The sequence below is a fragment of the Thermoanaerobacter thermocopriae JCM 7501 genome, from assembly GCF_001310975.1.
Taxonomy (GTDB): Bacteria; Bacillota; Thermoanaerobacteria; order Thermoanaerobacterales; family Thermoanaerobacteraceae; genus Thermoanaerobacter; species Thermoanaerobacter thermocopriae.
This window is the reverse complement of sequence record NZ_BAZY01000008.1, coordinates 57,672-101,756: the sequence shown is the minus strand read 5'-3', so window position 1 is coordinate 101,756 and position 44,085 is coordinate 57,672. Positions and strand designations below refer to the sequence as shown.

Below are 44,085 nucleotides of genomic sequence, written 5' to 3'. Positions count from 1 at the left end.
CTCAATTCTATCATCACCCTCCATTCAATTTCACTCTTCCAAATATGTCTGGAGTTACAACTATTTCTTCTCTACTAGATTTTTCGGATAATGAAAATTTTGCAAAAAGGATCATAGCCGAAGCTAAAATGGCAACCAAGGCCAATAAAAATATTACTCTTTTTTTCATCTAATTCCCCCTCTGATTAGATCCTTTTAACCTTCAGTTATGTACACATTCCTTTTTAAATATATCTTCTCACCATTTATTTCAATTTGATTATCACCAATCTTATTCATTTCTACATCGTACATAGGGTACTTGCTGTACAGGTTTTTAACTAATAAAATTCCCTTAATAATCTCTTTTTCCTGTCTTACTACAATTCCATAACTCGTTGTGGCACCTCCATTTGTTCTATATGCTACAACAGAATAGGATGTAAATTTGACATCATGGATAGGCTTAAATGCACTCTTCCAGCTTAAAGTAAAAATACCTATTAAAATAACAATTTCAATTGCCATACTCAATAAAGATAGTGCTGCAAAAAAGATGCTGTTCAATATTTTACAAATCTTATGCTTAAACAGAAAGCCATTAATTAGTAGAACTATTGGTATCATTTGCACGCATAATGCAAAAATATAATTCAATAGGGAAAATTTAAAGCGCAATACTGGATAAAAGTAATTTATTACCCATAAAACATAAATAACTATTAAAACTATATGTATAATGTATTTGTTTTTGTAAAACCATTTATTCATTGTCATCACCTAAAATGACTTTTGTCTCAAATATCCATCGTTGCATTGACTTTATCCCCATAAACTTGCTATATATTTCCATAACCCGATGTATTCCAATATTAAAGCTAAGCTATAACACATAATCAGGCTGCCTTGTGCCCTGCCGATCATTTTATAAATAATATCATCATCATACTCCTTCAATTATTAGGATTTTTTACTTTTCCATTTAATCAATAATTCATTAGCAAAATAGATTGCAAAATAAATTATTACTACATCTATAGCAAATATACCCATATTGAAACTTGTTGATGTCAATAATGTAATTTTTGCTTTTAATAAATTATCATTATAAGTAGTCAAAAAGGCAAAAGGATATCCATAATGGATGGCAAACCCATCTGTTGATTGATATGGAAGTACGTAAGCCAACAACAAAGTTAACCACGCTGCCCAGTTGAAAAATCCCTTATTGAATTTCACAAATTTCTCACTCCCCCTATTGTCTCCCATTATATTACTTCTACATATCTTTACAAATTCCTCCTCTGTTTACTAAATTGTAATATTTATGTAACATTGTTGTAATACTTTGATTTTATAATGCAACATTTAAAGAAAAAAATAAAAGAGCAGGAATTTCCTGCCACTGTTTCGAGTTATTCTTACTTGTCCCTTTTATATTTCTTCCAGTGGATGTGGATATTTTTGCTTAAAATCCAGACAAATGAACCTCCCCTTGTCTTTTGTCATACTTTATCCAGCATATATCCTTATGAGTTCTAGTATAATTACAAATATTACAACACAACTTACTATCAGCCCATAATTATCCCTATTATTCGTTTTGATTTACTACTTAATTTATTAAATCTTTTAAACATGGTTTAATATCTCCTCTCTAATAAAAATCTGATTACTTAACGGCAATAAATACAGTTTACAAAATTAATGCTCCTGCATATTACAAAGCGTTAACTTTGTAATATGCAGTAATTTATAAAAACAACATCCAAAAATATTTAAACTGAAACTTTAAATGTCCAGAATCCTTTAATTATTCGTCTTGAAAAGTTAATGTTCTGAAAAATTAATCTTCACCACGCGAATTAATACTTTTAAATATTTTATAATTTATTTACCCATCCTCCAGCATTGTTGTAAATATCACCCCACACTCCAACTTGAACAGTCTGGATTGGAATTCCTAAATCTATCATAGTTAAATCTGCAGTAGAATATGCTTTATCCCCAAAAATCCAAGCAGTTTTTCCACTCCACGAATACGACCAGGCTGGAGCTAATAAATTTCTTGATACAACATGATCATATCCAACTATACTTAATATTGAATAATTATCATGTTCATACTTAACCCATGAGGTTGTTTCAAATACGGTTATTCCAAATACTTCTACCCAGCGTTTATATGTTGCAGTAGTCAGTTCAATTGATGAACTAGAAATTGTATAATCTCTTTTATCTAGTAATTTATCAATACTATTATCAACTACTATATCACCACCTAAAAAGGTTTCTTTTTCGCTATCTCCTAATGCTTTAAACACATCCCTCATTAGTTCTTTATTATTAATTATTTCAATGAATTTTTCTTGCTTATCTTTTGTTAAAGATTTGTATTTATATAGCGCATTTATAATAGCATTTTTTTCTTCACTATTACTATTATTGGCTTTTTGGATTAAATAAGATTCATATTCTTGAGGTGAATTAACCATTAATTTTTTATTGTTTAAATTCGAAATTTTTAAATCGGTAGCAGAGGCTGGACTCAAAGTTGAAATTGAAAGAAACAATGCAATTGCAAACAATAAAATTAACTTTTTAATATTTAAAGACTTTTTTACCATTATTAACACCACCTGTATTATTTTTTAACATGTTATTATCTAAAATATTTTCTTTTTCTAACACTTTCAACTCCTTTCCTAATAATTCTAAGGACTACCGGTAGTTCCTTCTATATCCATGGTATACTATTTCCAACGTCATGTCAATTGACCAAAAGTATAAATTTTTACTAAAATAGCACTTACTTTTGTACTTTAGTATAAAATTTAATTTCTTTTCTTCTAAAATTTGTACTAAAGTACAACTTTTTAATAAATTTACACTTTAGTAAACAGTAAACAGACAACGGACAACAGGGACGGTTCCTCTTGTTCGATTTATTTTTTTGAAATTTTCAATTAACACTATAGCGATATCCCAAATCATCAGTTACATACAATCCCCAACTAAACATGTACACTTTTGTAATAGTTTATTTCGCATTTGGAATTTTACTGACCATCCTACATTTTTTTAGATAAAAATAAAAAAGAAGGCAAATACTCAGTAAATTACAGGTATCTATTAGCTCTTATAATTCCACTGGTAGTTATAATGATTTTGTATCCCACAGCACCATTTTACTTTAATTCTATTATTATGTAAAATCACTTCCTTAATTTACTTTCCATCTCAGTAGGATATTCTCTTGTTTTCACAAATTTACAAAAAAGCCCAGACAATACTTTTCTGTCCAGGCTTTTTAAATTTCAGACAAAGGAAACCGTCCCCTTTGTCTGTCCACAAAATACTATGAATTAACTCATTTTGACATCAGATTAACACCCCAGATGCTTCATGAAATTTCTAAAGAAATTAATTTAGAAGACGGAAAAACTCAATAATGAATATAAAAGAGAGGGCTCTTTTAAAAAAGCCCTCTCTTTTCCCACCTTATTTAACTTTCATCAGACTTTTCCAATCTTACTATTCTTTACTTAATAGATTGCCAAAAAGATTGCAAATAATCCTTTTCAATTGGCTCTCCAACAATATTATACGTATACCCATTTACTATAATTATACTTTTCTTATTTTTTTCATCAAAGGCTATAAATCCACTTTTCCCATGATAATAAAAATTGATTGCATAATAAGAAAAATCTATTCTCCCCTTTACATTGCTATTCATCTTATATTTGTATTCTCTTAACCATCCGGTTAATTCCTTGATTTTTTCTTCATCTTCTGTTATTTTAGATTGTCCATCTTTCAATATCTCTACTTTTAAACACCATCAAGATTAAACCCAATTGCTTCATCAATGGTCTTTATTCTATAATCATACAGATTTTTAATTAAAATAGCAGCAAAGCAAATTATCATCACTAATATAATAACTTTTACTTTCTCATCCATTTTTATTTCCATCACACCTTTAATTTCTTACTTTAAACTCCACAACCTCGATTTATCAATTCACCCTATCTCAATATTTTGTAATTAACTTAATCAAAATTAGAAAATCTCATTTTCTCACTAAACTTAAGCTCTTTTCCCTTTACTAAATTATGCCTTTTTAAAACAACACAACACCTCCCTTCCGCACTTGGGATAAAGAGTTCCCAATAATATTAGCATGAGGAAATCTATTGTTGTAAAAATTTACCATCTAATATTTCTATCTTATATTTTTTTCGTAACTCGTTTTTATACTTTTCAAAAAATTCATTAACCTTATTTATATCGTTTTTATCCTTTTCAGACATTGCTGATATAATTTTATTTTTCAAATTCCCTATTGAAAGTATTTTTTGGTAATAAACTATTATTTCGTTCCAATATTCATCTTCAGACATTCCCAATCCTTTAATATATGCTTTAAAATTATAAATTTCTTCCATTGCCTCTTTTTGATTTTCACATTTTAATTCCCCTTTTGCAATAGCATTCATAATATACCTTGTATTTTCCATAAATTTTTTAGCATCATCATAGGTAACATTTAAACCCTGCCTCTGTGCTTCTTCATATAATATAGCTTCATCGATCAATTTATTTAATATATCTTTTCTACTCACGTCTACACTCAAAAAAGAATTAATATTTAGGTTACTATTTTGTAATTCAGATAATTTCCTATTTAATACTTCTTTTTGGAATTTATTAAATAATATCTGCATTTCAATATCTTCTTTTGTGATTTTTGTGTTTCCAACTTTTGCTATTATAACATCCCTGTCTTTCTCATATTTTAGACTATTTTTCCCGAGCAAAAACCAAGGATTTGAACCAGCTGCTGTAATAATAGATGCAGCCAAAATTGTTATTAATAAAACTATCATCAACAAAATTTTTCTATTTTTACTCATTTTACAAACCTCCCGTATATATTTCATTATCTAAAATTTTACCTATAAACTTTTTATTGCTCTAAGCTACTACTAAATGTCTTCCATATGTTCAGTGTTTCTGGGGCTATCACCTGTATAGTTCCTTCCTCTTTCCACGTATCTGAAAATGTATCAAAAAATAAATTAGTATAGTTAACACCATATTTCACTATATTATCAGGAGAAATAATTATAGGCGGGTATGTGAAACTTTCTAATGTGGTATACAAAGAATTATTTTTATACCATTTAATATGCAATAAATTTATTGTCTCACTGAAAGGCATATTTCTTCCATTTACAGCTGTTCCTGATAAAAAACTTTGTGTCACAGTTATGTCTCTCCCACTAATGTCATAAAAATAACCAACATCTACTATTATTGTTTGAACAAAAGGTACAATTGCTCTGTTTTCTACAGGATAAAACCATATATAAAGGTATTTTGTTTCTTTGTGAGTAAGAGAATCTGCTTTAGCATTAACCGAAAATGATAATACAGAAGTAAAAGTAATTACAAAAATAATTAAATAAACGGTATATTTCCGTAACACTTTTAAATACCTCCTTCTATTATCTTTCATTTTCTCTTAATATCTTAGTTTTTCTTTATAGGAATCAAACAATGGGGACGGTTCCTTTTGTTTGAGCTACTTTATAAATTTTCAATTTTAAACATATACAAAAATATATACAAAATCTCTAAATTTACATAGTAATAGTATAATTACACATTTGAATTCTAACGACATTCCAAATTCTGTTTCTTTGCAACTTCGTCCATTTTTATTTTACAATAAACACACACCTACTTTTGTATTGCTCATACAAAAGCCTAAAGAGCTTAATCACAAAGACTAAAATAACAATATTTACTACTAATACTATAATTGTTACAATTGAAAAAATAAGAATATAGGGGAACAATAAAACACCTCCTTATCAGTAGTTAGCCAGCGAATAATACCCATCATTTCCAACATATAACCTCAACCTAAAGGTAGTTGTAAACAAATTTTCTAATGTCGTTCCTTCCCATTCTAAAGTTGCATAAGCAGGTCCAGAAATGTCTTCGCGCGCTTTATTTATTCCAAATGATGTAAGCGAATAAGTCCCAACCATAGCTATTGCATAATCATAAACTTTACTGATATAATCATCACCACCATTTACTAATACAAAATCTGCATAGAATTCTGCAGCTACAAGTATTCCTAAATGACTCACTCTAACATGTGTTTATTTTAACCCTCTCCTTTTTAATAATTCTAAAGACTACCGGTAGTTCCTTCTATATCCATGGTATATTATTTCCATCGTCATGTTCCAAAAGTATAAATTTTTACTAAAATAGCACTTACTTTTGTACTTTAGTATAAAATTGAGTTTCTTTTCCTCTAAAATTTGTACTAAAGTACAACTTTAACATTCTCTTTTTTACTAAATTGACACTTTAGTATAAACGTCTTTTCAAACGCCTTATATTAAATCTAACTTTGTTGCTTTGTACACACAGTCCTTTACATTCTTTGTTCCCAACAACTTAAAAATTTTCCTTTTGTGATTACTTTATATTACTTAGTGACATGTTGATTGTTTTTGCAATTTCTTTATCTGTTTTCCCTTCTGCCGTAAGCTTGAGTATCTCTATATTTCTATATACTTTGTCAGTAAAAATGCTATTGCTACAAAAATATCATTAAGCTCATTTTCAGAAGACATGTACTATCCCTATCAAATTTCCTTTTTTATCAAAAATAGGTCCAGCAATACAATTTAATCTTTTTAAATCTTCAATGTAATGCTGTTCTTTTCTTACAACCGCTATATTCTTCTCTCTTATCGCTAGTGATACTGCATTTGTCCCTGCAATTTCTTCTTTTAACATCATGCTTTCATTTAAAGAAAAATTGGTATTATCATAAGGTAAAATTAATTCTAATATTACGCCTTCTTCGTCAGTCAACAAAAATAAAAAATTTTTGAAACTATTGACACCTCTTAAATTTTCAACGCTTTTGTGAAAAGCTTTAATTAGTGACTCTCTTTTGTTATCCTTAATAAGTTTTACATTATTCAACATTATTAATTTTTTATCCGGCGTTAATCCTCTTTTTGAACATCTCCCCCAAGATTGTTCAAAGGGTCTTTATGTGTCTCAAATCTTATTACCTCCCCCATATTATCCCTCCTATTATACTACTCCTACATATTATACTATTTCTACATATTAATATAAATTCCTTCTTTGTTTACCAAAATTTTATATTTTGTAACATTGTTGTAACATTTTAATTTTATAATGTGATGTGTTAAAAAGAGCAGGATTTCTCCTGCTTATGTTTTGAAATATTTCTACTTGTCTGTATCCGTTGTCTAAAAAATGTTATAGCACGTTTCCAAATCTTTTTATAAATCTCCCTTTAACATATTGTGCCAAAGTCAAGTATGCAAGAAGCGTAGCTATTAAGAACAAAAAGTATATCCCCGGTAGAGGCATCATTCCAAGCTTCGCTCCAAAAGAAGTAAATGGCACAATCGTTCCTACTGTAACAGCTGCTGAGGTAAAAAGCAATAGCGGCCATGAAGCAATGCTTTGTATAAGGCGTATTTCATCTGTTAAAGGAACTACTTCGCCTTTGTACTCAGCGTATTCGCATATGGAAAGCATCTCTTTAACAGCGCCTTTCGTTACAAGCTGCCTTTTTCCACCTTCGCTCTCTAAAACTACAGACATCCTCCGCCTTACAAAATCAAAGGGTACCTCATCAACTTTTTTATATATTTTCTCCAAACCATTAAAACCCTTTTCAGCTCCATACTCTAAAATGGCTACATCCATCAAGTTCCTTAGACCTGTTTGATAAAAACTGTTTAGGTATGCATGTCTTAAAACTCTGTCATCTTCATTCCCATGTATGTCAAGATGTTTCTCTACAACTATTTTGTTTAATGTCAAAGTACCAGTTTTGTCAGTACAAAGCACATCCATTGCTCCAAAATTTTGGATAGCATCTAAAGTAGTCAATCCCTCTCTATCCGTACCTAATTGTGCCAAAACTTCATCAACATCTTTTCTAACAAAATCAATTAATTCTGTCAATCTTTTTCAAATTTTTTTACAAAAACAGCCTTGTCCCTATAAAATGAGTTAAATAAGAAAAAGTAATGCCTATTGTAGAACCCATTAATACATCTGAAGGATAATGTAGTCCCATATATATTCTTGAAAATCCCACAAGTACTGCAAGTAAAATTAAAAATACTGTAAGGCTTGGAAAAAACATTGAAAAGGTTATAGCGAGTGAAAAGCTGGCAGTAGCATGGCCTGAAGGAAAAGAATAATCCTTTAAAAGATGTTTAAAAGTGTTTGTGTTAGCTAATACCATATAAGGCCTTGGCCTTGTATATTTTCTTTTTAAAAGTTGAACAAACAAATGACTACTTACAAGCGCTGTTAAAGCTTCTAAAGCAGAGGCTTTCACTTCGTTTTTTCCAAAAAAGATTAAAAATAAGCAAGAAAATATTGTAAAAAAAGGCCCACCTATATGAGTTATTTTTGGCATTATTTTGTCTAAAATATTACATTTTATTCTTTCATTTATATAGAAAAAATATTTTTATCCTTGTCAAGAAGTACTTTTTTTATTTGCATCAGTAAAATCCCCCTACAGTTTCATTTTACTATATATATTATCGTATTTTTAAAAGCTTTGCTACTCTTTTATGACCCTTCTAGTTACAATGGATTTTCTCTAAAAACTTTGACTAAATTATCTTATGATAACATTAAAAAAACATTATAGAAATGTTAATTTTATGTTAAATTTCTTCTTACAAAATATTCTACTATTATTTTAGCTATTCACTGTAAAAAATAAAAAGGGGAAATACCCCCTTTAAATAGTTGCTTTCTTTTTAATTTCCTCGATAGCATTGCTAACTTGAGGAATTAACGAAACCACAAAACATATTGCAACTTCCACACCTATTATACTTCCATTGACTAAAAGTGAATAAACTATAGGGCTCATTCCATCTGGCGCATAGCTTGCAAAGAAAAATACACCTGATAAAAAATGAGAGAAAAATCGTCCAAATCCACCGACTAAAATTCCCAAACTTAGGTTTTTTCTAAAAAAGCCAGCAAGTCCTAAAGCACCAAAGGCCAGCGGATAGTCGAGAAGTACTTGCACCCATTGGACTATAAATGGGTCCTGAATAAGTTGTAAAAATCCATATGTCATTCCTACAATCACACCAGGACCTGGTCCATAATAGTAGGCAAAGATAAAAAGGGGCAACATGCTGGCAGGTGTAATAGAACCACCTTGAGGCCAGTGGTAAAATCTTATATAAGACAGCACGAAAGAAATAGCAATTGAAAGTGCACCATATACAAGCATTTTTGTGTCAAATTTGACACTTCTTCGCATAAGATATAAAAGAAAAGCTAGCAATAAAATTGCCAATAAAACCGATAAAGTCACTGGCTTTATTTTGGCAAAATCAGAAAAAATACTTAAAAAATAAGACATAAACAAAAACACCTCCATTTTTTAGGAGGCTATGTTCGCTGAAAAAATACCGCGAAATGCGGTATTTTTGAGCCGCATTCCCTACGGAGGCATTACCCTCATCAGGTTCTAAGGGTTTGGCATCAATGCCATCTCAGCCATTAAGGCTCCCCCAGCGGACATAACCACCTATTTTGTTTTCACCTTTAATTTATCATTTTCTGTAATCTGTGTCAAGAATAATTATCAAGTGCGGATAACCAAACTTTGTAGGTTGCTTATGTTTTGCACACACATCAAATGGTATTAACTTGCCATCTCCTCTTCTTTTTCAAACTGGCTGTTATAAAGGTTCGCATAGAAACCACCTTTTTTAAGAAGCTCTTCGTGTGTACCTTGCTCTACAATATCTCCATGGTCCATGACAAGGATCAAGTCAGCATCTCGTATTGTAGAAAGCCTATGAGCAATTATAAAGCTTGTGCGTCCTTTCATAAGGTAATCCATAGCTTTTTGTATTTGTACTTCTGTAAGTGTATCTATAGAGCTTGTAGCCTCATCGAGTATGAGAATTTTTGGATCTTTCAAAATAGCTCTTGCTATGGTTAGTAACTGCTTTTGCCCTTGAGAAATATTTGTGGTCTCTTCATTTAATACCATGTTATAGCCACCCGGCAAAGTCTTTACAAAATGATCCACATAAGCTGCCTTAGCAGCCTTTATAACTTCCTCATCAGTAGCATCAAGACGACCATATCTTATATTGTCCATAATAGTACCATTGTAAAGCCATGTATCTTGAAGTACCATGCCAAAAAGTGAACGCAAATCTTCCCTCGTAAAATCTCTTATATCATGACCATCAATTAAAATAGCTCCTTCATTCACATCGTAAAAGCGCATTAAAAGTTTCACTATAGTAGTCTTTCCTGCTCCAGTAGGACCAACAATTGCAACTTTTTGTCCTGCTTTAATAGAAGCAGAAAAGTTATTTATTACCATTTTATCAGATCTATATCCAAAACGAACATTTTTAAACTCCACATTCCCTTTTATATCTTCAATTTTTACAGGCTGTGGATTATCTGGAACTTCTTCTACCTCCTCCAAAAATTCAAATACTCTTTCTGCGCAAGCAGCAGTTTGTTGCAGTATATTAGAAATATTTGCAATCTGAGCAATAGGTTGTGTAAAAGAGCGGATATACTGTATAAACGCCTGAATATCCCCTACTTCTATTGCATTTTTTATAACCAACCAACTACCCAAAACTGTAACTGCCACATAGCCCAAGTTTCCTATTACATTCATAAGAGGCATCATAATACCTGTCAAAAACTGTGATTTCCAAGCCGCTCCGTACAAAGTGTTATTTAATACATCAAACTTTTCAATGCTCTTTTTTTCTCCATTAAAAGCCTTTACTATATTATGACCTCCATACATTTCCTCTACATGACCATTTACATGTCCTAAATAATCCTGCTGCTCTCTAAAATACCTTTGTGAATGTTTGACAATAAAGGTAATTACCAAAGAAGACAAAGGAATTATCAAAATCGCTACTAAAGTCATGAGCCAGTTTATGGTAAACATCATAATCAAAACGCCTACTACTGTCGTCACAGAAGTAATTATCTGAGTTAAACTTTGATTAAGAGTCTGAGTAATTGTATCCACGTCATTTGTAATACGAGACAGTATCTCTCCTTGATTTGTGCTCTCAAAATACTTAAGAGGCAACCTATTAATTTTTTCTGAAATTTCTTTTCTAAACCTGTAGGTAACTTTCATTGCAACCCCAGACATTATCCATCCTTGCAAATACCCAAATAAGGCACTTAAACCGTATAAACCTATGAGAATTAAAATTATCTTTCCTACATATTCAAAATCTATTCCAGTGCCTTTCCCCGTTATCTTATCCATTACACCTTCAAAAATTTTGGTTATGGCTTTACTGAGTATTTTAGGACCCGCAATGGAGAAGGAAGCACTAAGCGCTGCTAATATAAATACACTTATTATAGAAAATTTATAAACTGATAAATATTTTATCAACTTTTTCATTGTACCTTTAAAATCTCGCGCTTTTTCTCCACCGCGAACCATGCCATGGGGGCCACCTCCCATTCCTGGCCCGCGAAGTCTGGGCATATGTTTGGGGTCTATTCTTTTATTTTCACTCACGCCAATTCCCCCTCCGACAGCTGTGATAAAGCTATTTGTCTGTAAGTTTGGCAGTTTTTAAGTAGTTCTTTGTGTTTCCCTATGCCCACAATTTTCCCTTCTTCAAGCACTATTATTTGATCTGCATGTAAAAGAGTTGACACCCTTTGTGATACAATTATAACAGTGCTTGATTTTAATCTTTCTCTCAAGGCTTTTCTTAAAGCTGACTCTGTTTTAAAATCAAGAGCCGAAAAACTTTCATCAAAAATATATATTTCAGGCTTTTTAACAAGAGCCCGGGCAATAGAAAGCCTCTGCTTTTGTCCTCCTGATACATTGGTTCCTCCCTGTGCAATTTCTGAATCAAACTTTTTGCTCTTTTCATTTATAAATTCCATTGCTTGTGCAATTTCTGCTGCTTCTTTTATTTCCTCGTCAGTAGCCTGGTCATTTCCGTATTTTAAATTCGATTTAATTGTACCACTGAAAAGCCAACTTTTTTGAGGTACATATCCTATTCTGCTTCGCAAGTCCTCCTGCCTTACTTCTTTCACATCTACCCCATCCACTAAAACTTGTCCTTCCGTGGCATCATAAAATCTCAAAATTAAATTGACTAAAGTGCTCTTCCCTGAACCTGTCCTACCTATTATTCCTACTGTCTGCCCTGGTAAAACCTTGAAGTTTATATCCTTTAAAGCGTACTCTTCTGCGCCAGGATATTTAAAAGATACATTTTTAAATTCTATACTTCCAGCCATATTTTCATTAAATTGTTTTGGATTTTGTGGGTCTTTTATAGAAGGCTCTGTAGCCAAAACCTCAGCGATACGCTCTGCCGACACAGATGCTCTTGGAATCATTATAAAAAGCATTGAAAACATCAAAAATGCAAAGATAATTTGTATAGCATATTGCATAAATGCCATCATGTCTCCCACTTGCATGCCGGAATTTTGTATTTGGTGAGCTCCCACCCACACTATTAAAAGAGTAACTCCATTCATCACAAGCATCATAGATGGAAACATAACAGCCATGGCACGATTTACAAAAAGTCCTACTTTTGTAATATCTTGATTAGCTTTGTCAAAACGTTCTTCTTCAAATTTCTGATTATTAAAAGCCCTTACCACCATTATTCCTGACAAGTTTTCACGAGTAACTAAATTTAATCTATCAATCAATTTTTGCATTAACAAAAACTTGGGCATCGCAATGGAGTATAACACTGATATTATGCCTAAAAGTACTATTACTGCTAAAGCTATAATCCAAGACATCGAAACACTTTTGCTAAGAGCTCTAAATACTCCGCCTATACCCATTATAGCGCATAAAAGACCATTCTTATCATAATTACAAGAAGCATTTGTATTTGTGTAATGTCATTTGTAGTTCTTGTTATCAAAGAAGCCGTAGAAAATTTATCGAATTCTGCATTAGAGAAGCTTTCTACTCTTGCAAATAAATCTCTTCTTAAATCTCTCGCAACTGCCGCTGCCACCTTTGATGCAAAAAATGCTACCATAATAGTGCTTAATGCACTCAGTCCAGTTATCAATAGCATTATAAGGCCAGTATGAAGAATGTAATCAGTTTGAATTTTGTTTGTATCTATGCCAATTGCCTTGTATTCATCTTTTACAGCCATTGTTGCAGCTTGTATAACCATATTGTCTCCCAAAGAAGCAAACTTTTTATTCATTTCATCTCTTACTTTAAGAAGCTGTTCCTCTGGCAGTTGGGACATCATAGAAAAGAGGTCTACATTTGCCGGTATTTTCTTTCCATCGAATTCTATACTTCCGTTTTTTGCATTAGCCTTTGCTTGCTCAATACCCTTAACAGCAAGCCAAGCTTTTCCTAAACTCAAGTTTATTTTGTCAATCTCTGAGCTATCTATATTTTTAAGCACATATACAGGTTCTTTTGAAAGAATGGGATATTTTTTTATATATTTATTATAATCAACACTGGATTTATCTACTAATGTATAGTCGTTTAATATCTCTCCCTTTTCTTCAGGTGTAACAAATAGCAAAAGTTTATCCATTTCGCTTTTTCTTATAGCCTCAGGCACTGCATTTATTATGCCACCTTGCTGTATTCCAACATTGACCATTTTTGACATATAGTCAGGCAATGACAAATCACTCATCGCTTGAACAAATATGAAGAACACTGCTAAAAAAAGTAAAAGAACGTATGGTTTTAAATACTTTGCCAGTTTTACCATATCACCATCTTCTCCTTTTAAAAATTTGCCTCAAGATCTTTCGATATTCCTTAGTGAGAACTAATTCTTTAATTCTCAGTGCAAATCATTTTGTTTTTCCAATATTTTTTTCAGTGATTCCAATCCTTCTATTATTTTGTTAAGGTCTTCTGGACTTGCTTTGCTGATTAATTCCTCAAATTTCCTTTCCGCTTCTTTGAAGTGCTTTTGGAAAGTGTCTTTGAACTTAGAAGTCACACTCACATAAACAACTCTTCTATCTTTAGTACTTCTCGTCCTCTCTACCAAACCTTGCTTTTCTAATCTGTCAATAATTCCAGAAACAGTACTATTAGAAAGCCCTAATTTTTGACTTAAGTCGCTCACCTTCATTGCCCCATAATGAGCCAAAATGCCCATAAGCATTCCTTGAAGACTTGTAATGTCAAAATCTTTGCATTCGTATTTCATAGAATGCTTTATAATATCCATTATTTGTTTTAAAAGCTTAAGTATTTTCAATCCGTTGTTTATCTCTTCCATTTTCACCACCACAGTTTAAATTGTTTCGTATGCGAATATTTTGTATCTGAATATTTCTAATGCAAAATATATTTTATTCCTTTTATAATATCATGTCAACACTTCTTAAAAATTTTTCAAAAATAAAATAAAAGACACCGCTAAAAATTTTATAGCGGTTTTACACCTCTACCCCTTCATGTCTTAATAAAAACTTTTTTATCTCAATCCCCCCTCCAAAGCCTACTAAATCGCCCTTACTTCCAATAACTCTATGACACGGTATAATAATGGGAATAGGATTTTTATTAAGAGCTTGCCCAACTGCTCTTGCTGCTTTTGGTTTTCCAATTAATTTAGCAATTTCTCCATATGTTTTAACTTCCCCATAGGGAATTTTTGAAATTTCACACCACACAGCTTTTTGAAAATCTGTACCTTGTAAATCTATCTGTAAATTGAATTTTTTTAATTCCTTACTAAAATACAAACCAAGTTGATGCATACACTCTTCAATATATAAATCGCTGCCTTCCTTAAAGCCTTCTAATGAAGATTTTTCATTTTCAAAGTCAATGCGGCATACACCTTTACCTGACGAAAAGATTGTAAGTATACCAATAGGTGACACAAATTTTTTATATATCACAGTCTCATCTCCTTAAAACTATAAAAACTGGCAAATTAATTATAACACACCGTGAAAAAATATTGTAAAATTTTTTGAGTAATCGTTTCAGGCTATTTTAACTCTATTGACAAAATTGAATCGTTGTTGTACTATAAAAGTGTTAAGAGATTGTTAAATGAATAACAATTGAAATATTGCACAAAATACCGTTGATAAGCCGAAAGTTTTTATAATATACCCTAAAATTTTTAAGAATCGCCTAACAATCTCTTTATTTTATTAAAATATTTTGTTAAATTATTATCAATATGGAGGTGTGCTTATGCCTACTTTATTACAAGAAAAAAAGGAAGCAAAAGAAAAAACAGAAGTAAAAGAAACAACAGATGTTAAAAAACAAATAGACCTATTAGTAGAAAGGGCGAAAAGAGCCCAAGAAAAATTCATGTCATACACTCAGCAGCAAATTGATGAAATAGTCAAAGCTATGCACTAACGGGCATAGAAAAGCATGTAGAACTGGCAAGATTAGCTCATGAAGAAACAAAAATGGGTGTTTATGAAGACAAAATAACGAAAAATCTCTTTGCAGTAGAATATGTGTACAATTATATAAAAGACAAAAAAAACTGTAGGCATCCTCAAAGAAAACTTAGAAGAAAATTATATGGAAGTGGCAGAGCCTGTAGGAATTATAGCCGGAGTAACACCTGTCACAAACCCTACTTCTACAACAATGTTCAAATGCCTAATTGCTATTAAAACAAGAAATCCAATAATTTTTAGTTTCCATCCCAAAGCATTAAAATGTAGTATAGAAGCAGCAAAGACCATGTACGAGGCAGCATTAAAGGCGGGTGCTCCCGAAGGATGCATAGGTTGGATTGAAACACCTTCAATTGAAGCAACGCAACTTCTCATGACACATCCCGGTGTCTCCCTTATCCTCGCAACAGGCGGTGCAGGAATGGTAAAAGCTGCTTATAGCTCAGGAAAACCCGCCCTTGGCGTAGGTCCTGGCAATGTCCCCTGCTACATTGAAAAAACTGCAAATATTAAAAGAGCGGTCTCAGACCTAATACTTAGCAAAACTTTTGACAATGGCACAGTATGCGCATCAGAACAAGCTGTGATAATAGATGAAGAAATAGCCAATGAAGTAAAAAAATTAATGAGAGAATATGGTTGCTATTTCTTAAATAAAGAAGAAACTAAAAAGTTAGAAGAATTCGCTATAGACAAAAACACCGGTTTAATGAATCCAGCAGTTGTGGGTCAGCCTGCAGTGAAAATTGCTCAAATGGCTGGATTTAAAGTTCCTGAAAATACCAAAATACTTGTAGCTGAATATCCAGCTGTAGGTCCTGAATATCCTCTATCCAGAGAAAAACTAAGCCCAATACTTGCTTTATACACAGTCAAAGATTACAAAGAAGGTATAAAAAGATGCGAAGAAATGATACAATTCGGCGGACTTGGTCACTCTGCGGTAATACATTCTGAAAACCAACAAATTATTAATGAATTTGCAAATAGAGTACAAGCAAGTAGAATCCTTGTAAACGCCCCTGCTTCACAAGGCGCTATTGGAAACATTTATAACACGGCTACTCCATCTTTGACTTTGGGTTGCGGTACAATGGGTGGAAATTCAACAACAGATAATGTAAGTGTTTATAACCTTATAAATATAAAACGAGTTTTTATAAGAAAAGAGAGAATGAAATGGTTCAGAGTTCCACCACAAATCTATTTTGAAAGAGGGTCAATACAGTATCTATCACAAGTAAAAGGCAAAAAAGCCTTTATTGTAACAGACCCTGCGATGGTTAAATTAGGTTTTGTAGATAAAGTGACATATCAATTAGATAAAGCAAATATTAAATATGAAATTTTCTCTGAAGTAGAACCAGACCCATCAGTTGACACTGTAGAAAAAGGGATAAAAATAATGAAGGAGTTCGAGCCTGACTTACTAATAGCTATAGGTGGTGGTTCTGCAATAGACGCAGCAAAGGGAATGTGGCTTTTTTATGAGTACCCTGACACAAAATTTGAAGACTTAAGGTTAAAGTTCATGGACATAAGAAAAAGAACTTATAGATTTCCTGAACTCGGCAAAAACGCTTTATTTATCGCAATACCAACCACCAGCGGTACAGGTTCTGAAGTCACAGCCTTTGCAGTTATAACAGACAAAAAGAAAAATATAAAGTACCCTCTTACAGATTACGAATTGACACCAGATATTGCTATAATAGACCCTGACTTTGTCATGACAATTCCACCCTCTGTAACTGCAGATACAGGTATGGATGCTTTAACTCATGCCATTGAAGCTTATGTATCCGTTATGGCATCAGACTATACAGACGCCCTCGCAGAAAAAGCCATAAAACTGATATTTGAATATCTCCCTAAAGCATATAAAAACGGACAAGACAAAGTCGCCCGCGAAAAGATGCACAATGCTTCTTGCATAGCAGGAATGGCATTCACAAATGCATTTTTAGGAATAAACCACAGTATGGCCCACATACTTGGCGCTAAATTCCACCTTCCCCACGGAAGGGCAAATGCGATACTTCTGCCCTATGTCATAGAATACAATGCTGAGTTACCTAAAAAATTTGCCTCATTCCCACAATATGAATATCCCAAAGCAGCCGAGAAATACGCAGAAATTGCAAAATTCTTAGGACTTCCTGCATCAACCACTGATGAAGGAGTAAAAAGTCTCATTGAAGCAATAAAAAATCTCATGAAAGAGTTAAATCTTCCTCTTACACTTAAAGATGCGGGAATAAACAAAGAAGAATTTGAAAAACAAATAATGGAAATGGCTGATATAGCTTCAACGACCAGTGCACCGGTTCAAATCCAAGAATGCCATTGGTATCAGAAATTGCAGAAATATATAGAAAAGCCTATGGAGAATAAGGGTAAATTTTCAGTTTGCCCTTATTCTATTTCCAAAATAGAAGTAAATTTTTCTATAAAAGGCACTCCTGAAATTGTTGTCAAAAGACTTGAGGTTACCATGACCTCATTTACAGGAACAAATTCATATCTACCTTCTTTTTTCTCTCCATATCCATGAAAGTCATGTATTATATAAGGAATACCTTTTTCTTTTCCAATATAAATCATAGCATGCTCTGGCATATAGACTAATGCCCCCGGTTTTACACTACCAAAAACCTTTATCCTTTCTTCAATTGACATTCCCTCAGTAAATTTATAGGATTTGTCCCCGCTTATTTCCTGATCATTAGCATTCCTAGGAAGCCTTATGCCAAAGGTTTTAAAAACATACATTATATAGCTTGAACAATCTCTTCCCCCAAAACTATCTCCCCACCCATACCTATCACCTAAAAGTTTAAAAGCTTGTTTTAGAATATTTTCTCTTGTATAGGAAGGTACCCGACATTTACATCTTCCTTTTTTGAAATCAAAGCATGTCTAAACTCAAGATTCCCTTCTTTATTCCTAATAGGTAACTTTACAAGATAGTTTCCTTCCACTGATTGATTACCAACTTTTCGTAATTTTTTTTCTTCTTCAAGATATATTTTAGTACCCATAGTAAATTCCAGTTTAGAAATGCTTTTATCAAAAGGGTTGTACTGAGTCTTTATGTAGTTTCCTGTAACAATCAAAAATTTATAGGAATTTACATAATCAAATAGCTCTTTTTTGTTTTTTGCAATTGCAATGTCCTCTGCTTTAACCCATCCTCTGTAATTATACATCTGTATAAAAAACCATTTTTTATCTTTGCTTTTGTGTAAAATAATTACAGGTTCTAAAGCTTGACACCCTGTCTCTTGAAACCTGTCAATTTCTATATCCCCTTGTTTGTCAAAAATAGCTTCTTTCGTAGGAAAACTTCTTAGAGAAGTATTCTTAATTGCTAAACCGTACATAGCAGAATTTACATCCTCAACTTCTTCTAAATTTGTATTTTTTATTATATCTTCATAAAAGTCTTTTTTTATGAGATTACCATACTTATCGTACATAGGCTTTTTAGGTATCTCATAACTTTTAATCAATTTAATAAGTTCATCTTTTTTTAAATTATTTTCGTATGTCTCAAGGTTATATACTGTAGCTACCTTATTTATTATCTTTCCATTAAAGTTTTCAATCTCTCGTTGTGTCATAATAGCCTTATCAGCATTGTCTAATTTTCTAAGCCAATATTCCGGAGTTAACATCTCTTCAGAAAACTCAAACATATAAAACTCCCCCTCATAAACAATGAAACCAGCCAAAAATTTATAGAAAAATTTTAAAAAAATGAAACTAAAAGCAAATTTTTTCGTCTATACTATAGAAATATGTTTTTAAAAGGAGCGGTAGACTAAATGGAGAAAAAATCTTATTTGGCCATCATTTTATTACTAGGTCTTATCTGCTTTCTTCTTGGAATAGCAATATTTTTAACAGCTTTTCGCCACGGTATTACATAAAAAGGAGAAGAAGCAAAATATAAAACTTCTTCTCCTTTTTCGCTATGCTCTTTCAAAATAATCTGCAACCTCTTTAAGATACTCAATTATTGTAAGATGTTGTGGACATACGCTCTCACAGGTACCACACTCAATACAGGAACTCGCTTTTGCATCCTTCAAGTTTTCATAACCCCTGCGGTTATCTTCATAAGTGTTATACATATGAGCCTCATTGTAAAGCTCAAAGTTTTTCGGTATATTTACTCCATTTGGACAAGGCATACAGTAATTGCACCCCGTACAAGCAATTGGAGAAAGCTCTTTGTATTTGTTTCTAACTCTATTTACAATCTCAAGTTCCTCTTTTGTAAGGATATTTACTCCTGACCTTTTTGCACTTTCTATATTTTCTTTTAACTGCTCAAAGGTACTCATACCACTTAAAACAACCGAAACTTCTGGCTGATTCCATAACCATTGAAGTGCCCACTCAGCAGGGGTACGCTTAACCTTTGCAGTATCCCAAATGTCTCGCACTGCTTGTGGAGGGTTGGCAAGCCTTCCTCCTCTTATAGGCTCCATTATTACAACACCTAAACCCTTTGAAGCAGCATATTTTAGCCCTTTTTCTCCTGCTTGTACGTCTATGTCCATATAGTTATATTGTATTTGACAGAAATCCCATTTGTCATAATAATCTACAATTTCTTGGAATACGGGATACTCATCGTGAAAAGAAAACCCTATGTATCTTATCTTCCTTCTTGTTTTTTCTTTTCAGCCCAGCTTAAAGCATCAACTTTTTTCATGTTCTCCCATTTATTTTTATCTAAAGCATGCAAAAGATAAAAATCTATGTGGTCTGTCTGAAGTTTTTTGAGCTGTTCATTTAAATATTTGTCCATGTCTTCTTTTTCATTAATTAACCAGGTGGGAAGTTTCGTAGCAAGAAAAGTTCTTTCTCGGTAACCATTTTTTAAAGCTTTACCTGCAATTATTTCGCTGTTACCTCCATGATACGGCCATGCTGTATCAATATAATTTACGCCATTGTCAATGGCATACTTTATCATCTTTATCGCTTCAGCCTCATCTATTTTATTGTTGTCGTTATCAATTACAGGAAGTCTCATCAAACCAAATCCCAAAGCAGATACTGCTACACTTAGTTTGCCAAATTGTCTGTATTGCATCCTCATCCTCTCCCCGTTATTAAATGTTTTAATTTATTATATCATAGTTAACTTTGTAAACAAAAATTCTTTTGCATTATACTTATTTAATGAAGCAAACCGATAAAAGAACTAAAAAGCCCGTTTATTTTATTCTCATTCTTTTTCTTTCCTATATTTGTCCATTACCTCAGAAAAAATTTCCGCATTTGTAGGAGGAGTATAAGATATAGCATTAGCACCTGCTTCTATTGTTTTTAAAATAGTCTCTTCTGTAGGGCCTCCTGTAGCAATGATTGGTATATCCGGGCAAATATCCCTTACATATTTTACTATATCAGGTGTCTTTTGTGCACCAGATATGTTGAGTATTGTAGCACCAGCTTCCACTCTCCCTTTTATGTCTTCTTTTTCTGAGACAATAGTTACAACGATAGGTATGTCTATTGCTGCTCTCATTTTTTTAATTATGTCGTTGGCAGTTGGAGCATTTACAACAACCCCCATGGCACCCTGAAATTCAGCATCAAGAGCCAAGTTTATAACCCGTCTCCCTTGTGTAAGTCCTCCACCTACACCGCAAAACACAGGAATATCTGCTGCCATCATAAGAGCATGAGTAATCACCGGTTGAGGAGTAAAAGGATACACAGCTAAAACAGCATGAGCATTAGTATTTCTAATAAGAGCGATGTCTGTGGTAAAAACGAGAGATTTTATTAATTTCCCATAAACTTTTATACCTGAAGCTTTTTGATGAATGACCTCAGGAACTAAAACCATTTTTTGCCTTAAAAGTGAAGTTACTTCAGGAACAAAATTGTCTTTCATCCTATCACCATCTTAGCTTTATATTTTATAGAAAATATTATACCAATAATTGTTTATAAATCAATATTTTTTAAGATAAGAATTGAGTCTTATTCCAAAATTGTCCGAAACCAAAATAAGAAAGCGATAGAAAAATAATTTTATTATTTCTTTACTTTTTATTAATCAAAAACCATTTTTAACTTAAAAATAATATTAAATTTTAAATTAACTTCTGTTTTTGCAAGTTTTTTTGAAGTTTTATTAAATTTTTATGAAAAAATTCTCAAAATGTGTACTAAAATGCCTTTTGTTTGCATAAAATTAAAATAGACTTTTAAAAATCATTAACAGTTTTTATGTCTGTATTTTAATATATTTAAAAATATATGCACGAAATTCAAAAAACACCTAAAGAACTTACATTTTTAGCAGATATATTGCGAACATATATTAGATATGCTATAATAGAAGCTAACTATATAATTGCTAATTATATTATAAATAAAATTATAAGGGGGATTAAAAAATGCTAAGAAAAAAGTGGCTTCCTCTAGTCGTAATCTTAATTTTTACCCTATCTGTTATCTTGACTTCCTGTGGCAAGACAGAAAACCAATCGACTCAGCCTTCCGAAGAAACTAAGTCAACTCCCACCGCTTCAGTTCAAGATAGTGACAACTGGACTAAAGCAAAAGACACTTCAAAAATACCAGAAGCATCAAAGTCTCGCACAGACACACTCATAATAGGTCTCTATGCACCAAAAGGGGTTTTTAATCCTCTTTATGCTGAAGCAGCATACGACATTTACGTAAACAGCGCTATGTTTAATAGTCTACTAGAGGTAGACTTCGATGGAACATACATTCCATCTCTTGCAAAGAGTTGGGATATAGACAAAGATAATAATACTATCACATTCCATTTAAGAGATGACGTGAAATTTAGTGATGGAACACCTTTGACAGCTAAGGATGTAGAATTTTCTTATTATGTACTAGCTGATCCTACTTATGATGGGCCAATTGCTTTATCTGCAGCAGGAATCAAAGGGTTTAAAGAATATAATGAAGGAAATGCAGACAAAATTGAAGGGATAAAAGTAATAGATGACCATACAATACAGATTCAATTAGAAAAAGTTTTAGGAACTTCTTTATCAGACCTTAACATTCCAGTTATTCCTCAGCACTACTATGGAAAAGACTTTGCTAAAGGCAAATTAGATGGAGTAAAGGCTCTTGAACAACAACCACTTGGATCAGGGCCATATGTATTTGAAAAATTTGTTCCTGGTCAAGAAGTTCGCTTAGTAGCAAATGAGAATTACTGGAAAGGTGCTCCAAAAATTAAACACTTGATTTTTAAAACTACAACAGAGGAAACAGCTGTTCAAATGTTACAAACCGGTGAAACAGACTATGAGACCTCAAACATCACAGCAAAGAAAGATAACGTAGAGTTGCTAGAAAGCCTTGGATTTGTTGATTATAGCTTGCTTCCAACTAATGGTTATGGCTATATAGCTTTCAATCACAAACTGCCAAAATTCCAAGATGTAAGAGTGCGTAAAGCATTAGCCTATGGTCTTAACCGCCAAGCTATAGTCGATGCTGTATATCAAGGTTTAGCAGAAGTAAGAGATGTGCCACAGTCTAAAGTATCATGGGCATATCCAGATGAAAAAGACATAATACATTATGACTATAACCCAGAAAAGGCTAAGCAGCTTTTAGATGAAGCTGGTTGGAAAGTTGGCCCTGATGGTTATCGTTATAAAGATGGCCAGAAATTTACTATTCACTTCCTAGCTTCATCACCTAATCCAGTAAATGATGCATTAGTGCCAATGGCAGTAGAAAATTATAAAGAATTGGGTATAGAATTTGTGGCAGAACCTCTTGATTTCAACGCCATAATTGAAAAGGTCAATAAAGGCGATTTTGAAATGTACTTCATGGCTTGGGGATTAACTCCTGAACCAGATCCTTATACTACATTCTTCTCAAAAGGGTCTCAGAATAAAATAGGATATGCAAATCCAAAAGTTGATGAACTTATCCTAAAGGGCCGTGAAGAAATAGATATTAATAAGCGTAAAGAAATTTATCATGAACTTTACAAAGTATTAAACGATGACTTGCCATATATCTTCCTGTATCAGAGAAATGACCTCAATGCAAAGAATTGCAGAGTAGTAGGATTCCAGATTTCATCCTTCAGAGATTTCACAGAATCCCTATATCAAGCAGAAATTCTTCAGTACTAATTTAAACTTAAAAAGCCCGGACTGTTAAGGGCCGGGCTTTTCATCTATTAGGAGGGATAAAATGACTCAGTTTATTATACGCAGACTATTGCAGAGTATTCCTACATTAATTGGAGCTTCTATAATAATATTTTTAATTTTTGCAATGGCACCTGGTGACTACGTCACCTCTCAACTTCAAAATCCTAAGATGACTGAGGAAAGGGCCGCACAATTAAGGGCCCTTTATGGATTGGACAAACCATTACCGCAAAGGTATATTTCTTGGGCAAGCGGTGTTTTAAAAGGTGATTTGGGCGACTCTTTAATGTTTAAAAAACCTGTTATACAAGTAATAAATGATTTTATATGGAATTCATTTATATTGGGAGTAGCCATAATGTTTTTTGAATGGTTAATTGCCTCTATAGTAGGTATCTATTCTGCTATACGGCAGTATTCTGTATTTGACACTATAGCTACCCTTCTTGTATTTATCCTTTACTCTTTGCCCTCTTTCTTCTTAGGTCTTGTTATGCTTAAAATCTTCGCAGTAGACCTCAGGTGGTTCCCACTGGGGGGCATGATAACAACTGGTTCTAACTATACTGGATGGGCTCATATAGTTGACGTCGCAAAACATATGGTACTTCCTGTTGCTACTCTAACTTTAATAAGTGTAGGGGGTTTAAGCCGCTATTTTAGGGCAAATATGTTAGAAGTCATAAAGCAAGACTATATAAGGACTGCCAGAGCTAAAGGCTTGAAGGAAAGAACTGTTATTTTTAAACATGCTTTAAGAAATGCTCTTCTACCTTTGATCACTTTGTTTACTTTAGAATTACCTAGCTTATTTGCAGGTGCAATGATAACAGAAAGAATATATAATTGGCCAGGTATTGGTAAAGTAGTTTTAGAAGGAATTTATATAAGGGATTATCCGTTATTTTTGGGATACACAATGCTCATAACTGTTCTTACAATTTTAGCAAATATTTTAGCTGACGTTTTGTATGGCATCGCTGATCCACGTGTAAGACTTAAATAGGGGGGATAGAGCTTGGAACAACTCAAACCTCTTGACTATAAAAAGAAAAATAATTTAAAAAAAGCACCTTCGATTTGGAAAGACGCTTTTCATAGATTTTTAAAAAATAAATACGCCATATTGGGACTGGTAATTTTGACTTTTATGTTACTGTTCTCATTTGTAGGGCCTTATTTTTCGCCTTATCTGGATGCAAAAATAGATGTATCAAAAGGAAATCAACCACCCAGTGCAGAACATTGGCTTGGTACAGATAATCTAGGAAGAGATGTACTTTTAAGGCTTATGCTTGCAGGTAGAATTTCCCTCACAATAGGGATTGCTGCTACTTTAATAATTGTTTTAATTGGTGGAACATTAGGCTCCATCGCAGGATATTACGGAGGTTGGTTAGATGTCATAATAATGAGATTAGCAGATATCATTTATGCTATGCCAGGTCTTCCTATTTTAATCATGCTAGGTGCAATAATGTCTGACTTAAAAATTCCACCTTCGCAAAGAATATATTATGTCATGTTCATTTTAGGATTTATATCGTGGGTAGGACTTGCAAGACTTGTAAGAAGTCAGATACTAAGTTTAAAAGAGCAAGAATTTATGCTGGCAACAGAAGTTTTGGGTTTAAGAGATAGTAAAAAAATAATAAAACACCTTTTCCCCAACGTTTTACCAACTGTCATCGTTGCTGCAACACTAGGAGTAGCTAACGCAATATTATTAGAATCTGCTTTAAGTTTCTTAGGACTTGGAGTAGTCCCTCCAACACCTTCATGGGGTTATATGCTCTCTGCCGCAAACAACATGATCGATTTTGTGAAGCGTCCGTGGCTTTGGATTCCACCGGGTGTCGCCATAATGCTGTCTGTTGTAGCTATAAACTTTATTGGCGATGCCTTAAGAGACGCTTTTGATCCTAGACAAAAAATTTAGGAGGAATCAAAATGGCAAAAAACTTAGTGGAGTTTCGTAACCTCAAAACTTTTTTCTATACATCAGAGGGTGTTGTAAAAGCAGTAAATGACGTTAGTTTTTCTATACGAGAAGGGGAAACGGTGTGTGTAGTTGGTGAATCTGGCTGTGGAAAAAGTGTAACTGCTTTGTCTTTAATGAGGTTAATTCAATCACCTCCGGGAAAAATTGAAGGGGGAGAAATAATCTTTGATGGACGGGACGTGCTTAAATTAAGTGAAACAGAAATGAGAAAAATACGCGGTAATGAAATAGGCATGGTATTTCAAGAACCCATGACTTCTTTAAACCCTGTGTTAACAATTGGAGAACAAATAATGGAGCCTTTGATGGTTCATAAACTCATGAATAAAAAAGAGGCTTGGAATAAGGCTGTTGAACTTATAAAACAAGTTGGAATCCCAAGAGCTGAACAGATAATGACAAGTTATCCTCATGAGTTAAGTGGTGGCATGAGACAGCGTATAATGATTGCAATCGCTTTAAGTTGTGACCCGAAACTCCTCATAGCTGACGAACCAACCACCGCTCTTGATGTTACAATTCAAGCCCAAATTCTTGACCTTTTGAGAAAAATAAAGCAGGAAAGGAATATGGCTTTAATGCTTATAACCCATGACCTTGGAATTGTTGCTGAAATGGCTGACTATGTAGTAGTTATGTACGCTGGAAAAGTCATTGAAGAAGCCCCAGTGAAAGAACTTTTTAAAAATCCTAAACACCCCTATACAAGAGGCCTTCTAAAAGCAAAACCAATAATTGGCCAAAGAAAAGAAAGATTGTATACAATCCCTGGTCAAGTACCAAATCCTATTGGTTTAGGAGATTACTGTTATTTTAGCGATAGGTGTGAATTCGCAATGGAAGTTTGCCGCCAACAAATACCTCAACTTAAAGCTGACGAAAAGGGACACAAAGTTGCCTGCTGGCTCTATGAAGGAGAGTGGAAAAAATGAGCGAACCTTTAATAGAAGTAAAAAACCTTAAAAAATACTTCCCAATACGAGGCGGTATTTTACAAAGGACAATAGGATATGTAAAAGCAGTAGATGGAGTAACATTTACTATAAATAAAGGTGAAACTTTAAGTCTCGTGGGAGAATCTGGATGTGGTAAAAGCACAGTGGGACGTACCATAATAAGGCTGTATGATAAAACTGATGGAGAAATTTTTTATAAATCTATTCCCATTCATAGCCTCAAAAAAAGTGAACTTAGAAAACTAAGGCCTAAAATGCAATTGGTTTTTCAAGACCCATTTAGCTCTTTAAACCCACGTCTTAGAGTAGGAGATGCCATAGGAGAAGCTCTTTTAGACCATGGACTGGTATCAAAAGAAGAACTGCGAGGCAAAGTTATAGAAACAATGGAAATATGCGGTTTAGCTCCTTATCATATAGACCGCTATCCTCATGAATTTTCAGGTGGCCAGCGTCAGAGAATTGGCATAGCCCGTGCACTCATTTTAGACCCCGAATTTATCGTGTTGGATGAGCCTGTATCATCACTTGACGTATCAATACAAGCCCAAATAATCAATCTGCTTATGGACCTGCAACAACAAAAAGGATTAACTTATTTATTTATCTCCCACGATTTGAGTGTTGTAGAACACATAAGTACAAGAGTTGCTGTAATGTATCTTGGGTCAATAGTTGAAATGGCAGCGCGAGACGAGATTTTTGACCATCCTCTTCATCCTTACACCCAGGCACTTTTGTCTGCCGTTCCAATTCCAGACCCAGACTTAAAGAGAGAAAGAATAATTTTAGAGGGAGATATCCCCAGCCCTGCTAACCCTCCAAAAGGCTGCAAATTTCACACAAGATGTCCTCTTGCTAAAGATATATGTAGAGAACAAGTGCCAGAATATAGGGATGTAGGTGGAGGGCATTTTGTAGCTTGCCATTTGGTATAGCTACATGCTTTCCACTTTATTTTTGTCAACACAACAAAAAAGTAAGGCTCGTAATGGTCTTCGCTTCAGCCAGTACAAATCTTTTCATACCTTACTTAAAAGGCAAGGTATTGCAAAACCCATACTGACCTATGCTCGACTATTACAGATACCTTAGAAACTTTATGCGTCTTGCATAAAGCTTCCAGTCTAAGTACATAACGTACCTCGACCTGCGGAACCTATAATAGTCTTAGCTCGACTATAATACATCCTTTTTAGCTTAAAAATTTAAGCTTCATAGAGACATATTATAATCTGCCCGCCGACTGGCATCCGACCTTTTGATCGAAGACCAATCTTTGGCCGGCCATCACAGAACTTGCGTCCTATGGTGACCTTGGCTCGACCATTACGAACCTTACACTATTATATTGCCCCTTTTGCCCTCTTATATTCATTTATTTTTAAAAAATTTTACTGATAATTTAAAGCAATTACCTTTGGTTCTCCTCCCAGGTCTTCTTTCTTCACATCCAGCTGGGAAGATGAAATCTTTTTACCTCCTGTCATACTTAAAAAGTTGTCAACAGTATCAATAGGAAAATTGATAAGCTCTGTTTTGTAATGCATCGGAATAGTTATTTTTGGTTTTAATTGATTCATCACTTCTACCGCTTGTTTGGCATCAATTGTGTAATAACCACCTACAGGAATAAGTAGTACATCAACAGAACCTATTTCTTCAATTTGCTTCTCTGTCAAAATATGTCCCAAATCCCCCATGTGACACACCTTAATGCCATCAATGTCAAACACAAAAACTATATTTTTGCCCCTTTTTGTCCCCTGCTCCTCATCGTGGAAAGTACTTACACCTTTTATTTTTATGCCTTTTATATCATGTTCTCCTACTGTGTCAACAATATCAAAATTGCCCTTTATTGCCTTAAAATAATTGTGATCAAAATGGGAATGAGAAGATGTCACAATATCCGCTCTTACATTCGGCATAGCATACCCAACTGATTCATCAAAAGGATCTGTAACAATAATAGTTCCCCTCTCAGAACTTATTTTAAAACACGCATGCCCCAACCATTTTATATTCATAAATTAACACCTCCTAACCATATTATACCACAAAAAATAGGCGGAAAACCGCCTTTTACATCCTTTCTGGTGCAGTTATTTTTAATATGTCTAAAGCGTTTTTTATAACAGTTTTTACTGCTAATATAAGCACAAACCTTGCTTTCATCAAATTTTCTTCTACGCCTTTTACTCTATGACTGTTGTAAAAAGAATGGAAAAGAGATGCCACATCAAGTACATATCTCGTAATCCTGTGGGGTGTCAATGTTCTTGCAGCAATAGTAATTTCTTCCGGAAAATATGCCAATTTTTTAATAAGGTCTTTTTCCTCTTCTTCTTTTAAAAGACTTAAATCTACCTCATCTATATTCTCTATTTTTACCTTTTCTTCTAACTGTCTTATTATAGAGCAAATTCTCGCATGAGCATATTGTACATAAAATACGGGGTTTTCATTTGATTGTTCTTTAGCCAAGTCAAGGTCAAAGTCTATTGGGCTGTCTGCAGACTCATGTTGAAAAAGAACCTTGCTGCATCTTTGCCCACTTCATCTATCAAATCTCGTAGTGTCACCATTCTGCCTGTCCTTTTGGACATTTTAACAACTTGACCGCCTTCTATGAGTTTCACAAGCTGCATTAAAACAACATCAAGCCTGTCAGGTCTATACCAAGTGCCTGCATTGCCCCTTTCATAGGAGCAATATGGCCGTGGTGATCTGCTCCCCACACATTTATAACCCAATCAAATCCGCGGGTTATAAATTTATTTTTATGATAGGCTATGTCAGAAGCAAGATATGTGGGAAATCCATTGGCTCTTACTAATACATCATCTTTTTCTGCGCCAAATAATGTCATTTTAAACCACAAAGCCCCATCTTTTTCGTAAGTGTATCCTTTTTGCTTGAGCTCTTCAATTACTTTATATACTTCTCCGCTGTCATAAAGAGATTGTTCAGAAAACCACACGTCATATTCTATACCATAAAGCGCTAAATCCTCTTTTATTTTCTCTAAATTTTTCTTAAGTCCATATTCTACGAGTGCCTTTCTTCTCTCTTCTGATGGGGCATCTTTATATTTTTCTCCGTATATTTCTAAAAATTCTCTTGCTCTATCTATTATGTCCTCACCGTGGTAGCCGCCTTCGGGCACTTCAGTCGGTATACCCAATAGTTGCAGGTATCTTGCCTCAAGGGAATATCCAAACTTCTCTATCTGATTTCCTGCATCGTTTATATAAAATTCTCTTGTAACATCATATCCTGCATAGTCAAGCACTGACGCCAAAGCATCTCCCAAAGCACCACCTCTTGCGTTTCCCATATGCATAGGACCCGTCGGATTTGCCGATACAAATTCCACTTGTACTTTCTTGCCCTTCCCTATATTTACACGTCCATAATCTTTTCCTCGCTTATATACGAGCTTTAAAGTTTCTTCCAAAAATTTATCATTCAAAAAGAAATTAATAAAACCAGGTCCTGCTACTTCAATCTTTTCTATAAAAGTATTTGAAGTGTCCATTTTTGAAACAATGATTTCTGCAATCTTTTTAGGAGACATTTTAGCCTGCTTTGCCATTATCATCGCCGTGTTTATTGCAAGGTCACCGTGTTGTTTTTCTTTTGGCTCCTCTATTTCTATCTCTGGAATAGATTCTATATTTATCAAACCTTCTTTTACAGAATTCTTAATAGCGGTAATCACCATGTCTTTTATTTCATCTTTTACTTTTTGTATAATGTTTTCCAAATCAGTTTACCTCCCGCACTTTTAAGTATAGTTCATTATCGCTCACAGTCTTGTTATTTAAATCAAGAGCATATTTTATAGTAATCTCACCGCCCGCTTCGGACATAGCTACCTTTACATCCGTTGGCAAAATCCCTAAAAGAATTTTTCCATAAGGTGTATCATAATCAGACTCGTACCTTTTATTCTTTTCAAAAACCATTTTAGATTTGTTAGTACCAAATCGTAATAATGTAACTTTGTCTTCTGTAATTTTTAAAGTAGTAGTAGTTCCATCCATTCCCGAGAGTTCACTTTCTTCATATACTACATAAAAAGTATTACCTTTAATGTAAAAATTGCCTTCTGTAATAAGTTCTATTGTATCAGATTCATTTTGCTCGTTTTTTTGAGTACCCTTTACAGATATAATCGCTTTTTTCAACAGCCTCTCCCCTTCTTCCCTCATTTCTCACCATTCCCTACATTTTTCATTATTACTTTCTATTGCTAAATTTATAAGTCATCCAATAATGCCGAATAGGACTTTCCACTCACTTCCCATAGTTTAGGGTACATACTTATTTTCGTAAAGCCCGGAATAGTGTTAACTTCATTTAGGTAAACAGTGCCTGTATTTCTATCCATTAAAAAGTCTACTCTCGCCATGCCTCTTAAATCCAAGGCTCTGTAGGCTTTTATAGCGAGCTTTCTTATCTCTTCCATTTTTTCATCAGGTAGTGGAGCAGGTATTAAAAGAAGTGACTTTCCTCCATCAAAATATTTGGCATTGTAATCATAAAACTCATTTGAAGGTACAATTTCTCCCGCAACAGAAGCCTCAGGATTTTCATTCCCCAAAACAGAGCATTCAATCTCTCTGGCCTCTATTCCTTTTTCTATCAACAATTTTCTATCATATTTTGCAGCTAATTTCAAGGCCCCAGGAAGTTCTTCCTCGTTGTGGACTTTGGTAATACCAACACTTGATCCCAAATTAGCTGGTTTTACAAAACAAGGATATCCTAAGTGCTCAATTTTCTTTTTAATAGTTTCTAAATCTCCAATTTCTTTTCTATAAACTACTACAAAATCAGGTGTAGGCAATCCAGCTTCCTTAAAAATTCTTTTTGTAAAAACTTTATCCATGCATAAAGCAGAAGAAAGCACATTAGCACCTACGTAAGGTATATCCAATAATTCTAAAAGCCCTTGTATAGTCCCATCTTCTCCATTAGGGCCATGCAATACAGGAAATACCACGTCTATAGGAAAAAAAACATTTTTTCCTTCTTCAAAAGTTATTATTCCTCTATACTTTGTAGAAGCTCCCATCGTTGCGGGAATTCCTTCTTTTTCCCATTCTCCGGTTTCTATTTTCTCTACATCACCCCTATATAGATACCATTCTCCTTTTTTCGTAATACCTACCATGTAAATCTCGTATTTATCTTTATCGAGATTGTTTATTATAGACTTTGCAGACATTAAAGAGACCTCATGTTCTCCTGATTGTCCTCCAAATAAAACAGCAATTCTCTTCTTTACCATTCTCTCACTCTCCATTAATTTTTTTTACATTATCTTTATTCTACCCTTTTAAGAATATGTATTCAAGAAAAAAATTTTATTTTACAATTTAAAGTCGGGAAAGAAGACATTTCTTTCCCGACTTTTTGGGCATTTAGAGGGTGGTATTTCTGTTGTTGTAATTTTCAACAAGCATTTGTTGCGCTTTTTCAATTGCAAGTTTTACAAGATTGCCGCAATTTCTAGAAGAAACGCTCCCCCAACCTTCCTTCATTACTGTGTCGTAAACGCCGAGTTCTTTTGCCAACTCATATTTAAGTTGGTCAGACATTAAGCCTCTGCGTCTACCCATTTTCATCCCCTCCTTCTTTTGCCCTACAATTATTTTACACTTTAAAAGCACTTTTATGTTATGGACTACATGGTCAAATCTCCATGTTCTGTTCTTATAACCTTTAAAATTTTTTCTTCATTTCCATTTAATGCATTTATATACACATAAAAAGTGTCTCCTTTGTAGGTTCCCTTAAATTCGTAAGCTAATACTTCTTTACCACTTTCTAAAGGAATAAGTGTTAATCTTCTTCCTTCTATTTTTAAGTTTTTACTTACTTTTTGTTCAGCTTCTTTTTCGGTAAGTTTTGGTTTTTCTAATTTTCTCTCTGTATGATTTATGTAGTAAGCTGTCGCATCAAATCCGATTATGTCACCATTATCAAGTGCCACTTTCACTTTTAGAATATCTGGATATAAATATACCCCATTTTGTACAGGGACAAAATTAAATTGTATACTGCCATCCGCTTTCATAGAATAAGTATTTTCCATGTTTTTAAAGCCGTGTTTTTCTAAAAATTTTTTAGCATACTTTAAAGCTTGTGATCGAGAAATATTTATCTTATCCGCAGTTCTTTGGTCCATCATCCATACAACATGTCCACCCTTTTGACTGACATTTATATAAACAGGTAATTTGCCTGGAGATTTTAACTCTATCCCATAAGCTTTTATCTCTCCATTGTTAGGGCTATACTTGTTTTGCGATTCTACCGGCTTTCCATAAAAATCTTTTGCTATTTGAACAGCTCTATCGTAAGAAATTTCCGCACCTACTAAACCTTTAGGCGTAATCTTTGCTAAACTTTCAGAAAAAGGACCGTCATATATCAACGTAGGGTAATTTGTCATAGTCTGATTGACTCTACTCATTTTTACATTTAAAATTTTACTGTCAATCTTCCCCATTTTTTGACTGCCTTTTTGACGTAAGTTCCCAAGTTCATATCCCCCTTGAATCTTCTTCCTTAGGTCTTGTAGGTTTTTACCTAAAAATACTGCATAATTTTGTAATTTCGTAAGAGTTGCTAAATCTTGTTGTGATAATTTTTGCCCCAAAGCAACTTTTTTTGTAAGGCTGTAAGCATAATCCCCAATCTGTGTTAAAAACTTAGAAGTATTATCTATTTCAGGCTGCCCGATAGGTAATTGATTTAAATGCTCCTGTCCAGAAAAAGCCTCTCTCCAGATTTCATCCAAAATTGGAATTATAGTTTTCTCTGAAGAGGCAACCATTAACTTTCCCATGGAAGTTTCAATATTTTCTACATTAGACACCAATTGATAAAAAGACCTGTCATATTGTGCTTGTAAAAACCTGTGATAAGAAATTTTTTCAATGTACTGCCTATATCCCCATGCCCCTAAAACTAATATTAGAATTAGAGCAAAAGCCGTCAATCCTCTTTTTAACATTTTCTCACCTCACCTTGCAAAAATATGACTGCCTATTTGGGTTATAATAGGCCTGTTAAATATCCAAAAACTTGTCACTCTCACAGGGTTGTAATAATACAATGCGCCACCAGTGGGGTCCCATCCAGCAATCGCATCTCTTGCCGCCCTTATGCTGTCATTTGTAGGTGGCAACCACATTTGTCCATCATCTACTGCAGAAAAAGCTCCAGGCTGAAATATAACGCCCGCTATAGTTTGGGAAACCTTGGGTCTCTGACTCTGTTCATAACAACTGCTCCAACTGCAACTTTTCCGATGTAAGGTTCCCCTCTCGCTTCTCCATTTATAAGCATTGCCAAAAGATAGACATCATCATTTGTAGTAACAGAAGAAGATGCTTGATAAGCTGCTAAATCCTGGGCAGTAGTCGTAAAACCTAGCGCCACTTTTGTATCATCATCTACAATTCCCGTCACATTAAGCCCGTTATATGCTTGAAACTTTCGAACTGCCAGCCACGTTCTAACCCCAAAAAATCCGTCAACAGCTCCTTGATAATATCCCCAATCCTTAAGTCGTGCTTGGACTTTGGCTACATCACTACCTGTATTTCCCCAATAAAGATTAGCCATAGCTGTTTTTGTTAAATCATAAGCCACATATTCAAAAACCACTGTTATAAAAATAATCAAAATTGTTATTATAATTTTGATGCGGAGAATAAAATCTTTTCTCATTTTGAACCTCCTTTTCTTTAGTATTCGTAAATATTTTTTGTAGTAGTAAAAGTATTATACGCCGATTTTAACCTAAAAAAATTAAAGCGCCCTTTAAGGCGCCATCCATGCCATTTTAAATTTATTATAATATTCCTCTAAAATTTCAACTATTTTAAATTTAACTTCAGGTTTTTGTTTTCTGATAAGGTCCATTTCATCTTGAGAAAGGTATTTGGCCACTTCCTCTGCAGTTTGTGTATCTGTAAACCCGTGGGTAACATCAATAAAGCAAAGGGGAGGAAATATTACACACCACCAATTTTTACCCTCACCATTTCCGATAATTACTTTAAGCGCATTATAATTCCCCGCAGGAAGAGTAATAGTTCCATAATACCGAGTAGGAAAATCAAAGATGCCATAGGCAACTCTCACATTATAATTTTTGCCATTTTTACGAATTGTTTCTTCAGCAACCTTTTTAATCTCTCCCATACTTTCTTTTATAATTCTTTCCGAATCCTTTACATCTTTTACTTTTTCAAATTTAGACGTCAAATCAACAAGTATAGCATCTTTTACCTTAAGTTTTAATTCTTGATCTTCTTCAGAATCACTGTTGGCAATTACATGAAACCTTATTAATTTATGGGATAGTTTTTTCTTTGCAAATTGAAAGCTTTAGCTCCATAAAAATTTACAGTTATAATAATTGTTAAAACTAGCAATGCAATTAACCTTCTCATAATTTATCCTCCATCGCAAATCTTTACTCTGACTAAAGTATTACCAAATATATAAAAAAATATACCCTTCTACTTGAAAAGACCTATCCTTCTAACATGAGTAGTAACGTCTACTTTTATCTCTATCTCTGGTAAAACATTATCCCAATCTTTTCCTACTTTTTCCCATAAACTAGGATGATATTTTTCAATATAATCTCCTATACCTAACATGTCTATTCTTAATTCTTTTTGAAACCTATTTATAGCTTTTAGTGCCATCTTCTTTATTTCGTCACTAGTTTTTCTTTCTATTACGTTTAACAAATCACCTTCCATCATCTCTTCTCGCTTTTCAAAAGTATATTCTGTTATGTCTCCTTCCACTTGAAGTTCAACTCTATAAATAATTTTTCCATTTTCTTCTTTAACAGACCGCCTTCTCCTAACATTTGAAATATTAAAAGGAATCACTATTTTCCCATCACCACTAGGCACACTAACATCAACATCTCCTCCTCTAACAAGGCCAGCAAGCCACATGTACCCCATGTTTTCCTCATCTCCCAGCCAACCCGCCAATTTGTAATTTTTGATAATTGCTGAACCCGCTATTTTAATTTCATCTTTTCCTGCAGTTATTTTTGGAATTATCGCATTTCCATTTGTCTCATGTATAGACTTAGTAATTTTATTATAGTCAATCGTTGGAAATTTTGATGTTAGGTTATAATGTTTAAACACATCTCTAATATAAGCACCTGTATTTGGTTCTATCTCGTATTTTTTCAGAAGAATATCCTGAGCTTTTTGCGGAGTTACAAGAAGATAAACTTTACGCCTCAACTCATAATTTCTGTCAAGAGAATCTAAAACTTGTTGAAATCTATCCTTATTTTCCACTACCTCTTTGCCAAATATAATAGCTTGTGTATGACCTAAATACAACGCTTTATTAATTCGTGTACTTATATGCCTTGATGCAGAAAAAATTGTTTCAGCTTCTTCAGAAACAGCAAAACTTGGCTTTTCACTCCCTCCTCCACCGCCACTGGTACCCTTGGCCATTTGAGCAACATTAGGAAATTGAAAAGTCACAAGATATCTTTTATTTGAAGAAGATAAATCTATGCCAATTGCCATTACAAAAGCCCTATCCTCTATTTCTATGTTATCCCAACATCCTGCAAATATAAAAATAATCAAAAACCATAATATAAGTATCCTAAGTTTTCTCTTCATCTTTACCACCTATTCCTTTAACTTTTAAAATTATAAGCAAAAGTATTGGTAAGATAGCTATAAAAAATACTGACATATATTGGGATAAATAATTTGCATATTTATAAACTGTTACAATAGAATCAGGGATTAAAGATATCAAATACATTATTGGAATTGCCGGTAATACAAAATAAGAATGTTCTCTGGTTTTTAAAAGTTTTGAAAAAGTCAAAGTAGCAAAATAGTAAAAAGAATAAATAGTAGTAAAGATAGCGAACGTCCATATTCCCATTACAATTCCCTCTACATTTTCAATGAAAAACACAGGAAAATTAATTGATTTAAGAAGGGTCAAAAAAGGCCATAATTGTTCCTTTGTTTCTTTATATCCAAATATACCAATTACAAAAAAATTTATATAGGCATAAAACAACATCGTAGAAAACAATGCAGAATTTACACTTCTTTTTAATTTTTCTCTATCAATCACATATGGAAAAAGCAAATACAATATTTCAAAGCCAGCAAAACTATAGGTAGTGAAAAGCATTCCCTTAAAAAATCTAACTAGCGAAACCTTCATAAATGGAAGAAAATTACTTAAGTCTATATCAGTTAAAGCCGGCAAAAAAAGTAATACAAGGGGTATTACTATTATGGGAAATAAAATTTCTGACATCCGTGCAATTGGTTCAAGTCCATATCGCACTATATAGCAGAGCTAAACAGCATAGTAAGAATTATGATTTCAATAGGAGTATTTGGCAAAAGATATAACTTTAAAACTTCCCCAAAAATTCTTACATCAAGACTTACAAATATTACAAAATAAAACAGCAGCCCAGCACTCATAACCGTAGAAATAGGTCTTGTGATAAGTTTGCCAGCATACTCAACAAAAGTTTCTGTAGGAAATTTAGAAGATAAATATAGTATTAACCTTGCAAAAAAAAGAAAAACAATCCCTCCTCCGAAAATAGCTATAAGCCATTAGGCCCTACCTCTTTTGAAACATCTGCAGGAAGACTTAATATTCCAGCTCCTACCATAGTAGTAAAAAGTAATATAGCAACTTGATTCGCAGAAATTTTGTCATCATTTTTTATCATTGTTGTCTCTCCTATCGTCTTCTATGCTTTCCATTTTTTCCTCTCTCAAATCTTTCATCTTTCTTTTGTCAGAGGTCTCTAGAATTTCTGGCCGATTTTTAAAGTACATTATAGGGGCTTTTATCAATGTATCTGCAAGGTCACTTATATCTATTTCGACAAAGGGTGAAAGATACGGAACCCCAAAACTTTTCAAAACAACCAAGTGGGTTAGAACTATCATAAATCCAAGCATTATGCCATATAGGCCAAAAACAGCCGCAAGAATCATAAGTATAAATCTTAGCATCCTAAAAGCAATGGCAGCACTATAACTGGGTATTGCAAAAGAAGCTACAGCTGTGACAGCCACGACTATTACCATCAACGGACTCACAATACCCGCTTCCACAGCAGCTTGTCCTATAATGAGACCACCTACAATACCAATAGTTTGTCCTATGGGTACAGGAAGTCTAACTCCTGCTTCTCTTAAAAGCTCAAAAGTCGCTTCCATAACCAAAGCTTCAAAAAAAGCAGGAAAAGGAATACCTTGTCGTGTTGCCGCAACATATAATGTCAATTTAGTAGGTATAAGGCCAGGATGATAAGCTGTAAAAGCTATGTAGACAGCTGGTGAAACCAATGCTACAATTGCTGCAAGAAACCTCAAAATTCTCAAAAGAGAAGAAATCATCCACCTTTCGTAATAATCTTCAGGCGATTGAAAAAGAGTAGCAAGAGTAGTAGGTATTATAAGAGCAAAAGGAGTATTATCTGTCAAAATTGCTACTCTTCCCTCCAAAAGGGAAGCCGCAACCTTGTCAGGCTTTCTGTGTTTAATACCTGTGGAAAAGGTGAATGCCAATCCTCTTCAATCAATTGTTCTATGTAGCCACTTTCAAACACTCCATCTATTTTTATATTTTTAAGTCTTTTCATCACTTTATCCAACACATTTTTATCAACAATATCCTCGATATAAAGCACTGCTACGTCTGTATGAGTTCTTTCCCCAATCTGTATTTGTTTTATTTTCAAATTAGGGTCCCTTATACGCCTTCTTACAAGAGCAGTATTTACCCTTATTGTCTCAGTAAATCCTTCCCTTGGTCCCCTTATGACTGTCTCTGCATCAGGAGAAGAAATAGACCTCATCTGCCAGCCTTTACTGGAAATAATCACTATTTCTTGTGAACCCTCAAACAATAATGCAGTATCTCCACTCAGTATTGATAAAACACATTTATCTAAGTCTGCAACCTCTTTTATGTCTCCTCCAGTTATAGTCCCTTTTTTTATAACCTCATATAAGTTGTCTTTTATCTTCTCAATAGAAGGAGTTGCTTCTCTTGAATCCAAAAGCAAAGCGCGAAGTACGTGGTCATTTATGATGTTTTTGTCCACAAGTCCATCTATAAACACAATTGCAAGATTATATTCCTGGTTCTCTCCCACCCAAATATCTCTATATATCACATCATCACAATCTTTCAATTTATTTTTTATGTAATTTAAATTTTGCTTGAGACTATTTGAAGCTGGTGTACCTGTTTTTGCTTCTTTTTTATTGTTTTTTTTCCCAAATATCTTATCAAAAAATCCCATGTTCTCCTCCTTATCTAAAGAAAAATATTTGTATAATAATGGCAACTACTCCAATAAAAATGTAAAATAATCCAATCCACTTGCACAATTTAGAATCTCTGTCTAATCCTTTTCTCTCCAAAAATTTTGGCTCAATAAAAGCTTCATAAATTCCTACAATGAATACATTAGCAAACATATAAACCGTAAAGTATTGTCTGACAAAATACAGTAAACTATACATGCTCTCACCTTCTGAAATATATATTTTGCAGTCAGAAAAAAAATATACAAAAAATAGGCTTATGCCTATTTTCCAGTCAGATATTTAGTTGCCATTATTATGTCTTCTTCTTTATCTATATCGTTTCCTATTTCCGGATATTCGGATATGATAGCCTTTCCCGTTATGTTAAATAACTCTTTTACTTTTTTTTCAATATGAGAAATTGAAAGTCTTCCTATTAAAAATAAAAATAATATCTTTCCTCCTAATAATTTCCCTAACTTCCATGGTCTTTTTCTATAAGCTATAAATTGTTTCGCATCCTCAATTAATCTATCTATAATTCCAGGATTAACGTAAAAAATATTGCCGCCTGTAAAAACTCCTTCCTTCACTCTTGCATAAGTCCTTTTAGCTTCAGGAAATTTTTTTAAATTATCTTCTTTTCTAACAATAGGATAACACAAGTCTGCTCCCGTAGCTTCTGATTTTTCAATAAAATCGCAAACAGCTTCTTTAGTCAACATAGGAATATCACAAGTAAGAATCAATACTCTCTTGTCGTTTTTAAAAGGTTCTACTCCTTTTAAAACATTATCCATTAAATTATCAACTTGCTCAATTATAAAATCTATACCTGCCACTTTTTTGAGCTTTTGTGAATTTCCAACTACTGCAATTTTATCTATTTTGTCGCAGCCTCTTAAAGCTTCGATTACATATGAGATCATAAACTTCCCATTTATTTTAACAAAAGCTTTATCAGGCAACTTATCTTCCTTAGTACTGCCGGCCAAAATTACAGCATTCACCCCACTCACTCCTTGTTACTAAAATACTTTATGTTTTTTAAAACCTCTGTCTGGAAATTGCGTATGTGTTTCTCTGCCCATTTACGTGCAACATCCGTATTTCTCGTTTCGATGGCCTCTGTAATCTTTTTATGCTCTTGATGTATTTTTTTTCGCTTTTTTCGCTTCATTTATATATCGAACACGGAACCTATGCACATGTTCTTGTAAATTATTCATTATCTGAATTAATTTGTCATTACGTGAGGCAGTAAAAATTAAATCATGAAACTCCTTATCCAATTTTACCAGTTCTTCATTATCACCGTCTTCTATTTCCTCTATCTCTTTTTGAAATTCCTCTACAATTTTCTTTAACCTACCAATTTCCTCATCCGTTATTCTTTCGGCAGCCAGCGAAGCAGCTAATCCTTCTAACGAACTTCTCACTTCTAACACATTCAAAAGGTCCTTTGCATCCAAATCTGCCACATAAGCTCCTTTTCGAGGAATCATAACAACTAGCCCTTCAAGTTCCAATTTTCTAATCGCTTCTCTAACTGGCGTCCGACTTACTCCCAGTTTTTCTGCCAATTGAACTTCCATAAGTCTCTCTCCAGGTTTTAATTTACCTGTAATTATGGCATCTTTCATGTAATCAAAAACTACATCTCTTAACGGTTTGTAATTTTCCAATGGAAAAAACTCATTCATACAATTCTAACCCCTTATCTATAGTTTTTGAAAAAAATACAAAACTGTAAATTCCTTCTAAATCTTTATAGGCTTTTATAAGCTTTTGTAAATCGTCAAAAATTCCATAAACAGTGGGACCACTGCCCGACATAGCACATCCTAAAGCACCTTTTTTAAGCAACTCCTCTTTTATTTGATTAATAACTTCACATTCCCGAGAAGTTACTAATTCTAAATCATTTTTTATATTTTCTGCAATTTTGTATATGTTTCCTTCCTGTATAGCTTGAACTACTGAACAAGTAGCATGATGGCTTTTAAAATTAAGCCTATCCCATTTATCATAAATTTTTTTTGTGAAAATTTCAATATCAGGTTTTACAAGAAGTAAATTCATATGAGGAACGTTCAAATCTTCAAAAATTTCCCCTATGCCTTTTGCAAGCTTTGTCCCACCTTCCAGACAGAAAGGAACATCTGCTCCCACTTTCAAAGCAATTTCTTTTTTCTCATCTGCTGACATGTTTAAATTCCATAATTTGTCTAATGCAACAATTGTAGCAGCAGCATCAGCACTTCCCCCAGCAAGGCCGGCAGCTAAAGGGATTTTCTTGTCAAGCCTGACTAACACTCCTTCTTCTATTTGATATTTTTCTTTTAAAAAGTTGATGACCTTTACTATTAAATTATCTTCTCCTTCAGGAACTCGATGGCCACTACAAAAAACCTTAACTATTTCGCTTTTTTCAAACTCTAAAATATCAGCCAAATCAATTGATTGCATCACTGTAGAAATTTCATGATATCCATCTTTTCTCTTACCTAGCACGTCTAAAGACAAATTGATTTTTGCATAGGCCTTTACTTTGATTTTTTTCATTCCTTTATCCTCGCTTTTTCAATAATAATTATAGTTTCATATATTATACATTTATTATACATTATACAATAAAATTTCTGTAAAAAAAATACGCAGTCTCCTGCGTATCATTCTTCCATAGGTATTATTAATTTCATCCCCTCCGAAACTTTCTCTTCTTCTAAACCATTAGCAGAAATTAGCTCTTCAAGGCCTACTCTATACCTTTTAGCTATATCCACAAGGTTTCGCCTTTTTGAATCATGTAAACAACAATGCTGTGTTTATTATCGCTTTCTCTTGGGGCTTCGATTTCTTTAAGGTCTACAATAGCCTCTATTTCTTTCTCTACAAGTAAATCAACTGTATTATCAATTGCAAACTTTAATTCAATTTCTTTCATGGCTATTATTTCATAGGAAACATGAGAAATTTTTATATCAACCAGAGTAGGCCCTTTAACTTGACTTATTTCAATAAAAGTCTTAAAAGGATATTCATCTCTATAAGGCTTTACACTACCCTCTTCAGACAAATATAAAATAGTATAATCTAATATTCCTTCTAAAACTAATTTATCTACATCTACACTGTAGTCAGATATAACAGGAATAACCACAGCATCTATAAATCTTTTGGCAAGAGAAGGCAATTCTACATTAGTTTTAACTACAAATTGAGATTTATAAGATTGTAATTCCTCTATCACAGTTAAATTTTCTCTTACAGGCTGAATATAACCCTTTGTACCATAGGCATCAATAGGAAGCTCTCTTTCCTCCGTCTCCAACACTTGAACTTTTACCCGTATTGTGGCTTCTATATCTAAAATAGTATTTTCTCCCTTTTCATCCTCCAATACAGTGGTGCTTACATCTATCACTTCCTCTTGAGTTTTTGCCGACATATAACTTAAAGCCCCAGGAATATCTACAAAATTTGCATAATTTAAATTTGCTGCTAAATTCCCAAATTCTCCTTCCTGTGAAATATATAAAATATTACATAGCACACTTCCTTGAACTATTACTTTGTTATCAGTGATTTTAATCTCCTCCGGTTTTACTTCCACATCTGTTTTTATAACTTTTTGAATAGGAGCTTCTCCCTCAGGAACTTTTATTTTATCTTTTACAAAAACTTCAATACTATTTTGTCCCACTGTATGCATTAGCTTTACTTTTTTCTTTAAAGCTTGAATTTTTATCGAATCTTCTGCTCCTATTACTACTTCTTTTTTGTTAGATACTACCAGCCTGCATTGTATCTTTATTACAGCTTTTACACTTATTTTTCTACTGTTCACCAATTTGTAGTCGACATTTTCAACCTTTGCAACTAACATGTATCTACTTCTCTTATCAATACCCTCGTCTTCAATAACATGGGAATAATCAATTTCTTTTTCAATCCTTTCAAGTTCTCCATTTTTTTCACCTAAATACAAAATATCTAATGCCAGTTTTCCCTCAAACTGAACCTTCCCTTCTGTCACAAAAACTTCATTAATATATGTTTTTGGATTTAATGCCAAAAGTACCAGCACGTCCGGCTCATTTTCAGGAACAATTATATCACTCTCTACCAAAAGTTGAGTATCATATATGCCAGATACAGAATCAAATTCTAAAATATCTTTATATACCTGTGGCATACTTTTACCTCCTTAAAGATATGCTAATATAATATATAGTTTTTGAGGTAAAATTATGCCAAAAAAATAAGACCGAATATCTTCGGTCATTGAAGACATTGGATTTTTTTGTTCCCTTCCATCACAGTTAATTCTACTGTATCCGTCAAAATATCTGAATAACTGTAAGAAACCCTCCGGGTCGCTCCTTGTCCATCTAATACCACAATAAAAATGCTCGGATATGTCTTTTCTAATAGTCCTTCTTTTATTACGGTCTTTTTTCTACCACCATTTGTTTTAAGGCGAACTCGAGCACCAATATGTTTATCCAGTTGCCTTTTTATTTCATCAAGGGTTGACTTATCTGCCACCACTACCAACTCCTTAACACATACTGAAAATATTATAACGCAATTTTCAGACAATGTCAAGGGTCTAATATTATATCAGTGTACAGGGAAGTTGTCAATAATGATTTTAATGCAAAAAACAAAAAAAATATGCAAATACCATAGGTATTTGGACTTAATCATTAATTTTTAGCTTATAGGACAAATTAATTCAATATTTGCCTTTTGGAACACCATATCTAAATTTTCCCATTGTCTGCAATCCTCCAATCCCTGCTGCCCCCGTTATTGTGCTTTCTATTAATTCTTCAATTTTTACAAGCTCATTTATATGAGAAAAAGCCACTTTTTCACTCACCAAAACTGGATCAAGGCAGTGTATCAAAACTCTTTCAGGAGAGCTGGCATAATTGGCTCCTGCTTTTATGAGAGCTTCATAATTTGATTGACAAGCTCCTGCAAAAATCACTAAATTGTCAAATACAGGTTCGTACTTCCTT

The 44,085-nt window shown here is 33.5% G+C and carries 31 protein-coding genes, 15 pseudogenes and 1 riboswitch (1 of these 47 cut by a window edge); of the genes and pseudogenes, 6 read left to right on the top strand and 40 right to left on the bottom strand.

From position 1 onward, the window contains the following. Positions 1–13: 13 nt before the first annotated feature. The 17 genes and pseudogenes from JCM7501_RS12910 to JCM7501_RS05165 all read right to left on the bottom strand — a co-directional run bounded on the left by JCM7501_RS12910 (position 14) and on the right by JCM7501_RS05165 (position 14,997). On the bottom strand, positions 14–169 hold the full coding sequence (locus tag JCM7501_RS12910) for a hypothetical protein (protein WP_156202101.1): 156 nt from the start codon (positions 167–169) through the stop codon (positions 14–16). Positions 170–195: 26 nt separating this feature from the next. Beyond that, the gene (locus tag JCM7501_RS14285) at positions 196–606 is read right to left on the bottom strand and encodes a DUF5412 family protein (RefSeq protein WP_409373526.1); all 411 of its coding nucleotides are present in this window, start codon (positions 604–606) and stop codon (positions 196–198) included. 333 nt (positions 607–939) lie between these two features. Next, a complete protein-coding gene (locus JCM7501_RS05230; protein WP_012996089.1) occupies positions 940–1,218 on the bottom strand; it encodes a hypothetical protein in 279 nt (92 codons plus the stop codon). A gap of 644 nt (positions 1,219–1,862) precedes the next feature. Continuing rightward, positions 1,863–2,606, bottom strand: coding sequence for a hypothetical protein (locus JCM7501_RS05225; RefSeq protein WP_028992357.1), 744 nt, complete (start codon positions 2,604–2,606; stop codon positions 1,863–1,865). Positions 2,607–3,520: 914 nt separating this feature from the next. Continuing rightward, the gene (locus JCM7501_RS05220; protein ID WP_245599077.1) at positions 3,521–3,802 is read right to left on the bottom strand and encodes a hypothetical protein; all 282 of its coding nucleotides are present in this window, start codon (positions 3,800–3,802) and stop codon (positions 3,521–3,523) included. An 11-nt stretch (positions 3,803–3,813) separates the two neighbouring features. Beyond that, positions 3,814–3,957 carry a hypothetical protein gene (locus JCM7501_RS14280; protein ID WP_255549817.1) on the bottom strand — a complete coding sequence of 48 codons (144 nt, stop codon included), beginning with the start codon at positions 3,955–3,957 and terminating at the stop codon, positions 3,814–3,816. A 218-nt stretch (positions 3,958–4,175) separates the two neighbouring features. Further along, positions 4,176–4,898 carry a SurA N-terminal domain-containing protein gene (locus JCM7501_RS05215; protein WP_012996095.1) on the bottom strand — a complete coding sequence of 241 codons (723 nt, stop codon included), beginning with the start codon at positions 4,896–4,898 and terminating at the stop codon, positions 4,176–4,178. A gap of 53 nt (positions 4,899–4,951) precedes the next feature. Continuing rightward, a complete protein-coding gene (locus tag JCM7501_RS05210) occupies positions 4,952–5,473 on the bottom strand; it encodes a hypothetical protein (RefSeq protein WP_028992356.1) in 522 nt (173 codons plus the stop codon). Between the two features lie 388 nt (positions 5,474–5,861). Next, complete coding sequence (locus JCM7501_RS05205) at positions 5,862–6,146, bottom strand: hypothetical protein (RefSeq protein WP_012996097.1); 285 nt, start codon at positions 6,144–6,146, stop codon at positions 5,862–5,864. 484 nt (positions 6,147–6,630) lie between these two features. Further along, positions 6,631–7,002 (bottom strand): hypothetical protein, encoded by a 372-nt coding sequence (locus JCM7501_RS14275; protein WP_256201170.1) that lies wholly within the window; start codon positions 7,000–7,002, stop codon positions 6,631–6,633. Positions 7,003–7,524: 522 nt separating this feature from the next. Continuing rightward, positions 7,525–7,938, bottom strand: a pseudogene (locus JCM7501_RS05195) (magnesium-translocating P-type ATPase); the annotation flags it as partial. A gap of 100 nt (positions 7,939–8,038) precedes the next feature. After that, positions 8,039–8,574: pseudogene (locus JCM7501_RS05190) on the bottom strand (phosphatase PAP2 family protein). A 244-nt stretch (positions 8,575–8,818) separates the two neighbouring features. Continuing rightward, the gene (gene thiT, locus JCM7501_RS05185; RefSeq protein ID WP_028992354.1) at positions 8,819–9,457 is read right to left on the bottom strand and encodes an energy-coupled thiamine transporter ThiT; all 639 of its coding nucleotides are present in this window, start codon (positions 9,455–9,457) and stop codon (positions 8,819–8,821) included. Between the two features lie 60 nt (positions 9,458–9,517). Beyond that, positions 9,518–9,620: riboswitch (TPP riboswitch) on the bottom strand. Between the two features lie 122 nt (positions 9,621–9,742). Continuing rightward, entirely contained in the window at positions 9,743–11,626 is a 1,884-nt protein-coding gene (locus tag JCM7501_RS05180) for an ABC transporter ATP-binding protein (RefSeq protein WP_028992353.1), read from the bottom strand. Then, positions 11,623–13,847: pseudogene (locus JCM7501_RS05175) on the bottom strand (ABC transporter ATP-binding protein). The gene JCM7501_RS05180 and the pseudogene JCM7501_RS05175 overlap by 4 nt, the downstream one beginning before the upstream one ends. A 75-nt stretch (positions 13,848–13,922) precedes the next feature. Beyond that, complete coding sequence (locus JCM7501_RS05170; RefSeq protein WP_028992351.1) at positions 13,923–14,369, bottom strand: MarR family winged helix-turn-helix transcriptional regulator; 447 nt, start codon at positions 14,367–14,369, stop codon at positions 13,923–13,925. A 160-nt stretch (positions 14,370–14,529) separates the two neighbouring features. Further along, positions 14,530–14,997, bottom strand: a complete 468-nt coding sequence (locus JCM7501_RS05165) for a methylated-DNA--[protein]-cysteine S-methyltransferase (RefSeq protein ID WP_028992350.1) — start codon at positions 14,995–14,997, stop codon at positions 14,530–14,532. Between the two features lie 304 nt (positions 14,998–15,301). Between JCM7501_RS05165 and adhE the strand changes: the two are divergent. After that, positions 15,302–17,919: pseudogene (gene adhE / locus JCM7501_RS05160) on the top strand (bifunctional acetaldehyde-CoA/alcohol dehydrogenase). 21 nt (positions 17,920–17,940) lie between these two features. Here the strand turns inward: adhE and JCM7501_RS05155 are convergent. From JCM7501_RS05155 to JCM7501_RS05145, 4 genes and pseudogenes are all read right to left on the bottom strand, one after another. Beyond that, positions 17,941–19,223: pseudogene (locus JCM7501_RS05155) on the bottom strand (SH3 domain-containing protein). Positions 19,224–19,366: 143 nt separating this feature from the next. Further along, positions 19,367–19,513, bottom strand: a complete 147-nt coding sequence (locus tag JCM7501_RS12905; protein ID WP_154653790.1) for a hypothetical protein — start codon at positions 19,511–19,513, stop codon at positions 19,367–19,369. Further along, positions 19,500–20,632 (bottom strand): annotated as a pseudogene (locus tag JCM7501_RS05150) (aldo/keto reductase). Before JCM7501_RS05150 ends, JCM7501_RS12905 begins: the two are co-directional and overlap by 14 nt. Before the next feature lie 135 nt (positions 20,633–20,767). After that, a complete protein-coding gene (locus JCM7501_RS05145; protein WP_012996107.1) occupies positions 20,768–21,442 on the bottom strand; it encodes a beta/alpha barrel domain-containing protein in 675 nt (224 codons plus the stop codon). 508 nt (positions 21,443–21,950) lie between these two features. On the opposite strand from JCM7501_RS05145, the gene JCM7501_RS05140 reads away from it, so the two are divergent. From JCM7501_RS05140 to JCM7501_RS05120, 5 genes are all read left to right on the top strand, one after another. Beyond that, on the top strand, positions 21,951–23,693 hold the full coding sequence (locus JCM7501_RS05140; RefSeq protein WP_028992346.1) for an ABC transporter substrate-binding protein: 1,743 nt from the start codon (positions 21,951–21,953) through the stop codon (positions 23,691–23,693). 61 nt (positions 23,694–23,754) lie between these two features. Beyond that, entirely contained in the window at positions 23,755–24,720 is a 966-nt protein-coding gene (locus JCM7501_RS05135) for an ABC transporter permease (RefSeq protein WP_028992345.1), read from the top strand. Between the two features lie 12 nt (positions 24,721–24,732). Further along, positions 24,733–25,653, top strand: coding sequence for an oligopeptide ABC transporter permease (opp4C, locus tag JCM7501_RS05130; protein WP_012996110.1), 921 nt, complete (start codon positions 24,733–24,735; stop codon positions 25,651–25,653). An 11-nt stretch (positions 25,654–25,664) separates the two neighbouring features. Beyond that, positions 25,665–26,648, top strand: coding sequence for an ABC transporter ATP-binding protein (locus JCM7501_RS05125; RefSeq protein ID WP_013150942.1), 984 nt, complete (start codon positions 25,665–25,667; stop codon positions 26,646–26,648). Then, positions 26,645–27,610, top strand: coding sequence for an ABC transporter ATP-binding protein (locus JCM7501_RS05120; RefSeq protein ID WP_028992344.1), 966 nt, complete (start codon positions 26,645–26,647; stop codon positions 27,608–27,610). The genes JCM7501_RS05125 and JCM7501_RS05120 overlap by 4 nt, the downstream gene beginning before the upstream one ends. A 456-nt stretch (positions 27,611–28,066) precedes the next feature. Here the strand turns inward: JCM7501_RS05120 and JCM7501_RS05115 are convergent, their stop codons facing one another. From JCM7501_RS05115 to yabG, 19 genes and pseudogenes are all read right to left on the bottom strand, one after another. After that, complete coding sequence (locus JCM7501_RS05115) at positions 28,067–28,702, bottom strand: MBL fold metallo-hydrolase (protein WP_028992343.1); 636 nt, start codon at positions 28,700–28,702, stop codon at positions 28,067–28,069. A 55-nt stretch (positions 28,703–28,757) separates the two neighbouring features. Beyond that, positions 28,758–30,441: pseudogene (gene argS, locus JCM7501_RS05110) on the bottom strand (arginine--tRNA ligase). Position 30,442: 1 nt separating this feature from the next. Further along, positions 30,443–30,865 (bottom strand): YwiB family protein, encoded by a 423-nt coding sequence (locus JCM7501_RS05105; RefSeq protein ID WP_028992341.1) that lies wholly within the window; start codon positions 30,863–30,865, stop codon positions 30,443–30,445. Positions 30,866–30,892: 27 nt separating this feature from the next. Further along, positions 30,893–31,971 (bottom strand): annotated as a pseudogene (locus JCM7501_RS05100) (D-alanine--D-alanine ligase family protein). Positions 31,972–32,104: 133 nt separating this feature from the next. Beyond that, positions 32,105–32,302, bottom strand: coding sequence for a small, acid-soluble spore protein, alpha/beta type (locus tag JCM7501_RS05095; protein ID WP_028992339.1), 198 nt, complete (start codon positions 32,300–32,302; stop codon positions 32,105–32,107). A 65-nt stretch (positions 32,303–32,367) separates the two neighbouring features. Further along, the gene (gene ypeB, locus JCM7501_RS05090; RefSeq protein WP_028992338.1) at positions 32,368–33,702 is read right to left on the bottom strand and encodes a germination protein YpeB; all 1,335 of its coding nucleotides are present in this window, start codon (positions 33,700–33,702) and stop codon (positions 32,368–32,370) included. A 9-nt stretch (positions 33,703–33,711) separates the two neighbouring features. Continuing rightward, positions 33,712–33,953, bottom strand: a pseudogene (locus tag JCM7501_RS16165) (cell wall hydrolase); the annotation flags it as partial. Next, positions 33,933–34,316: a peptidoglycan-binding protein gene (locus tag JCM7501_RS16160; RefSeq protein ID WP_409373525.1), complete on the bottom strand. Its 384-nt coding sequence runs from the start codon at positions 34,314–34,316 to the stop codon at positions 33,933–33,935. The gene JCM7501_RS16160 and the pseudogene JCM7501_RS16165, both read right to left, overlap by 21 nt. Positions 34,317–34,514: 198 nt before the next feature. Then, positions 34,515–35,149 (bottom strand): annotated as a pseudogene (gene spoIIR / locus JCM7501_RS05080) (stage II sporulation protein R). Between the two features lie 69 nt (positions 35,150–35,218). Next, positions 35,219–36,370: a Ger(x)C family spore germination protein gene (locus JCM7501_RS05075; protein ID WP_028992335.1), complete on the bottom strand. Its 1,152-nt coding sequence runs from the start codon at positions 36,368–36,370 to the stop codon at positions 35,219–35,221. Next, positions 36,354–37,461 (bottom strand): annotated as a pseudogene (locus tag JCM7501_RS15840) (GerAB/ArcD/ProY family transporter). The gene JCM7501_RS05075 and the pseudogene JCM7501_RS15840 overlap by 17 nt, the downstream one beginning before the upstream one ends. Then, positions 37,448–39,048, bottom strand: a pseudogene (locus JCM7501_RS05065) (spore germination protein). The pseudogenes JCM7501_RS15840 and JCM7501_RS05065 overlap by 14 nt, the downstream one beginning before the upstream one ends. 10 nt (positions 39,049–39,058) lie before the next feature. Then, the gene (locus JCM7501_RS05060; RefSeq protein WP_012996124.1) at positions 39,059–39,271 is read right to left on the bottom strand and encodes a CLC_0170 family protein; all 213 of its coding nucleotides are present in this window, start codon (positions 39,269–39,271) and stop codon (positions 39,059–39,061) included. 65 nt (positions 39,272–39,336) lie between these two features. Next, positions 39,337–40,065: a nucleotidyltransferase family protein gene (locus tag JCM7501_RS05055; RefSeq protein WP_012996125.1), complete on the bottom strand. Its 729-nt coding sequence runs from the start codon at positions 40,063–40,065 to the stop codon at positions 39,337–39,339. 5 nt (positions 40,066–40,070) lie between these two features. After that, positions 40,071–40,758, bottom strand: a pseudogene (locus JCM7501_RS05050) (GntR family transcriptional regulator). Further along, positions 40,751–41,620 (bottom strand): 4-(cytidine 5'-diphospho)-2-C-methyl-D-erythritol kinase, encoded by an 870-nt coding sequence (gene ispE / locus JCM7501_RS05045; RefSeq protein WP_012996127.1) that lies wholly within the window; start codon positions 41,618–41,620, stop codon positions 40,751–40,753. The pseudogene JCM7501_RS05050 and the gene ispE overlap by 8 nt, the downstream one beginning before the upstream one ends. A 107-nt stretch (positions 41,621–41,727) precedes the next feature. After that, a pseudogene (locus JCM7501_RS05040) lies at positions 41,728–43,253 on the bottom strand (DUF3794 and LysM peptidoglycan-binding domain-containing protein). Positions 43,254–43,339: 86 nt separating this feature from the next. After that, a complete protein-coding gene (locus JCM7501_RS05035) occupies positions 43,340–43,609 on the bottom strand; it encodes a Veg family protein (protein ID WP_012996129.1) in 270 nt (89 codons plus the stop codon). Positions 43,610–43,796: 187 nt separating this feature from the next. Beyond that, positions 43,797–44,085, bottom strand: a pseudogene (yabG, locus tag JCM7501_RS05030) (sporulation peptidase YabG) (it continues 567 nt past the right edge of the window).

Coding starts and splice junctions, on each gene's coding strand:
- JCM7501_RS12910 (WP_156202101.1), bottom strand. CDS start 169: ATGAAAAAAAGAGTAATATTTTTATTGGCCTTGGTTGCCATTTTAGCT.
- JCM7501_RS14285 (WP_409373526.1), bottom strand. CDS start 606: ATGATACCAATAGTTCTACTAATTAATGGCTTTCTGTTTAAGCATAAG.
- JCM7501_RS05225 (WP_028992357.1), bottom strand. CDS start 2,606: ATGGTAAAAAAGTCTTTAAATATTAAAAAGTTAATTTTATTGTTTGCA.
- JCM7501_RS14280 (WP_255549817.1), bottom strand. CDS start 3,957: ATGGAAATAAAAATGGATGAGAAAGTAAAAGTTATTATATTAGTGATG.
- JCM7501_RS05215 (WP_012996095.1), bottom strand. CDS start 4,898: ATGAGTAAAAATAGAAAAATTTTGTTGATGATAGTTTTATTAATAACA.
- JCM7501_RS14275 (WP_256201170.1), bottom strand. CDS start 7,002: ATGTTGAATAATGTAAAACTTATTAAGGATAACAAAAGAGAGTCACTA.
- thiT (WP_028992354.1), bottom strand. CDS start 9,457: ATGTCTTATTTTTTAAGTATTTTTTCTGATTTTGCCAAAATAAAGCCA.
- JCM7501_RS05170 (WP_028992351.1), bottom strand. CDS start 14,369: ATGGAAGAGATAAACAACGGATTGAAAATACTTAAGCTTTTAAAACAA.
- JCM7501_RS05145 (WP_012996107.1), bottom strand. CDS start 21,442: ATGAAAGACAATTTTGTTCCTGAAGTAACTTCACTTTTAAGGCAAAAA.
- JCM7501_RS05140 (WP_028992346.1), top strand. CDS start 21,951: ATGCTAAGAAAAAAGTGGCTTCCTCTAGTCGTAATCTTAATTTTTACC.
- JCM7501_RS05135 (WP_028992345.1), top strand. CDS start 23,755: ATGACTCAGTTTATTATACGCAGACTATTGCAGAGTATTCCTACATTA.
- JCM7501_RS05125 (WP_013150942.1), top strand. CDS start 25,665: ATGGCAAAAAACTTAGTGGAGTTTCGTAACCTCAAAACTTTTTTCTAT.
- JCM7501_RS05120 (WP_028992344.1), top strand. CDS start 26,645: ATGAGCGAACCTTTAATAGAAGTAAAAAACCTTAAAAAATACTTCCCA.
- JCM7501_RS05115 (WP_028992343.1), bottom strand. CDS start 28,702: ATGAATATAAAATGGTTGGGGCATGCGTGTTTTAAAATAAGTTCTGAG.
- JCM7501_RS05095 (WP_028992339.1), bottom strand. CDS start 32,302: ATGGGTAGACGCAGAGGCTTAATGTCTGACCAACTTAAATATGAGTTG.
- ypeB (WP_028992338.1), bottom strand. CDS start 33,702: ATGTTAAAAAGAGGATTGACGGCTTTTGCTCTAATTCTAATATTAGTT.
- JCM7501_RS16160 (WP_409373525.1), bottom strand. CDS start 34,316: ATGGCTAATCTTTATTGGGGAAATACAGGTAGTGATGTAGCCAAAGTC.
- JCM7501_RS05075 (WP_028992335.1), bottom strand. CDS start 36,370: ATGAAGAGAAAACTTAGGATACTTATATTATGGTTTTTGATTATTTTT.
- JCM7501_RS05060 (WP_012996124.1), bottom strand. CDS start 39,271: ATGTATAGTTTACTGTATTTTGTCAGACAATACTTTACGGTTTATATG.
- ispE (WP_012996127.1), bottom strand. CDS start 41,620: ATGAAAAAAATCAAAGTAAAGGCCTATGCAAAAATCAATTTGTCTTTA.